The organism is Agrobacterium sp. SOY23 (assembly GCF_027212525.1).
GTDB lineage: Bacteria > Pseudomonadota > Alphaproteobacteria > Rhizobiales > Rhizobiaceae > Agrobacterium > Agrobacterium tumefaciens_I.
Map to the genome: position 1 here is coordinate 1 of NZ_JAPWDT010000011.1, position 57,671 is coordinate 57,671.

At 60.3% G+C, this 57,671-nt stretch carries 50 protein-coding genes (1 of these 50 running past the window's edge); 20 read left to right on the plus strand and 30 right to left on the minus strand.

What is annotated here, in order from left to right:
• Positions 1-310 precede the first annotated feature (310 nt).
• A complete protein-coding gene (locus O3S81_RS24045; RefSeq protein WP_269347258.1) occupies positions 311-2,257 on the plus strand; it encodes a M23 family metallopeptidase in 1,947 nt (648 codons plus the stop codon).
• A gap of 68 nt (positions 2,258-2,325) precedes the next feature.
• Here the strand turns inward: O3S81_RS24045 and clpB are convergent, their stop codons facing one another.
• From clpB to O3S81_RS24080, 7 genes are all read right to left on the minus strand, one after another.
• Entirely contained in the window at positions 2,326-4,950 is a 2,625-nt protein-coding gene (clpB, locus tag O3S81_RS24050; RefSeq protein WP_269347260.1) for an ATP-dependent chaperone ClpB, read from the minus strand.
• Positions 4,951-5,144: 194 nt separating this feature from the next.
• Positions 5,145-5,327, minus strand: coding sequence for a hypothetical protein (locus O3S81_RS24055; RefSeq protein ID WP_269347262.1), 183 nt, complete (start codon positions 5,325-5,327; stop codon positions 5,145-5,147).
• Positions 5,314-6,099 carry a DUF4167 domain-containing protein gene (locus tag O3S81_RS24060; protein ID WP_269347264.1) on the minus strand — a complete coding sequence of 262 codons (786 nt, stop codon included), beginning with the start codon at positions 6,097-6,099 and terminating at the stop codon, positions 5,314-5,316. Before O3S81_RS24060 ends, O3S81_RS24055 begins: the two co-directional genes overlap by 14 nt.
• A gap of 396 nt (positions 6,100-6,495) precedes the next feature.
• Positions 6,496-7,365: a peptide chain release factor N(5)-glutamine methyltransferase gene (gene prmC / locus O3S81_RS24065; RefSeq protein WP_269347265.1), complete on the minus strand. Its 870-nt coding sequence runs from the start codon at positions 7,363-7,365 to the stop codon at positions 6,496-6,498.
• Positions 7,362-8,441 carry a peptide chain release factor 1 gene (gene prfA / locus O3S81_RS24070; RefSeq protein ID WP_269347267.1) on the minus strand — a complete coding sequence of 360 codons (1,080 nt, stop codon included), beginning with the start codon at positions 8,439-8,441 and terminating at the stop codon, positions 7,362-7,364. The genes prmC and prfA overlap by 4 nt, the downstream gene beginning before the upstream one ends.
• A gap of 29 nt (positions 8,442-8,470) precedes the next feature.
• Positions 8,471-10,738, minus strand: coding sequence for a phosphoenolpyruvate--protein phosphotransferase (gene ptsP / locus O3S81_RS24075; RefSeq protein WP_269347269.1), 2,268 nt, complete (start codon positions 10,736-10,738; stop codon positions 8,471-8,473).
• 175 nt (positions 10,739-10,913) lie between these two features.
• Complete coding sequence (locus O3S81_RS24080; protein ID WP_003508761.1) at positions 10,914-12,191, minus strand: aspartate kinase; 1,278 nt, start codon at positions 12,189-12,191, stop codon at positions 10,914-10,916.
• Positions 12,192-12,581: 390 nt separating this feature from the next.
• Here O3S81_RS24080 and O3S81_RS24085 point away from each other — a divergent pair, with 390 nt between their 5' ends.
• Positions 12,582-14,429, plus strand: coding sequence for a DEAD/DEAH box helicase (locus O3S81_RS24085; RefSeq protein ID WP_269347271.1), 1,848 nt, complete (start codon positions 12,582-12,584; stop codon positions 14,427-14,429).
• Between the two features lie 296 nt (positions 14,430-14,725).
• On the opposite strand, the gene O3S81_RS24090 is transcribed toward O3S81_RS24085, so the two are convergent.
• Positions 14,726-15,964 carry a saccharopine dehydrogenase family protein gene (locus O3S81_RS24090; protein ID WP_269347273.1) on the minus strand — a complete coding sequence of 413 codons (1,239 nt, stop codon included), beginning with the start codon at positions 15,962-15,964 and terminating at the stop codon, positions 14,726-14,728.
• A gap of 59 nt (positions 15,965-16,023) precedes the next feature.
• Positions 16,024-17,121 carry a carboxynorspermidine decarboxylase gene (gene nspC, locus O3S81_RS24095; protein WP_269347274.1) on the minus strand — a complete coding sequence of 366 codons (1,098 nt, stop codon included), beginning with the start codon at positions 17,119-17,121 and terminating at the stop codon, positions 16,024-16,026.
• Here nspC and O3S81_RS24100 point away from each other — a divergent pair.
• The 4 genes from O3S81_RS24100 to galE all read left to right on the plus strand — a co-directional run bounded on the left by O3S81_RS24100 (position 17,120) and on the right by galE (position 19,350).
• The gene (locus tag O3S81_RS24100) at positions 17,120-17,296 is read left to right on the plus strand and encodes a hypothetical protein (RefSeq protein ID WP_269347277.1); all 177 of its coding nucleotides are present in this window, start codon (positions 17,120-17,122) and stop codon (positions 17,294-17,296) included. The genes nspC and O3S81_RS24100 overlap by 2 nt on opposite strands.
• 106 nt (positions 17,297-17,402) lie before the next feature.
• On the plus strand, positions 17,403-17,747 hold the full coding sequence (locus tag O3S81_RS24105; RefSeq protein WP_003508755.1) for a DUF883 family protein: 345 nt from the start codon (positions 17,403-17,405) through the stop codon (positions 17,745-17,747).
• Between the two features lie 10 nt (positions 17,748-17,757).
• Positions 17,758-18,195 carry a hypothetical protein gene (locus O3S81_RS24110; RefSeq protein WP_269347279.1) on the plus strand — a complete coding sequence of 146 codons (438 nt, stop codon included), beginning with the start codon at positions 17,758-17,760 and terminating at the stop codon, positions 18,193-18,195.
• A 171-nt stretch (positions 18,196-18,366) separates the two neighbouring features.
• Entirely contained in the window at positions 18,367-19,350 is a 984-nt protein-coding gene (galE, locus tag O3S81_RS24115; protein WP_269347281.1) for a UDP-glucose 4-epimerase GalE, read from the plus strand.
• 99 nt (positions 19,351-19,449) lie between these two features.
• Here galE and O3S81_RS24120 read toward each other — a convergent pair whose 3' ends face one another.
• Positions 19,450-20,034, minus strand: coding sequence for a PRC-barrel domain-containing protein (locus O3S81_RS24120; RefSeq protein WP_269347283.1), 585 nt, complete (start codon positions 20,032-20,034; stop codon positions 19,450-19,452).
• Positions 20,035-20,271: 237 nt separating this feature from the next.
• Between O3S81_RS24120 and O3S81_RS24125 the strand changes: the two genes are divergently transcribed.
• Positions 20,272-21,996: a sensor histidine kinase gene (locus tag O3S81_RS24125; protein WP_269347285.1), complete on the plus strand. Its 1,725-nt coding sequence runs from the start codon at positions 20,272-20,274 to the stop codon at positions 21,994-21,996.
• A 280-nt stretch (positions 21,997-22,276) separates the two neighbouring features.
• Here the strand turns inward: O3S81_RS24125 and O3S81_RS24130 are convergent, their stop codons facing one another.
• Both O3S81_RS24130 and O3S81_RS24135 read right to left on the minus strand, forming a co-directional pair.
• The gene (locus O3S81_RS24130; protein ID WP_269347287.1) at positions 22,277-23,260 is read right to left on the minus strand and encodes a sensor histidine kinase; all 984 of its coding nucleotides are present in this window, start codon (positions 23,258-23,260) and stop codon (positions 22,277-22,279) included.
• Positions 23,261-23,360: 100 nt separating this feature from the next.
• Positions 23,361-24,155 (minus strand): response regulator, encoded by a 795-nt coding sequence (locus O3S81_RS24135; protein ID WP_269347288.1) that lies wholly within the window; start codon positions 24,153-24,155, stop codon positions 23,361-23,363.
• A 138-nt stretch (positions 24,156-24,293) separates the two neighbouring features.
• Here O3S81_RS24135 and O3S81_RS24140 point away from each other — a divergent pair, with 138 nt between their 5' ends.
• Positions 24,294-24,500, plus strand: coding sequence for a NepR family anti-sigma factor (locus tag O3S81_RS24140; RefSeq protein WP_269347290.1), 207 nt, complete (start codon positions 24,294-24,296; stop codon positions 24,498-24,500).
• On the plus strand, positions 24,500-25,066 hold the full coding sequence (locus O3S81_RS24145; RefSeq protein ID WP_080828265.1) for an RNA polymerase sigma factor: 567 nt from the start codon (positions 24,500-24,502) through the stop codon (positions 25,064-25,066). Before O3S81_RS24140 ends, O3S81_RS24145 begins: the two co-directional genes overlap by 1 nt.
• A 65-nt stretch (positions 25,067-25,131) precedes the next feature.
• On the opposite strand, the gene O3S81_RS24150 is transcribed toward O3S81_RS24145, so the two are convergent.
• Positions 25,132-25,602: an Lrp/AsnC family transcriptional regulator gene (locus O3S81_RS24150; RefSeq protein ID WP_080828267.1), complete on the minus strand. Its 471-nt coding sequence runs from the start codon at positions 25,600-25,602 to the stop codon at positions 25,132-25,134.
• A gap of 175 nt (positions 25,603-25,777) precedes the next feature.
• Between O3S81_RS24150 and putA the strand changes: the two genes are divergently transcribed.
• Entirely contained in the window at positions 25,778-29,452 is a 3,675-nt protein-coding gene (gene putA / locus O3S81_RS24155) for a trifunctional transcriptional regulator/proline dehydrogenase/L-glutamate gamma-semialdehyde dehydrogenase (RefSeq protein WP_269347294.1), read from the plus strand.
• 240 nt (positions 29,453-29,692) lie between these two features.
• Here the strand turns inward: putA and amaB are convergent, their stop codons facing one another.
• Complete coding sequence (amaB, locus tag O3S81_RS24160; RefSeq protein WP_269347296.1) at positions 29,693-31,222, minus strand: L-piperidine-6-carboxylate dehydrogenase; 1,530 nt, start codon at positions 31,220-31,222, stop codon at positions 29,693-29,695.
• Between the two features lie 214 nt (positions 31,223-31,436).
• Between amaB and O3S81_RS24165 the strand changes: the two genes are divergently transcribed.
• A complete protein-coding gene (locus tag O3S81_RS24165; protein ID WP_269347298.1) occupies positions 31,437-32,339 on the plus strand; it encodes a LysR family transcriptional regulator in 903 nt (300 codons plus the stop codon).
• 12 nt (positions 32,340-32,351) lie between these two features.
• Here O3S81_RS24165 and O3S81_RS24170 read toward each other — a convergent pair whose 3' ends face one another.
• Both O3S81_RS24170 and O3S81_RS24175 read right to left on the minus strand, forming a co-directional pair.
• Positions 32,352-33,332: a glutathione S-transferase family protein gene (locus O3S81_RS24170; RefSeq protein ID WP_269347300.1), complete on the minus strand. Its 981-nt coding sequence runs from the start codon at positions 33,330-33,332 to the stop codon at positions 32,352-32,354.
• Positions 33,333-33,437: 105 nt separating this feature from the next.
• Positions 33,438-34,325: a DMT family transporter gene (locus O3S81_RS24175; protein ID WP_269347302.1), complete on the minus strand. Its 888-nt coding sequence runs from the start codon at positions 34,323-34,325 to the stop codon at positions 33,438-33,440.
• A 382-nt stretch (positions 34,326-34,707) separates the two neighbouring features.
• Here O3S81_RS24175 and O3S81_RS24180 point away from each other — a divergent pair, with 382 nt between their 5' ends.
• Both O3S81_RS24180 and O3S81_RS24185 read left to right on the plus strand, forming a co-directional pair.
• Positions 34,708-36,039, plus strand: coding sequence for a UDP-glucose dehydrogenase family protein (locus O3S81_RS24180; RefSeq protein ID WP_269347303.1), 1,332 nt, complete (start codon positions 34,708-34,710; stop codon positions 36,037-36,039).
• An 84-nt stretch (positions 36,040-36,123) separates the two neighbouring features.
• A complete protein-coding gene (locus O3S81_RS24185; RefSeq protein ID WP_269347304.1) occupies positions 36,124-37,146 on the plus strand; it encodes an NAD-dependent epimerase in 1,023 nt (340 codons plus the stop codon).
• Positions 37,147-37,148: 2 nt separating this feature from the next.
• Here O3S81_RS24185 and O3S81_RS24190 read toward each other — a convergent pair whose 3' ends face one another.
• Genes O3S81_RS24190 through O3S81_RS24200 form a run of 3 tightly spaced genes read right to left on the minus strand, consistent with a single transcriptional unit; the run spans position 37,149 to position 40,911 of the window.
• Positions 37,149-38,195: a glutathione synthase gene (locus O3S81_RS24190; protein ID WP_269347305.1), complete on the minus strand. Its 1,047-nt coding sequence runs from the start codon at positions 38,193-38,195 to the stop codon at positions 37,149-37,151.
• Positions 38,196-38,206: 11 nt separating this feature from the next.
• On the minus strand, positions 38,207-40,084 hold the full coding sequence (locus O3S81_RS24195) for a flavohemoglobin expression-modulating QEGLA motif protein (RefSeq protein ID WP_269347468.1): 1,878 nt from the start codon (positions 40,082-40,084) through the stop codon (positions 38,207-38,209).
• Positions 40,081-40,911 (minus strand): N-formylglutamate amidohydrolase, encoded by an 831-nt coding sequence (locus tag O3S81_RS24200; RefSeq protein ID WP_269347306.1) that lies wholly within the window; start codon positions 40,909-40,911, stop codon positions 40,081-40,083. The genes O3S81_RS24195 and O3S81_RS24200 overlap by 4 nt, the downstream gene beginning before the upstream one ends.
• Before the next feature lie 293 nt (positions 40,912-41,204).
• Here O3S81_RS24200 and O3S81_RS24205 point away from each other — a divergent pair, with 293 nt between their 5' ends.
• The 6 genes from O3S81_RS24205 to O3S81_RS24230 are packed head-to-tail and all read left to right on the plus strand — an operon-like array spanning position 41,205 to position 45,085.
• Positions 41,205-41,426 (plus strand): hypothetical protein, encoded by a 222-nt coding sequence (locus O3S81_RS24205; protein ID WP_269347307.1) that lies wholly within the window; start codon positions 41,205-41,207, stop codon positions 41,424-41,426.
• Positions 41,427-41,444: 18 nt separating this feature from the next.
• Positions 41,445-42,005, plus strand: coding sequence for a type 1 glutamine amidotransferase domain-containing protein (locus O3S81_RS24210; RefSeq protein ID WP_269347308.1), 561 nt, complete (start codon positions 41,445-41,447; stop codon positions 42,003-42,005).
• Positions 42,006-42,064: 59 nt separating this feature from the next.
• Positions 42,065-42,505 carry a PPC domain-containing DNA-binding protein gene (locus O3S81_RS24215; protein WP_269347310.1) on the plus strand — a complete coding sequence of 147 codons (441 nt, stop codon included), beginning with the start codon at positions 42,065-42,067 and terminating at the stop codon, positions 42,503-42,505.
• Positions 42,506-42,560: 55 nt separating this feature from the next.
• Positions 42,561-43,421, plus strand: a complete 861-nt coding sequence (locus O3S81_RS24220) for a TIGR02587 family membrane protein (protein WP_269347311.1) — start codon at positions 42,561-42,563, stop codon at positions 43,419-43,421.
• A 7-nt stretch (positions 43,422-43,428) separates the two neighbouring features.
• Complete coding sequence (locus O3S81_RS24225; RefSeq protein WP_269347313.1) at positions 43,429-43,839, plus strand: TIGR02588 family protein; 411 nt, start codon at positions 43,429-43,431, stop codon at positions 43,837-43,839.
• A gap of 19 nt (positions 43,840-43,858) precedes the next feature.
• A complete protein-coding gene (locus O3S81_RS24230) occupies positions 43,859-45,085 on the plus strand; it encodes an NAD(P)/FAD-dependent oxidoreductase (protein ID WP_269347315.1) in 1,227 nt (408 codons plus the stop codon).
• 6 nt (positions 45,086-45,091) lie between these two features.
• Here O3S81_RS24230 and O3S81_RS24235 read toward each other — a convergent pair whose 3' ends face one another.
• A complete protein-coding gene (locus O3S81_RS24235) occupies positions 45,092-45,577 on the minus strand; it encodes an MgtC/SapB family protein (RefSeq protein ID WP_035239298.1) in 486 nt (161 codons plus the stop codon).
• A gap of 172 nt (positions 45,578-45,749) precedes the next feature.
• Here O3S81_RS24235 and O3S81_RS24240 point away from each other — a divergent pair, with 172 nt between their 5' ends.
• On the plus strand, positions 45,750-46,250 hold the full coding sequence (locus O3S81_RS24240; RefSeq protein WP_065657331.1) for a YciE/YciF ferroxidase family protein: 501 nt from the start codon (positions 45,750-45,752) through the stop codon (positions 46,248-46,250).
• 70 nt (positions 46,251-46,320) lie between these two features.
• Here the strand turns inward: O3S81_RS24240 and O3S81_RS24245 are convergent, their stop codons facing one another.
• The 10 genes from O3S81_RS24245 to O3S81_RS24290 form a co-directional block, all read right to left on the minus strand.
• The gene (locus tag O3S81_RS24245) at positions 46,321-48,657 is read right to left on the minus strand and encodes a glucose/quinate/shikimate family membrane-bound PQQ-dependent dehydrogenase (RefSeq protein ID WP_269347318.1); all 2,337 of its coding nucleotides are present in this window, start codon (positions 48,655-48,657) and stop codon (positions 46,321-46,323) included.
• Positions 48,658-48,760: 103 nt separating this feature from the next.
• Complete coding sequence (locus O3S81_RS24250) at positions 48,761-49,102, minus strand: hypothetical protein (RefSeq protein WP_269347320.1); 342 nt, start codon at positions 49,100-49,102, stop codon at positions 48,761-48,763.
• 75 nt (positions 49,103-49,177) lie between these two features.
• A complete protein-coding gene (locus O3S81_RS24255; RefSeq protein WP_269347321.1) occupies positions 49,178-49,567 on the minus strand; it encodes a hypothetical protein in 390 nt (129 codons plus the stop codon).
• 31 nt (positions 49,568-49,598) lie between these two features.
• Complete coding sequence (locus O3S81_RS24260; RefSeq protein ID WP_269347323.1) at positions 49,599-50,642, minus strand: helix-turn-helix domain-containing protein; 1,044 nt, start codon at positions 50,640-50,642, stop codon at positions 49,599-49,601.
• 118 nt (positions 50,643-50,760) lie between these two features.
• Complete coding sequence (locus O3S81_RS24265) at positions 50,761-51,546, minus strand: 3-hydroxybutyrate dehydrogenase (RefSeq protein WP_269347325.1); 786 nt, start codon at positions 51,544-51,546, stop codon at positions 50,761-50,763.
• 4 nt (positions 51,547-51,550) lie between these two features.
• Positions 51,551-53,506: an acetoacetate--CoA ligase gene (locus O3S81_RS24270; protein WP_269347327.1), complete on the minus strand. Its 1,956-nt coding sequence runs from the start codon at positions 53,504-53,506 to the stop codon at positions 51,551-51,553.
• Complete coding sequence (mmsB, locus tag O3S81_RS24275) at positions 53,503-54,387, minus strand: 3-hydroxyisobutyrate dehydrogenase (RefSeq protein ID WP_269347329.1); 885 nt, start codon at positions 54,385-54,387, stop codon at positions 53,503-53,505. Before mmsB ends, O3S81_RS24270 begins: the two co-directional genes overlap by 4 nt.
• A gap of 13 nt (positions 54,388-54,400) precedes the next feature.
• The gene (locus O3S81_RS24280; protein ID WP_269347331.1) at positions 54,401-55,996 is read right to left on the minus strand and encodes a GMC family oxidoreductase; all 1,596 of its coding nucleotides are present in this window, start codon (positions 55,994-55,996) and stop codon (positions 54,401-54,403) included.
• A 75-nt stretch (positions 55,997-56,071) separates the two neighbouring features.
• Positions 56,072-57,079: a branched-chain amino acid ABC transporter permease gene (locus O3S81_RS24285; protein ID WP_269347333.1), complete on the minus strand. Its 1,008-nt coding sequence runs from the start codon at positions 57,077-57,079 to the stop codon at positions 56,072-56,074.
• Between the two features lies 1 nt (position 57,080).
• Positions 57,081-57,671 carry the 3' portion of a branched-chain amino acid ABC transporter permease gene (locus O3S81_RS24290; RefSeq protein ID WP_269347335.1) on the minus strand. It continues 297 nt past the right edge of the window, so the window shows 591 of its 888 coding nt (coding positions 298-888); its start codon lies beyond the right edge, outside the window — the gene reads right to left on this strand; its stop codon occupies positions 57,081-57,083.

A 57,671-nucleotide genomic window follows, 5' to 3' on the forward strand; every position in this document is an offset into this window, starting at 1 on the left:
GCTCTGAAATAAAAAGGTAATTTCGTTTTTTAATGATTGCTGCCCTTCCATACCCCCCTGACCGCCGGGGTTTTGCACAGGAGAAGAACACCCGGACACCCAAGACAGGTGGCGCGCCTTCTTTTGGCCCGGTTCCTCACTAATTGCTTTGTCAACGAAGCGTTAATATCGGGCCGGCCTGCGCATGCCCTTATATAGCGCGTTGCAATGTATCTGCCGCCGCGTCGATGGATTTGACTCACGGCTTTGAAAGTTGCACATCTTCGCCTGAAGTTTCTGGAGAGCGCATGACCGACGGGGCACAGCTAGTATGACTGCGGATCGCAATGTGATCCGGTCGCTAGGCACGGAACCGCCAATTCTGGCGGAAGGGCGCCGTGCACCCGATCGTCGCGAAATTTCGCTTCGATGGCTTTCCGGCACATTCCTGACCGGCATTACCTCTTCCATATTGATGGGGGTTGCGCTGTTTGCCGCTCTCGACGGTCGCCAGCAGCTTGCCATTCCCGCCGAAGCCTTCGCCAAGGCGGATATGGGCAACAATGCCACGGAAGCCGCGCGTCGCGGCACGCGCCTCGTCGCACCGAATATAGCGGCCCGACCGTCCGACCGGTCGATCATGGAAGTTTCCACCGTCATCAACGAAGGCGACAAGGAAGTGGTCCGCAAGGTTCCCTTCTCTCACGTCAAGATTCCGCTGGCGGCAAATTACGCCAAGCAGGACGACTATCCCGCCTTCGATCCCCTGAACATCTTTGCGAGCAATGACGACAAGGATGCGCCCGCGCCGGCTGCAAGCCGAACGGGAACGATCTATGGTTCCGAAGTGGAATCCGAAGTCAGCCTGAAAACCGTCGCCTTTCCCGTCCAGCATTCCAAATATGCCTTTGCCGGCTCCCTGAGCTTCGATGAGGTCGAGGAGGCGGTACGTTCCAACGGCTCGATCCTGACGGACGGTAACGAGCAGGTTGCGGCCCTTTATTACATCGACCCGCGCCGTTTCGATAATGATGAGGGTGACGTCGATATTACCGCCGGCCTTGCCGCCCGTGTTGTCGAACAGAACATGTCGGTTTCGACCCCGCAGTCAGCCTCGGTGCCCGTCAAGGAATATGCCGACGACGTGATCCCTGCCCGTCAGACCGAGACGATCGAGGCCGCCCTGTTCGGCGCCGGCTATTCGAAGGTACAATCGTCGGAAATCGCCGGGTTGCTGTCGCCGCAAATCCAGTCGAACAATGTCGAAAGCGGCGATGTGCTGCGCGTCGGCATTATTCAGGAAGACGAAAAGAGCGACATTGTCCGCGCGAGCCTTTATCGCAAGGGCCGCCACATGGTTACCATGGCCGTCGATGACCGCAAGCGTTTCATCAAGGCCAGCGAACCGCCGAAACTCGATGCGGTTGCGACCGCCTTCGACAGTACGCCGGCACCTGCCGCCGGGCGCGACCTGCCGAGTGTCTATGACGGCGTCTACCGGGCGGCTCTGGCCTACGGCATGAACCAGAGCATGGTTTCGCAGCTCATCAAGCTTCTGGCCAGCAGCGTCGATTTTCAGGCGCAGCTGAAGCCGGCGGATACGCTGGAAGCCTTCTTCTCCGTGGAAGATGCGGACGGCAAGGCGACGGACAAGTCGGAACTGCTCTACGTCAACGCCAAGTTCGGCGACAATGAAACGCGGTTTTACCGATTCCAGAGTCCGGAAGACAATAGCGTCGATTATTTCGACGAGAACGGCAAAAGCATCCGTCAGTTCCTGCTGCGCAACCCGGTTCCGAACGGCCGCATGACATCCGGTTTCGGCATGCGCCGCCACCCGGTTTTGAAATTCAGCCGCATGCACACCGGCACCGACTGGGCGGCCGCGCGCGGCACGCCGATCATCGCGACGGGCAACGGCACGGTCGAAAAGGCCGGCTGGGCCTCGGGTTATGGCAACCAGACCCTGATCCGCCATGCCAATGGCTATGTTTCTTCCTATAACCACCAGAGTGCGATCGCCAAGGGCGTCACCGAGGGTTCCAAGGTCCGCCAGGGCCAGGTGATCGGCTATGTGGGATCGACCGGGCTTTCGACCGGCGCGCATCTGCATTACGAGCTGATCGTCAATGGCACGAAAGTGGATGCGATGAAGGTGCGCCTGCCGGGTGGCAAGTCCCTTTCCGGCGAGGCGCTGGCACGGTTCTCCGACGAGAGAAAACGCATCGACAATCTGCTCAACATCGATGAAAAGCCCAATCAGGTGGCAAGCCGCTGATCTGCGGAAAATACCGGATCGGCTTCCACGCCATATGAAAAGGGCTCCGTTTCCGGAGCCCTTTCCTTTTATGCCGCATCGGCGGTTTCGGCTTCGGCTTCACCCTTGGCGGGCTTGACCTTGAAGAGCAGCCGGTCGGTGCCCGAGGTCACCTTGACCCGCGAGCCATCCGGGACTTCACCACCGAGGATCATTTCAGCCAGCCGGTCCTGAACCGATTTCTGGATCACGCGCTTCAGCGGACGTGCGCCATAGGCCGGATCGTAACCCTTGTTGGCAAGCCAGTTGCGGGCGTCCTCATCCAGTTCCAGCGTGATCTTGCGATCGGCCAGAAGCGATACGAGGCGCTTCAGCTGGATTTCCACGATCGCACCCATCTCGTCGCGCCGCAGGCGGTGGAACAGGATGATATCGTCGATACGGTTGAGGAATTCCGGCCGGAAATGCGACCGAACCCGCTCCATGACCAGTTCGCGAACCGAATCCACATCGTCGTTATCACCCATCTGCGTCATGAATTCCGAACCGAGGTTCGAGGTCATGATGATGATGGTGTTCTTGAAATCGACGGTGCGGCCCTGGCCATCCGTGAGGCGGCCGTCATCCAGCACCTGCAGCAGGACGTTGAAGACGTCCGGATGCGCTTTTTCGATCTCGTCGAACAGCACGACCTGATAGGGCCGGCGGCGAACCGCTTCCGTAAGTGCACCGCCCTCTTCGTAACCGACATAGCCGGGAGGCGCGCCGATCAGCCGGGCAACGGAGTGTTTCTCCATATATTCCGACATGTCGAGGCGAACCATCGCGGTTTCGTCGTCGAACAGGAAGCGGGCGAGCGACTTGGTCAGCTCGGTCTTGCCCACGCCCGTCGGGCCGAGGAAGATGAACGAACCGATCGGCCGGTTGGGATCCTGCAGGCCCGCGCGCGAACGGCGAACCGCCTTGGACACCGCCTGCACGGCCTCACCCTGCCCGACAACGGACTTGGCAAGTTCGTCTTCCATGCGCAGCAGCTTTTCGCGCTGACCTTCCAGCATCTTGTCGACCGGAATACCCGTCCAGCGCGACACGACATGGGCGATATTGTCCGCCGTCACCACTTCCTGCACCATCGAACCGGCACCGCTGCTGTCGCGGGCTTCCGCCGCAGCCAGTTCCTTTTCGAGGCCGGGAATGATGCCATAGGTCAACTCGCCGGCGCGCTGGAACTGGCCGTTGCGCTGGGCGATCGCCAGTTCGTTGCGGGCCTCGTCGAGCCGCTTCTTGAGGTCTGCGGCATGGCCGAGCTTCTGCTTTTCCGCCTGCCAGCGGGCTGTCAGCGCATCTGCCTTTTCTTCGGTATCGGCCAGCTCATCCTCGAGCTTCTTGAGGCGGTCGACGGTAGACTGGTCGGTTTCCTGCTTCAGGGCTTCGCGTTCGATCTTCAGCTGAATGATGCGGCGATCCAGTTCGTCCAGTTCTTCCGGCTTGGAATCCACCTGCATGCGAAGACGCGAGGCGGCCTCGTCCATCAGGTCGATTGCCTTATCGGGCAGGAAGCGGTCGGTGATGTAGCGGTTGGAAAGCGTCGCAGCCGCAACAAGGGCCGAATCCGAGATGCGAACCTTGTGGTGCTGTTCGTATTTTTCCTTCAGACCGCGCAGGATCGAGATCGTGTCCTCGACGTTCGGTTCATCCACCAGCACGGGCTGGAAACGCCGGGCAAGGGCCGGGTCCTTCTCCACATGCTTGCGATATTCATCGAGCGTGGTGGCGCCAACGCAGTGCAGCTCACCACGGGCAAGCGCAGGCTTCAGCAGATTGGACGCATCCATTGCGCCATCGGCCTTGCCGGCACCGACCAGCGTGTGCATCTCGTCGATGAACAGGATGATGCCACCGTTTTCGGCCTGCACCTCGTTCAGCACAGCCTTCAGGCGCTCTTCAAATTCACCGCGATATTTCGCACCGGCGATCAGCGCGCCCATATCGAGCGCCATCAGTTTCTTGTCCTTCAGGCTCTCAGGCACGTCGCCATTAACGATGCGCAGCGCAAGGCCTTCGGCGATCGCCGTTTTACCGACGCCCGGTTCACCGATCAGCACGGGATTGTTCTTGGTGCGGCGCGAGAGGACCTGAATGGTACGGCGAATTTCGTCGTCACGGCCGATCACAGGGTCGAGTCTACCCTCGCGGGCTTCCTCTGTCAGATCGCGCGCATATTTCTTCAGCGCGTCAAAGCCCTGTTCGGCATTGGCGCTATCAGCCGTGCGGCCCTTGCGAATGTCGTTGATGACCTGATTGAGCGCCTGCGCCGTCACGCCCGCCTTCTTCAGGGAAGCCGAGGTGGAAGCGGAGCTTTCAATCGCAAGCGCCTGCAGAAGACGCTCGACGGTGACGAAACTGTCCCCGGCCTTCTTGGCAAGGTCTTCGGCGGTCGAAAATACCTTGGCGAGCGGGGCCGTCAGCGAAAGGCCGCCATTGCCGCCGGAAACCTTGGGCAATTTTGCAAGCGCCGCATCATTGGCAAGACGCGCTTCCTTGGCGTCGCCGCCCGCACGCTCGATCAGCGATGCAGCCATGCCCTGCTCGTCATCAAGCAGGACCTTCAGAACATGTTCGGGCGAAAACTGCTGATGGTTTTCGGCAAGCGCAAAAGTCTGCGCCGATTGCAGAAAACCGCGAACGCGTTCGGAGTATTTTTCAATATTCATAGTCGAACCTCCATAGACCGGCCCGCCCGCTTTCGGCACGGACCCGGGTGTTAGGGTTGAGGCTCCCTCAAAGGCAAGCCCCGCTACGACAGCCGTGTTTTAAGGATTTCACGATCGCCGCCTCTTGATGGCCGGTCGCCGGCGAATGCGGCTTCCGTCCTTCCTGCACGAATATGGGAGGCATTTTCATGGGTTTAAAGGGGCGAGAATTCGCCGTGCGGGAAATTTTCGCCGGATTTGACCGGCATCAATTCCGCCCTGCGATCCAGCAGGGGCGACAGCCCGTCTCTCATCGACCGCCAAAAACAAAAAACTCCGGCAAGCCGGAGTTTTTCGATTGCGTAGCTGATTTGCAGACGCTGCTTATTCAGCAGCATTCTCAAGCGTGGCAGCGGGGGCATCTTCACCGGCCGGCGCATCTTCGCCTTCGGCACCTTCCGCAGCGGCGGCGCGGCGCGGGCGGCGCTGGCGCGGACCAGTTGCCCGGCGCGCCTTGGGTGCGCGTTCGGCCGGAGCTTCCGCCTGCTGCTGCTCTTCCTCGACGGCCACTTCCATGGGCGTACCTTCGATGACCGGCTGCGGCGCCTGGCTGGCGTCATAGACCGGCGGCTGCTGTTCGGCGGCCACCTGCGGCTGGCGCGGCTGGCGCTCCTGCCGTTCGCGGCGTTCGGGACGCTCACGACGTTCCTGGCGCTGCTCGTTCCGCTCAGTACGCTCCTGGCGTTCCGGCTGCTGCACGCGCTCGGCCTGTTCGGCCTGCTGCTGCGGTGCAATGACGCCTTCATCGCCGTCGTTCACATCCATGTCGTCGCCATCGGCAGCGTTATAGTCGCCGCGGTCGTCGCGCTGGAAGCGTTCCTGCATCTGGGCCTGAGCCGAAGCGATAATGCGGTTGTAATGTTCAGCGTGCTGCAGATAGTTTTCAGCGATCACACGGTCGCCGGAACTCTGCGCATCGCGCGCCAGAGCCGCGTATTTTTCCGCTATGTGCTGGGCTGTGCCACGGATTTTAACATCGGGGCCGGAACTGTCATAAGTCCTGGTAAGCGGATTGCCGCCCTTGCGGTTGAAGTTGTTGTTACCGCCACCATTGTTATTGTTGTTGTTTCCACGCCCCCGGCCGCGCTTGTTTTGCTGTCCTGGCCTCATCAATTGCTCACCTGAATTCTGTTTTGCTGACAATCTGGTTGTTTTCATGCAATTCCGGGCGGAAAACCGCTGGAAATTTTTCCTGAAATTGCTCCATCACGCGTCTTGCCGAAGATAACCCCAGGGCAAGACCTCGCGTATGACGACCGGCTGCGCAAATGCTGCACCGAGCCGCCTGCGAACAAAGTTTACTGATTCACATGCCGGAAACGCCCAGCCTTTCAGGGCTCTCAAAAGAACCCGCTTCGGGACTGACCCATACCCTGACGAATCTGTGTTCGTCCTCAGCCACCCAGCATGTGGCCGCAAACTATCCCGCTTCCTGCGGAAATCCAAGCCTTTTCTTTTGCTGTGCAAAATATCCTTGCAAAAAATCCGCAGACATATCGCGAACAACTATCTCCGGAAGGTCAAAACTCTGTCGTTGCCACCATAATCCTTCACGGCATCCAGAAGAGAGAAACCGTGGGAAGCAAATATAGCGGAAACATCAAGCCTTTGATCGAAACCGATCTCCACACCGACAATCCCGTTTTCCACAAGAAAGCGGCCTGCATCGGCAGCAATAAGGCGGTACGGTGCAAGGCCGTCCTGACCTCCGTCCAGCGCCGCCATCGGATCGTGGTTACGAACCTCTTGGTCGAGCGTTGCGACGATATCTGTTCTTATATAAGGCGGATTCGACACAATTATGTCAAAGCGGCCAGAGATTTTTTCAAACCAGTCGCTGCGAATGGTTTCGAAGCGCCCGGCTAGACCATTTCGGGCGGCATTCCTAGCCGCCGTTTCCAGCGCATCGGCGGAAATATCGCTGCCGATACCGGTGGCGTCCGGACATTCCTTCAAAAGTGCGAGAGCGATCGCGCCCGTGCCCGTGCCCATATCCAGGATGCGGGCGCTTCCCCTGGCTAGAACCACTTTTTTCAGCGCCGGCAGCAGCGTATCGACCAGAACTTCCGTATCCGGCCGGGGTTCGAGCGTTTCCTTCGACAAAAGAAGATCGAGGCCATGAAACTCCCGGTGGCCGAGGATGCGATGAACGGGTTCGCCGCTGGCCCGCCGTTCGATCATGGCGACGATACTGGCGTTTTCTTCCACGGTGACGGGCCGGTCGGGCTTCATCACGAAATCGGTCAGTGAAAAATCGACGACTTCCGCAATCAGGAGCCGCGCATCGAGAAGCGGATCGTCGATCCCGGCGGCCTGCAGCCTTTTGCGGGCAGCGGCAAGTGCGTCCGCAACGGTTGCCTCAGCCCCCGTACTCAAAGCTGCTCGCCGAGCTGTGCCAGCTGGCCGGCCTGATAATCGGCAATCAGCGCATCCACCAGCTCATCGATCTCGCCTTCGATCATGCGGTCGAGCTTATAAAGCGTGAGATTGATGCGGTGATCGGTGACGCGGCCCTGCGGAAAATTATAGGTGCGGATGCGTTCGGAACGGTCACCGGAGCCCACCTGGCTCTTGCGGTCGGCGGAGCGTTCGCTCTCCACCTTCTGCCGCTCGATGTCATAAAGGCGCGAGCGCAGAACCTGCATGGCCTTGGCGCGGTTCTGATGCTGCGACTTTTCCGAACTGGTGACGATCAGGCCCGTCGGAAGATGGGTGATGCGCACCGCAGAGTCGGTCGTATTGACGTGCTGGCCGCCCGCGCCCGAAGCGCGCATGGTATCGATGCGGATATCTTCCGGGCGGATTTCAACGTCGATGTCCTCCGCTTCCGGAAGTACTGCGACGGTGGCGGCCGACGTGTGGATGCGGCCGCTCGCTTCCGTTTCCGGCACGCGCTGCACCCGGTGCACGCCGGATTCGAATTTCAGCTTGGAAAACACCCCTCGCCCGCTGATCGTGGCGATGATTTCCTTGTAACCGCCCGCTTCACCTTCGCTGGCGGAAAGCACTTCCACCTTCCAGCCCTTGGTCGACGCAAAACGCTCATACATGCGGAACAGATCGCCGGCAAAAAGCGCGGCCTCGGAGCCGCCGGTGCCGGCACGGATTTCGAGGATCGCGCTTTTTTCATCCGCCGCATCCTTGGGAAGCAAGAGGACCTGCATGTCCTTTTCAAGCTCGCCGATGCGGGTCTCGATCTCCGGCAGCTCCATTTCCGCCAGATCGCGCATATCCTTGTCGGTCGACTTGTCGGCCAACAACGCTTCCAGATCAGAGGCCTCGGAAACCGCCTTTTCGTATTCGCGGATTTTCTTCACCACGGGCTCGAGTTCGGAATATTCCGAAGCGAGCTTCACATAGACATCCGCCGCCGGGCCGGCCGACATGCGCGCTTCGATCTCACCGAAACGTCTTTCCAACTCGCGCATTTTTTCGACGGGAAGCTTCGCCACCAGTCACTCCAATAATGAAACAGGTCTTTTTAAATGGGAATGGAATGCGTCGCGGCAAAGCGTAACAACACCTCGCGCGCGCTTTCCAGCGAATTATGATCGTCCAGCGCCGCATTCAGCTCTTCGGCAAGGTTTGCGGCATCAAGCCCGAGCAGCATGGCCTTCACCGGACCGATCGCCGTCGGCGACATGGAAATCGAGCGGAAACCAAGCCCGATCAACGCCATGGCCGAAAGCGGCTTGCTCGCCATCTCACCGCACAACGTCACCGAAGTGTGGTGTCTTTCGCCGGCGCGCACGATATCACGCAGAATGCGCAGGAACGGCTTGCCGAGATTGTCGAAACGATCCGAAACACGCGCATTGCCACGATCGACCGCCATCGAGAACTGGAACAGGTCGTTCGAACCGACGGAGACGAAATCCACCTCCTGCATCAGTTCGTCGAGCTGCCACATGAGCGACGGCACTTCCAGCATCGCGCCGAATTGCAGCTTTTTCGGTAGCGCATGGCTGAACTTCGAAAGATGCTGCACTTCCTTCTGCAACAGGTCGCGCGCAGCCCGGATTTCGGAGACTTCCGTCACCATCGGCAGCATCATACGCAGTTCAGCCCCGGAGGCGGCGCGCAGCAGCGCGCGCATCTGCGTGCGCATCAGGCCCGGCCGGTCGAGCGACAGGCGGATCGCCCGCCAGCCGAGCGCCGGATTTTCCTCTTCCTGGCCACGCATATAAGAAACGACCTTGTCGCCACCGATATCCAGTGTGCGGAAGGTAACGCTCTTGCCCTTGGCCTGCCGCAGAACCGAGCGGTAGAAAGCCTCCTGCTCCTCGCCCTTCGGCATGTTGGAGGCGATCATGAATTGCAGCTCCGTGCGGAACAGGCCGATACCATCGGCGCCGGATTCCTCCAGCTGCGGCAGGTCGACCAGCAAGCCCGCATTCATCTTCAGATTGACCTTCTGGCCATCCTTGGTGATCGGCTCGACATTGCGCAGCGCGCGGAATTGCTCCTGCCGGCGGGCGCGCAGCCGCACCTTTTCTTCATAGGCGCGCTGCAGATCCGACATCGGCCGCAGATGCACCTGGCCGTCATCGCCATCGATGATGATGGGATCGTTGTTTTCGGCAAGCGCAACGATACCGGTCGCCTGCCCGATGATCGGAATGCCCATGGCACGCGCCACGATGACGACATGGCTCGTCACCGCGCCGTCTTCGAGCACCAGACCGCGCAGTTTTTCGCGCGGATAATCGAGCAACTCGGCAGCGCCCATGGCGCGGGCCAGCACGATGGCATCGAGCGGAAAATCCTGCTCGGGACCACGACCGCCAAAACCGATCAGCTGCCGCAGCAGGCGGTTGGCGAGATCGTCGAAATCATGCATGCGTTCGCGCAGATAGGGATCGGTCAGGCGCATCATGCGCGCCTTGGTGTCGCTCTGCACCTTTTCGACCGCCGCTTCCGCCGTCAGGCCGTTGCGGATCGCCTCTTCCATGCGCCGCACCCAGCCCTGATCATGGGCGAACATGCGGTAGGTTTCCAGAACCTCGCGGTGCTCACCCTCGGTCGGCACATCGCGACGCTGCAGCATGTCATCGATGGACAGACGAAGAGAACCGATGGCATCGGCAAGACGCCGGATTTCCGTATCGGCATCTTCATTGAGCAGGTTGGTAACGACGATACGCGGATCGTGCAGCACGACGTGGCCAAGACCGATGCCTTCGCCGTAACCGTCGCCATCTATGGAGACGGCACGCGTCAGATCGAGTTCCACACCGGGGCGGGTGATCTTCTTCAACTCGCCGCTCGCCACTATTTCGGCAATGAGCATCGCGGTTGTCTCAAGCGCTTCCACTTCATCCTCCCGGTATGTTCGGCTGGCCTTGTTCTGGACCACAAGAACGCCAAGAGTGCGACCGGAGCGCAAAATCGGCACGCCGAGGAAGGAATGATAAATTTCCTCACCGGTTTCAGGAAGATAGCGGAAAGCGGGATGCGCCTGCGCATCCGAAAGATTGAGCGGTTGGGCGGAAGCGGCAATGGTGCCGACAAGACCCTGCCCCATTTTCAGCTGGGCAAGATGCACGGCATCCTTGTTGAGACCTTCGGTGGCATAAAGCTCCAGCACGCTGTCGGAGCGCAGCACATAGACCGAGCAAACCTCCGCCACCATGTTGCTGGCAATCTGACGGACGATCTGGTCCAGACGATCCTGCGGTTCAAGGTGCTCCGCCATCATTTCGCGCAGCCGCTTGAGCAGGACGCGCGGACCTGCGGAAAGGTCTCTCATCGCGTTTGCTCCCCGACGCTTCCGATCCGAATGTCATAATATTCGAGAATCAAAACGTCATTTAAAAATTTATAGCGCGAGAAGCGCGTCCCGCAAGGGACACGCTTTCATGAAACGCCACATCGGAAGAACGCAACTCCGAAGAATCGGAGCATCGGGAACCGATGTCTCGAAATCAAGCCTTATCGAGGCCGTAGGCGGAATGCAAAGTGCGAACAGCAAGTTCGGCATAGGCGCCGTCGATCAGGATCGAAATCTTGATCTCGGAGGTGGTGATCGCCTTGATGTTGATGTTCTTCTCGGCCAGTGCCTTGAACGCGCTGGCGGCAACGCCGGCGTGGCTGCGCATGCCGATACCGATGACCGAAACCTTGGCGAGGCCCGTCTCGTTCTGCGCGACATCGAAGCCGATCTGGGCCTTGTTGTCGTCGAGAACCTTGAGCGCCTTGGCAACGTCGCCCGAAGGAACGGTGAAGGTCATGTCGGTGCGCGAACCGTCTTCGGAGATGTTCTGCACGATCATGTCGACATTGATATGCGCTTCCGCCAGCGGACCGAAGATCGCGGCGGAAACGCCCGGACGGTCGGCCACGCGGCGCAGCGAGATCTGTGCTTCATCCTTGGCATAGGCGATGCCGGTTACGACTTCCTGTTCCACGATTTCATCCTCGTCACAAATCAAAGTACCGGGCGGGTTGATGAGGTCGCCCATGCCCGGCGCATCGGGATCCTCGAAACTGGAGCGAACGAAGGTGCGCACCTTATGTACCATGGCAAGCTCGACCGAGCGAACCTGCAGAACCTTCGCGCCAAGAGAGGCCATTTCGAGCATTTCCTCGAAGGCGATCTTCTTCATGCGGCGAGCCTTGGGCTCGATACGCGGATCGGTCGTGTAGACGCCATCGACATCGGTATAGATGTCGCAGCGATCCGCCTTGACGGCAGCAGCGATGGCAACGGCCGACGTATCCGAACCGCCGCGACCGAGTGTCGCGATGCGGTTATCCGGACCGATTCCCTGAAAACCGGCGACGACGGCAACCTGGCCTTCGCCCATGCGGTGGACGATATCCGAACCATCAATTTCGAGAATGCGGGCGGCGCCGTGCGCATTGTCGGTGCGGATCGGGATCTGCCAGCCCTGCCAGGAGCGCGCATTGATGCCCATGGATTGCAGCGTGATCGCCAGAAGACCCGACGTCACCTGCTCGCCGGATGCGACGACCGCGTCATATTCGCGTGCGTCGAAAAACGAGGCGGCGTTGGCGCCAGCCACCTTGGCGGCGTTCTGCACCCAGTCCACCAGCTCATTGGTTTTGCCGGACATGGCGGAAACGACCACGGCCACTTCATGGCCGGCATCCACTTCGCGTTTCACATGCCGTGCGACATTATGAATGCGTTCGAGGTTCGCGACGGACGTGCCGCCGAATTTCATGACAATGCGAGCCATAGCCTTGACCAGTACCATCCCATTTTCCCGCCGGCTCCTTCAGGATACGGACGGACAAGAACAAACCCAGTCGGCCCTTCCTGATAAAGAGCCTCAAGTTGCGGGTCTCTTAGCGAAAAGGTGGGGGGCACGCAATGCCGTTTATGAACCATGCGGTACGCCTTTTTCGGGAGTGCAGGCCCGGAACAATGGCGGGATGGAACGGCGGCAGGATAAAGCACCCGCAAAAGAGCGTACCGCAGTGCACTGTACAAACCGGCCCATTCGCAGTATGAGCGCGGCAATGCAACCGGCCAGATGGCCGAAATGGCCCGTATCGGCTGCCCCGGAGACTTTAGGACCTATTGGTTTCGGGCGGATGCGGGCAGCTTCATATCCGAAAGACGGTAGATGACAGACACCCAGGGTATCGCCCCGGCGATCGCGCAGGCGTTGGAAAAACGCGGCTACAAAGACTTGACCCCCGTGCAGCAGGCCATGCTTGCGCCGGAACTGGCCGACAAGGACGCGCTGGTTTCCGCGCAGACCGGTTCGGGCAAGACGGTCGCCTTCGGCATTGCGCTCGCACCGACGCTTCTGCCGGAAAATGGCCGTTTCGGCCAGGCTTCCGCGCCGCTGGCGCTGGCCATTGCGCCGACCCGCGAACTGGCCATGCAGGTGAAGCGTGAGCTGGAATGGCTCTACGAATTCGCCGGCGTGTCGATTGCTTCCTGCGTCGGCGGCATGGATGTGCGCAACGAACGCCGGGCGCTGGAACGCGGCGCCCATATCGTCGTCGGCACGCCCGGTCGCCTTTGCGACCACATCAAGCGCGGCGCACTCGACCTGTCGTCCATCCGCGCCGTGGTGCTGGATGAGGCCGACGAGATGCTCGATCTCGGTTTCCGCGAAGATCTGGAATTCATTCTGGAAGAATCCCCGGAAACCCGCCGCACGCTGATGTTCTCGGCCACCGTTCCGCGCAGCATCGCCAAGCTGGCCGAAAGCTACCAGAAGAACGCCGTGCGCATTGCCACCGCTTCCGAACAGAAGCAGCATGTGGATATCGAATATCGCGCCATGCTGGTCACCCCGGCCGACCGCGAAAACGCCATCATCAATGCGCTGCGCTTCTATGAAGCCCGCAATGCCATCGTTTTCTGCTCCACCCGTGCGGCGGTGAACCATCTGACCGCGCGGCTGAACAATCGCGGCTTTGCCGTCGTGGCACTTTCCGGTGAACTGACCCAGAACGAACGCACCCATGCGCTGCAGGCCATGCGCGATGGCCGCGCCCGCGTCTGCGTGGCGACTGACGTTGCCGCCCGCGGTATCGACCTGCCGGGCCTCGAACTCGTCATCCACGCCGACCTGCCGACCAATTCCGAAACGCTTCTGCATCGCTCCGGCCGTACCGGCCGCGCCGGTCAGAAGGGCGTCAGCGCCATCGTTGTGCCGGTCAACCAGCGCCGCAAGGCCGAACGCCTGCTGGAAGGCGCCAAGGTCAGCCCGGCATGGGTTCGCCCGCCTTCCGCTGAAGAGATCGTCGAGCGCGACGGCGCCCGGCTTCTGGCCGATCCGTCGCTGACCGAAGCCGTGGCCGAGGACGAACGCGATTTCGTCACCAAGCTGCTCGAACAGCATGGCGCTGAAAAGGTCGCCGCCGCTTTCGTACGTCTTTACCACGCCGGCCGTTCGGCACCTGAGGACATCACCGAAGTCTCGCTGGACAACAGCCGCAAGCCGCGCCGCGACAGTTTCGAGACGGTCGAAAACAATGCACCGCGCCGCGAGCGTTCCGATTTCGCCGACAGCGCCTGGTTTTCGCTGTCCGTCGGCCGCAAGCAGAGCGCCGAGCCGCGTTGGCTCATCCCCATGCTCTGCCGTTTCGGCAAGATCACCCGCCAGGATATCGGCGCGATCCGCATGCAGCAGACGGAAACCTTCGTGGAACTGGCGGCCGACGCCGTCGACCGTTTCACCTCCGCCATCGGCAAGGACATGACGCTCGAAAAGGGCATTCGTCTTAAGGCGCTGGAAGGCAAACCGGAAATGACCGGCGGCTTCCGCGAAGACACGCGCCCGGCCAAGGCTCAGCGCAAGTTCAGCAAATCCGACAATGCGGCGGGTCCACGCGATGACCGCAAGGGCGACGACAAGCCCTGGAAGAAGAAAAAGCCCTTCGGTGACAAGCCGAAATATGAAGGCAAGAAGGATAAGCCTTTCGAAAAGCGTGGGCCGAAGCCGACAAAGGGCTGAGGGCGGCTCTGAGCAAATCTCGGTAATTTCGGGTCCGGTTCATCCGGGGCTTGAGGCCGGTGACAAGGTTTCCTCCATCATGCCGGCCCCGAGCCGGCATCCAGCCACGGCGCGTCTGCGCCGTGAGAAGGCTCTCGCGACCAAGTCCTTGATCGCGCCGGACCCCGGACTAAATCCGGGGTGACGGTGAGGATGCTACGAATTCGCCAAATTTTTCGTGTCGGCAGACGTCGCCACCAACAAAAAGCCCCGCTTTCGCGGGGCTTTTCTGTCTCTATCCGTCAAGAACGCTGCGCTCAGAACTCCAGCGCGCGATCGCCGTTTTCGTCCTTGATGCGGTTCGGAAGACCGATCTTGTTCAGGATGTTCAGGAATGGCTTAGGCGGCAATTCTTCCACATTGGCCATCTGCTTCACATCCCACTCGCCTGTCGCGATCAGCATGGCGGCAGCGACCGGGGGAACGCCGGCGGTGTAGGAAATGCCCTGCGAGCCGACTTCTTCATAGGCGTCCTTGTGGTCAGCCACGTTGTAGATGAAGACTTCGCGCTCCTTGCCGTCCTTGATACCCTTGACGATATCGCCGATGCAGGTCTTGCCGACATAGTCAGGCGCCAGCGAAGACGGATCGGGCAGCACGGCCTTCACCACCTTCAGCGGTACGACTTCGAGGCCTTCGGCGGTCTTGACCGGCTTTTCGGACAGGAGCCCAAGGTTCTTCAGCACGGTGAAGACGTTGATATAGTGATCGCCAAAGCCCATCCAGAAGCGCACATCGGCACCGTCCATGTTCTTGGACAGCGAATGCACTTCGTCGTGACCGGTCATATAGGCCTTCTGCTTGCCGACGACAGGCAGGTCGAATTCCTGGCCGACTTCGAACATCTGGTTCGTCTGCCACTCACCCTTCTGCCAGGAATAAACGACGCCCGTGAATTCACGGAAGTTGATTTCCGGGTCGAAATTCGTGGAGAACCAGCGGCCATGGCTGCCAGCATTGATGTCGACGATATCGACCGAGGTGACCTTGTCGAAATAATCATCCTTGGCAAGGCGGGCATAGGCATTGACCACGCCCGGGTCGAAACCGACGCCGAGAATGGCGGTAATGCCCTTTTCCTTGCACTCTTGCGCGCGCTTCCACTCGTAGTTTCCGTACCACGGCGGCGTCTCGCAGATCTTGGTCGGATCCTCGTGGATCGCCGTATCCATATAAGCAACACCCGTGTCCATGCAGGCACGAAGAACGGACATGTTGACGAAAGCCGAACCGACATTGATGACGATCTGAACGCCGGTTTCCTTGATCAAGGCTTTCGTCGCCTCGATATCCATCGCGTCAAGCGCATGGGCCTCAAGTTTCACATCTGTCTTGAGGCTCTTCTTTTCGCGTACGGACTCGACAATCTTGCGGCACTTTCCCAAAGTCCGTGACGCAATATGAATGTCTCCCAATACATCGCTGTTCTGGGCGCATTTATGCGCCACGACCTGTGCTACGCCACCGGCGCCGATGATCAGAACGTTCTTCTTCATTTCAGGTGATGCCTCCTTTTCCCCGCAGGGATGAGCTTCGTTGATGTTAAAAACAGGGTTTAAGACAGGCTTTGCTCGAAATCGGCAAAGTCGAATTCACGAACGGCACGTACCGAGCCGTCCAGTTCCTTGATGGCGATCGCCGGCATCTTCACGCCGTTGAACCAGTTCTTCTTGACCATGGTGTAACCGGCCGCATCCTGAAAGGAGATGCGATCACCGACCTTCAGCGCCTTGTCGAAGCGGAAATCGCCGAAAATATCGCCGGCGAGGCAGGACTTGCCGCAGACCATATAAGGATGTTCGCCCTCATTCGGCGAAACCTTGGCGGTTTCGCGATAGATCAAGAGATCGAGCATATGCGCTTCGATGGAGCTGTCGACGATAGCGAGGTTCTTGCCATTGAACAGCGTGTCGAGAACCGTCACTTCGAGCGTCGTACTCTTCGTAATCGAGGCTTCGCCCGGCTCCAGATAGACCTGCACGCCGTATTTTTCCGAGAACTCCCGCAGGCGGTCGCAGAACTGGTCGAGCGGATAATTATCGCCGGTAAAATGAATGCCGCCGCCGAGGCTCACCCATTCCGCACGCGACAGCAGCGATCCGAACTTCTCCTCGATCTGGGTCAACATGCGGTCGAACAGGGAAAAATCGCTGTTTTCGCAGTTGTTGTGGATCATGAAACCGGAAATACGGTCCATGACCTTGTCGACCTTGGCGACATCCCACTCGCCGAGACGGCTGAAAGGGCGTGCGGGATCGGCAAGATCGAAGCTCGAGGAGCTGACCTGCGGATTGAGGCGCAGGCCACGGGTGATGCCAGCGGCCTTGTCGGCGAAGCGCTCCAGCTGGCCGATCGAATTGAAGATGATCTTGTCCGCGTTCGAAATGACTTCGTCGATCTCGTAATCGGCGTAAGCCACGGAATAGGCGTGGGTCTCGCCGCCGAATTTCTCGCGGCCGAGACGGACTTCATAAAGCGAGGACGAGGTGGTGCCGTCCATATATTGCGACATGAAATCGAACACCGACCATGTGGCGAAGCACTTCAGCGCCAGGAGCGCCTTTGCGCCGGATTTTTCCCGCACATAGGCAATCTTCTCCATGTTGCGAAGAAGTTTTGTCTTATCGATGAGGTAATAGGGCGTCTGCAGCATGTCGTTTCACATATTGATTGAAGTCAAGGTCCGTCTCGATGATGGGCCTTATATGATGCTTGTGACAGGAAAACAAATGTCCGGCACCGAATTCCCTGAAAATCACCCCCAAGGGGAAATGGCTGCGAAGAAAACACATGTCCGCGCGGAACCAAGCCTGCATGGGCGCGTTTGAATGACGGACAGGCGGGTGTTTCGACCGCCGCAACAAAGGTTCACGAACGGCGGCGATCAATGACATGCCGTCGTTCCGTCAATGATGTTCAGGAAGGACTTCCCTTATGGCAAGCGTGCGCAGCAACGTGAATGACAAGATCCAGCAATCCCTCGAAAACGGTGATGCGGCCGACGTGGCGGCTCAGCTCGCCCAGCTTCGCGAAGATCTGGCAAATCTTGCCAAGAGCGTGAAGGCGCTCGGCGTCGGAGCATCGCACGAACTGAAGGCGCAGGCTGCCCGCGTCGCCGATGACGCGCTTACCGCTTCCGGCGAGATGGCCGACAGCGTGCGCAGCGAAATCTCCACGCTGAACGACAATCTCACCGACCACGTCCAGAAAAACCCGCTGCAGTCACTCGGCATAGCCGTTGGCGTCGGTTTCGTGCTCGCCCTTTTGACGCGTCGATAAGGCAGCGCCCATGCTTGAGGCATTGCTGGTCTATCTGGGGGAGACCCAGCGCGAAGGACGCGTCGTCACACGGCGATTGCGCGCGACCATAATCCTGTCGGTTCTGACCGCGATCTTCTTCCTGATCGCCTTCATCGCCGCCGTGGTGGCGGGGTCGATCTATCTCGCCGAACATGTCGGCGCGGGCCCTGCGGCACTCGTTGTCGCCGGCGCTGCCTTCCTGCTCGGCGTCATCATGCTGGTGGCGCTCGCGATCGTCAAACGTCCGAGGGTCTATGCCGCAAGGCCCACCGTGGCGCCCTTGACGGCGGCACCGCTTACCGCTGCACCTCTCGCCCTGCAATCGCTGCTGACGCTGGCCATTCAGGCGCGCCCCTATGCGACGCTTGCGGTGGCTGTCGCGGCGGGTTTTCTGGCGACCAGGGTCAATACCAAAAAGACCAAGTAATTTCTTGGCGACGCGATAAGGCAAACCGCGCATCCAGACCATGGATGCGCGGTTTTTTTTATGTTACCCGCGAAGGATAGACTGGTTGATGGCATCCTGCGCCACGCCGCCCTTATTTGAACAAAGTGACATACAGTCTCGGTGCGTCCGTAATTTTCTGAAAGGCAATTGATGAAGAAGAAAGTCCTTGTCGTCGGCGGTGCCGGCTATATCGGTTCGCACACCTGCCTTCTCCTGTCTGAGCGAGGATATGAACCGGTCGTTTTCGACAATCTGTCCAACGGGCACGAGGAATTCGTCCGCTGGGGGCCTTTCGAACAGGGTGATATTCGCGACCGGGCGCGGCTGGACGAAGTTTTCGCCAGGCACAAGCCGGAAGCCGTTCTCCACTTCGCCGCGCTGATCGAAGTCGGCGAATCGGTCAAGCAGCCGGTCGCCTTTTACGACAATAACGTCATCGGTTCGCTCAACCTGCTTTCCGCCGCCATTGATGCCGGCGTCACGTCATTCGTTTTCTCCTCCACCTGCGCCACCTACGGATTGCCGGAACAGGTGCCGATCGACGAGACGCACCGGCAGGCACCGATCAACCCCTATGGCCGCACCAAATGGGTGGTGGAGCAGGCGCTAAAGGATTACAGCACCTATAAGGGGCTGCGCTCGGTGATGCTGCGCTATTTCAACGCCGCAGGTGCGGATTTCGAAGGCCGCATCGGTGAATGGCACAAGCCGGAGACCCATGCGATCCCGCTCGCCATCGAGGCCGCACTCGGCCGGCGTCAGGGTTTCAAGGTGTTCGGCACGGATTACGATACGCGCGACGGCACCTGCGTTCGCGACTATATCCACATTCTCGACCTTGCCGATGCGCATGTGCGGGCGGTGGACTACCTGCTGGAAGGCGGCGAAACCGTTGAGCTCAACCTCGGCACCGGCACCGGCACCACGGTGAAGGAACTGCTGGCGGCGATTTCCGAAGTCTCCGGCCGCCCCTTCCCCGTCGAATATACCGGACGGCGCGATGGGGATTCCACGACGCTGGTGGCCAATAATGACAAGGCCAGAGAGGTTCTCGGCTGGGAACCGCGTTACTCCCTGTCGGATATCATCAAATCCGCCTGGGCCTGGCATTCCTCCCGCAATGCCGGGGACTGACCGGACGTGACAAACAAAAAGCACCGGCCAACTGGCCGGTGCCTTTCGCGAGACGGCTGATCAAAGCCTGTCCCGCTCCTGCCTCCCCAGGTATGGGGATTAAGGCTTGGTTGCGGATGTGGTCGTGCTGTCCGGAGCCGGCGGCATAGCCGCATTCCTTTCACTGGCCTTCTGTTCCAGCGTCTTGAATTCCGGTGCGCCCTTCAGCGTTTCCGCCGTTTCGGTTGTCGTCAGACGAATGGTCCCATCCTGCGCGTTGCGCGTCATCGTCACCTTGTCCATGGGAACGGCCACGTCCTTGGCGCCGATGCCCAGGAAGCCGCCGACACCGATCACGGCTGCAACGAGGCCACCATCTTCTTCCATGATCAGGTTGGTGACGTTACCAATGCTTTCATCGGCTGCGGTATAGACCGCCTTGCCGATATAGTCGTTGGCGCTGACCTGGGTTTCGCCCTGTTCGGTCAGATAGGCGCCGCCTGTCGTTGTGGCCGCGCTGTCATTGGCCGAAGGTGCCGCCGGAGCCGCAGGCGTCATCGGGGTGGCGGGCGGGGTTGTCGGTTCCGTCTGCGCGGCCGGATTTGCCGGTGCGGGCTGGGTGGTGCCTTGAGCGATGGCCAGTGGCGCGAAAGCCGTCGTGCCCATCAGGGCGGCGGTGACGAGTATCGTGAGTTTCTTTGCCATTTCGTACCTTCCTTTCATCGTTCTCAACTGGCCGGCGGTGATGAATGTCGTGTCCGCTCCTCGGCCGGTTCGTCTGGCAAACGGGTTGGTCGTTGAAATAGTTCCGATTTTTTCAATGATACGGATGCAATTGCGGCGCACCGCCGCGGCCGGCGGCAAGAAATCAGGCATTGCTAAAGGGGGACGGCACGGTATTATCCGTGCCGTAACAATGCCATAACTGCCGGAGTTTTTTGTATGCCTCGACCCGGCGACAGACTGAAAGACATGATCTCGGCCTTGCGGCGGCGCAGCGCGAATTTTTTCCCGACTGCCTCCATCGGTACCTATCTGGTGGTGATGGCAACCGTCATTACCCTGCCGCTCATTCTTTTCGGCGGCTATCTGATGCTGCGTCTGGAAGCCGAAAAGCGCGATGACCTGCAACGGGAAACAATCGAGGATGTGCGGGTGGTCTCCCGCAACATCGACCGCCGCCTGCAGGAAATCGCCACCTCGCTCAATCTTCTGTCGCAATTTCCTGAACTCGAGAGCGGCAATCTCGCAGCGTTTCAGGGACGCGTCGCCGACAGTCTGAAACGGGAAGGCCTCTACGCCATTCTCGCCACCAAGGATGGCCAGCAGCGTCTCAATACGCGCGTGCCCTATGGCCAGCCGCTCGGCAAGGTGCCGGCGGAAGCCAATTTGGGGAGGGCAATCGACTCCCGCCGTATCACCGTCTCGGACATGTTTTTCGGCTCAACCAGCAAGGAATGGGTGTTCAACGTTACCATGCCGCTCGGCCCGGACCTGGACCCCGCCGGAGACGCCCTGATCCTGACGCAGAATACCAGCGATTTGAGCCGGCTCATCCCCACGGAAAACCTGCCGCGCAACTGGGCGGTCGCCATCATTGACGGCACCAACCGTGTCGTCGCTTCAAGCGCGCCCGATGAGGCGGAAGTGGGCAAGCCGTTTGTCACCCCCGACGTCCTTTCGGAAATGCAGGCCTTCAGCGGCAATTTTTTTGACGGCAAGGGAAATCTCTATGCCTATGCGCAATTGCCGGGCTGGCAATGGAAAACGGTGATGTGGGGTCCGCTTGCCGCAAGCCAGGCGGCGCTGATAGACACCTGGCGGCAGATGATGATCGGCAGCCTGATGCTGGTGCTGATTGCCATCGGTGGCGCTTATCTGGTCGGCCGGCAATTGCGCAGCTCCATTCGCGACCTGACCCTGATGGCCGAACGCATCGGCGAAGGCGAGATCGTCGCCCCCGTCGATACCAAGATAAAGGAAGCCAACCAGGTCGCCATCGCCCTTTCCAATGCCTCCTTCGACAGGAGCCAGACGGAAGAGCGCCTGCAACTGCTGCTGCATGAGCTGGTGCACCGCTCCAAAAACATTCTGACGCTGGTTCAGGCGATGATCCGGCAGTTGGGACGGGAAAATAAGAGCATTCCGGAATTCCAGAAGGAAGTGGATCACCGCCTGCGCGGTCTTGGCATGTCGATCCGGGCCTTGGCGGAGGTTCAATGGCAGGGCCTGCCGATCCGCCGGCTTATCGAGACCCATCTCGATGTTTTCGGCACCGTGTCACAGCGCTTCGTGCTGACGGGAGATGATTTCATGCTCTCCCCGGAAGCGGCACAGAATTTCGGCCTGGTGATCCATGAGCTGACCACGAACTCCATCAAATATGGTGCACTGTCGGTTCCCTACGGAAAAATCACCCTGCGCTGGCAGTCGCTCGAAAAAGACGGAAGGCAGATGCTCCATCTCGTCTGGACCGAAACCGGCGGTCCACCGGCGCGCGAGCCGAGCCGCAGCGGCTTCGGCACCACGGTCATCAAACGGCATGCGGAAGGCGCCTTCGGCGGACAGGTGGTAACGGAATATCGCGAGACCGGCTTCGAATGGTCGCTGGAAGCACCGCTGCGCTATTTCATACCCAAACGATCGGAACAGACAGGCACGCATTGAGGCCGACACTTTCGGACCGAGGTCGCGCGAACGAGAGAAAAATCGCGCGAAAAAGGGCGGCACCCTGCGAAATGTTAAAAAATGCATTTTTCGGGAACCAAATCCGATCAGGCGTGTTTTTATCTCAGGCCAAGCAATTCCCCCGTCCCCGCCTGAAGCTTGGCTGAAAATAAACAGGTTTCACCCCTGAAAACCTGTCATAAAAATAGCACGGCTCCCCTGTGGGCCGTGCTTTTTGTTGCACCCACGCAAGAGGCCAAGCCCGCGCGGCGCCATGATCTCACGAATCCGCACCGTCACCGGAGGGAAATGTCAGCCGGTAGACGATCCGCTCCGGCGTCAGCTGATATTCGGCGCTTCCCCCCAATGCGGACGGAACGACCTTTTCCAGCACGACGCTGCCAAAGCTGCCGCGCCGGGCCTCCGCCGGTTCTTTCGACGGCATCATCGGCTCATTCCATTCGACCACATAAAAATCACCCTCCTGGCGACACTGAAGAGAGATCGGCGGGTGATAGGCAAGGTTGCCGCTATGGCTGACGGTGTTGACGACCAGCTCATGGAAGGCAAGCCCGATATAAAGCGCGCCATTCGGGTTGAGCAGCAGGTTTTCGCCTTCCATATGGATGAGGTTCGGATACTCCGGCACATAAAGATCGAATTGCTGGCGCAGAAGCTCGAATATGCGCGCGCCCCGCCAGTCCGAATCCGTGATGAGATCCTGGCTCTGGGCAAGGGCATGCAGCCGGCCGCGGAACTTGCGCAGAAAATCATCCTTGGTGAGGCTGAAGCGGGCCGTCTGGCCCGCAAGGCTCTGGATGATCGCGAGAAGGTTCTTGGAACGATGGCTGACCTCGCGCAGCAGCGAGCGCAGAAGCTGCTCGCGCCGCCTTTCCGCCGTCACCTCGCGAATGGTGGTTTTCATCACCATCTGGTTTGACTGATTGAAGGTGGAATGAACATGAAACTGGAAGACGCGATCATTGCCGGCATTAACTTCCAGCATGCCGCGGTTGCCCGCCGTGTTCATGTCCTTCTTGAGCTCGGTCAGCCGGGCGGAGAGATCGTTGCCGAACAGGTTTTCATCGGTCGGGCGCGAATCCGTCGGCAGTTTCCAGACATCCGGCAGGTTGGCCACGAAGATATAATCGCGGTTCCAGTCCTGCAGCATCACTGTCTCACCGGAATCGAGCAAGGCGAGGACGAGCGAATCGTGAAGTTCGCTTTCGTCCCTCTCCGCATTATGCCACGCCAGCCGATGCAAATTCGTCTCCTTGCAGAAAGCCGCGGGAAGCCCCACGACCGTAACCGCCAACGCCCGGGCGCCACACTGGTTCCCGGTCAGGCTGCGGTTTCGGCAGATTTCACGCCGCGACGCGTGAGCTTTCGTTGAAAAACAGGGCCTGGCTGATAAGTGCTTTCACCATGTCCGGGTTGAAGGGTTTCGTTACAAGGAACGTCGGCTCCGGCCGCTCACCCGTCAAAAGGCGTTCGGGGAAAGCCGTGATGAAGATCACCGGCAGGGACGTCATCTGCAGAATATCCTTCATCGCATCAAGACCGGAACTGCCGTCTGCGAGCTGGATATCGGCCAGGATCATCTTCGGCTGGGTGCGGTGGAAGAGATCGAGCGCTTCCGTATGGGTGCGGGCGATGCCCGTGACGCGGTGGCCGAGATCGGTAACCATCTGCTCTATATCCATGGCGATCAGCGGTTCGTCCTCGATGATCATGATATCGGTCGCAACCTGCCGGGCGATTTCCGATGCCGCCTCGTCGATCAGTCCGCCGACCTGATCCTCGGAGACCTTCAGAACCTCTGCGGCTTCCGCAGGCGTGAACTCTTCGACCGTCGTTAAAAGGAAAGCCTGGCGGGCAAGCGCCGGCACGGCCGCGAGGTTGGCCGAGGCGCGTTTTTCCCATCCCGAGAGGTTCTCATCGGTCTTAATATTGATCGTGACGGAACTAAAGATCGATACGAACAATTGATAGAGCGAAACGCGATCGCTGCTTGTCTGCGGGAATATGCTGATATCGGCGATCAGAGCTTCAAGCGTTGCCGCAACATAGGCATCGCCCGTCGATTGTGAGCCGCAAACGGCACGCGCGAACCTGCGCAGATATGGCAGGTGCGGTGCGATGCGTGTAGAAACTGACATGGAATTCTCCCCTTTCATGCGGCCTGCAACGCAAACCCGAGATAGCAACGTGCGCATCGCAAAAAAAGTTCCGGACGGCCGGAACTATTTTTTTTACCGCGCATTCTTTGCCACGACACAAAAGGAATACCGGACGTTATGAGCATATTTCAATCGGACCAAGATTCGCCGGACAATTCGGCGCCCCCCCAGGTTCCAAACTCCGGGCGGGCGGTGATTTCCCGCAAACTCAGGGAGCTGTATGATGCCGTTCAGGATGAAGGCATCCCTGATAAATTCCTCGACCTTCTCGAAAAACTCGATGAAGCCGAAAGCAAAGCCAAGTTGAAGGCTTCGGAGGAATGATGGCGAAAGAGCCGGAGCAGACAGAATATAATTTCAAGCGGGAAATGCTGGCGGCGCTGCCGAACCTGCGCGCCTTCGCTATTTCGCTCATCCGTTCGAGAGACCGCGCAGACGACCTCGTGCAGGACACAATCATGAAGGCCTGGGCGAAACAGGACAGCTTTCAGCCCGGCACCAATATGCGGGCATGGCTGGTGACGATCCTGCGCAACGAATTCTACAGCCAGATTCGCAAATCCGGCCGTGAGGTACAGGATACGGACGGGGTCTACACCTCGCGCCTGTCGGTTCCGCCGGAACAGCATGGATCGGTTGATCTTCAGGATTTCCGGGCTGCACTTGCAAAACTGCCCGACGACCAGCGCGAAGCCATCCTGCTGATCGGCGCCTCGGGTTTTGCCTATGAGGAAGCCGCCGAGATTTGCGGTTGCCCGGTCGGCACGATCAAGAGCCGCGTCAGCCGCGCAAGGCTGCGCCTGCAGGAACTGCTGGGCATCGAAAACGAAAACGAATTCGGTCCGGACGCACAGATGAGCGCGGTCACCGCCGCCGCCACGGCGCGCTGAGAGAACTGAATTTGGACAATGACGAACGGGCAGGCCTGCGTCTGCCCGTTTTTTATGTCCGCTTTTCAGATACCGGTTTCCTTGACCGATTGCATGACCACGAAGGTGGAGGTGTTGGCAACGGAGGGCAGGCTCGAGATTTTTTCACCGAGCACCCTTCGGTATTTGCGGATGTCGCTGGTGCGTACCTTCAGGAGATAATCGAAGGCGCCGGCGATCATGTGGCACTCCTCCACCTCCTTGATCTTGCGCACCGCCGTATTGAACTCCTCCAGCGCCTTTTCCCGCGTATCGGACAGTTTGACTTCGGCAAAGGCAATATGATCGACGCCAAGCTTCTGCGGATTGAGCATCGCCCGGAAGCCAAGAATATAGCCCTCGTCCACCAGCCGTTTCAGCCGTGTCTGGCACGGCGTCTTGGAAAGACCGACCCTTTTTGAGAGTTGCAGCACGGACATGCGCCCGTCTTCGCTGAGCGCCTCGAGAATCTTGAGATCGAAGTGATCCAGACCGTCTGTTTTTTGACTATTTGCCATGCGATTTCACGCCAATCTCGAATTATAAAAGTTCATATTGCCTGTTTTATCCTGAAAATAAGGCCATAGCAATTTTTGCGACGATGATATTGTAAGCGCCAGAACGACAAGCGGTGGGCGGAGGACGTGCTGCCGCCGATGGTCTGCCTTCAACAGCGTTTTCAGGATTTTCAGAATGGCCGATGGTGCAAGCAACGCCGGTGTAGCGGTGAACGGTATCTTCCAGAATTTTGCACCGCCGGTGCGCGAACAGAGCCTGTTGCGCAAGGCGATTACCGCCGCCTATCGCCGCCCCGAAGAGGAGTGCCTGGCGCCGCTCATCGAGGCAGCGACGGTAACATCCGAACAGGCGAAAGCCATTCGCACCACGGCCCGCAAGCTGATCGAGGCGCTGCGCGCCAAGACCAAGGGCACCGGCGTCGAGGGGCTGGTGCAGGAATATTCGCTTTCCAGCCATGAGGGCGTGGCGCTGATGTGCCTTGCCGAAGCGCTCTTGCGCATTCCCGATACCGCCACCCGCGATGCGCTGATCCGCGACAAGATCGCGCGCGGCGACTGGAAGTCCCATATTGGCGGCGGCCGCTCGCTCTTCGTTAATGCCGCCACCTGGGGTCTCGTCATCACCGGCAAGCTGACCTCGACGGTGAATGACAGCGGCCTTTCAGCGGCGCTGACGAAACTGATCGCGCGCGCCGGCGAACCCGTCATCCGCCGTGGTGTCGACATGGCCATGCGCATGATGGGCGAGCAGTTCGTGACCGGCGAGACGATCGGTGAAGCGATCAAGCGGTCGAAGCCACTGGAGGAGCAGGGCTTCCAATATTCCTACGACATGCTGGGCGAGGCTGCGACGACTGCGAAGGATGCGGAGCGTTATTACAAGGATTATGAAAACGCCATCCACGCCATCGGCAAGGCGTCTGCCGGCCGTGGCATTTATGGCGGACCGGGCATTTCCATCAAGCTTTCGGCGCTGCATCCGCGTTACTCCCGCGCGCAGGCGGAGCGGGTGATGGCGGAGCTTTTGCCGCGCGTCAAATCGCTGATGCTGCTCAGCAAGACATACGATATCGGCCTCAATATCGATGCCGAGGAAGCCGACCGGCTGGAACTGTCGCTCGACCTTCTCGAGGAACTGGCGCTCGACAAGGACCTTGCGGGTTGGAACGGCCTCGGTTTCGTGGTGCAGGCCTATGGCCGCCGCTGCCCCTTCGTTCTGGATTACATCATCGATCTCGCCCGCCGCTCGGGCCGTCGCATCATGGTGCGTCTCGTCAAGGGCGCTTACTGGGATGCGGAAATCAAGCGCGCGCAGGTGGAGGGGCTGGAAGACTTCCCGGTCTTCACCCGCAAGGTGCACACGGATGTTTCCTATATCGCCTGTGCCCGCAAGCTGCTCGACGCGCGCGATCTGGTCTTCCCGCAATTTGCGACCCATAACGCGCAATCCATGGCGACGATCTATCACCTCGCCGGACCGGACTTCAAACTTGGCGACTACGAGTTCCAGTGCCTGCATGGCATGGGCGAACCGCTTTACAGCGAAGTCGTCGGCAAGAAGAAGCTCGACCGGCCCTGCCGTTTCTACGCCCCAGTCGGCACCCATGAGACGCTGCTGGCCTACCTCGTTCGCCGTCTTCTGGAAAACGGTGCGAACTCCTCCTTCGTCAACCGCATTGCCGATCCAGCCGTGCCGGTGGATTCGCTGCTGGAAGACCCGGTTGCCGTGGTCAAGGCCTATGCGGTTCCCGGTGCCCAGCACGACCGCATCGCTGCCCCCGCTGGCCTGTTCGGCCCGGAGCGGAAAAATTCCGCCGGCCTCGACCTTTCCAGCGAAACGACGCTTTCTGCCCTCGACAAGACCCTGAAGGCAGGTGCCGCAACGGAATGGAAGGCTGCCGCGCCACGGGCGGGCGGCCAGACGCGCCCGGTCTTCAACCCCGGCGATCATACCGATATCGTCGGCCAGGTGACGGAACCCACCGAAGCCGATGTTGAAGCGGCGATGCAACGGGCGGCGGCCTCACGCTGGCCCACCACCCCCGTGGAAGAACGCGCCGCCTGCCTGGACCGCGCGGCCGACGCCATGCAGGCCGAAATGCCAGCACTTCTCGGCCTCATCATGCGCGAGGCGGGAAAATCCATGCCCAACGCCATTGCCGAGGTGCGCGAGGCCATCGACTTCCTGCGTTATTACGCGGCGGAAGCCCGCAGGAATTTCAAGGCTGGCGAGACGTCGCTCGGCCCGATCGTCTGCATCAGCCCATGGAACTTCCCGCTCGCCATCTTTATCGGCCAGGTCACGGCGGCGCTGGTTGCCGGTAATCCGGTTCTGGCAAAACCCGCCGAAGAAACGCCGCTGATCGCCGCGCAGGGCGTGCGCCTGCTGCATGAGGCAGGTGTGCCGGCGGATGCCGTGCAGCTTCTGCCGGGCGACGGCAAGACGGGTGCCGCTCTTGTCGGTTCGCCGCTGACGGCGGGCGTGATGTTCACCGGCTCCACCGAGGTGGCGCGGCTCATTCAGGGCCAGCTTTCCGACCGGGTTCTCGCCAATGGCCAGCCGGTGCCGCTGATTGCCGAGACCGGCGGCCAGAACGCCATGATCGTCGATTCCTCGGCTCTTGCCGAGCAGGTCGTCGCCGATGTCATCGCATCCGCCTTCGACAGCGCCGGACAGCGCTGCTCGGCACTGCGTATCCTCTGCCTGCAGGAAGACGTGGCGGACCGCACGCTGACCATGCTGAAAGGCGCGCTGCATGAATTGCGGATCGGCCGCACCGATCGTCTCTCCGTCGATGTCGGTCCCGTCATCACCGCCGAAGCCAAGGGCATCATCGAAAAGCACATTGATGGCATGCGTTCACTCGGCCACCGCATCGAGCAGATCACGCTTGCCGGCGAGACCGGCAAGGGCACCTTCGTGCCGCCGACCATCATCGAGATGAAATCGCTTGCCGATCTGAAGCGCGAGGTCTTCGGGCCGGTGCTGCACGTCATCCGCTTCAAACGCGATAATCTCGACCGGCTGATCGACGAGATCAACGCCACCGGCTACGGCCTGACCTTCGGCCTGCATACGCGTCTCGACGACACGATCCAGCATGTCCTCTCCCGGGTTGCGGCCGGCAATCTTTATGTGAACCGCAACATCATCGGCGCGGTGGTCGGCGTGCAGCCCTTTGGCGGGCGTGGCCTTTCCGGCACCGGCCCCAAGGCCGGCGGCCCGCTTTACCTCGGTCGCATGACTGAGAAAGCGCCGAAGATCGACCGCATCGCCAGCCAGCAGGATCAGGCCGCGGTGGATCTCGCCCGCTGGCTGGATGAAAACGGTGAAACCATCGCCGCCGAAGCCGCACGGCAGGCGGCAGCGCTTTCCGGCCTCGGTTTCGAGACCGAGCTGGCGGGGCCCGTCGGCGAACGCAATGTCTATGCTCTGCATCCGCGCGGCAAGATCCTGCTGGTGCCGGCAACCGAACAGGGGCTTTACCGCCAGCTTGCGGCAGCACTTGCCGCCGGAAATGCGGTCGTCATCGACAATGCCTCGGGACTGGAAAAATCGATCTACGGCCTGCCGGCAACCGTCACCTCACGCATCGTCTGGGCGGATGACTGGGCAAAGTCCGGCCCCTTTGCCGGTGCGCTGGTTGAAGGTGACGCGGAGCGCGTGGTTGCGGTCAATAAAAAGATCGCCACCCTGCCCGGCCCGCTGGTCCTCGTTCAGGCCGCAACGACGGACGCGCTTTCCGGCGAAAGCCAGCCCTACAACCTCGACTGGCTGGTGGAGGAAGTCTCCGTCAGCGTCAACACCACGGCCGCGGGCGGCAATGCCAGCCTGATGAGTATCGGATGAGGGACTTGAAACGGATCGACGCGGAAAAATCCGCGTCGGCCAGACTTCGGGCAAATCCTGCCCGCGACGTCATCCCTAAGCTTGTCCCAAGGATCTGAACAGGTCAATTAAATCGATCGGTTGCAGATGCTCGGGACAGGCCCGAGCATGATGGAGGAGAGATTTTCAGACTTCGCCATCGCGCTCACCGATAAGAACCAGCAACCATAAACCATCGCCGCTACCCGAGCGGCCCACATATCATTCGATATCGAAGGACACGCCCTGCGCCAAAGGCAGCGCCTTGGAATAGTTGATGGTGTTGGTGGCCCGGCGCATATAGGCCTTCCAGGAATCCGAACCGGATTCACGGCCGCCGCCGGTTTCCTTTTCGCCGCCGAAGGCGCCGCCAATTTCCGCACCCGACGTGCCGATATTGACGTTGGCGATGCCGCAATCCGAGCCTTCCGACGACAGGAAACGTTCCGATTCCTGCAGGTCACGCGTGAAGATCGACGAGGACAGACCGGCGGCAACCGCATTATGGGCGTCGATCGCCTGATCGAGATCGCTATATTTCATGACATAGAGGATCGGCGCGAAGGTTTCTTCCAGAACGGGGCCAACCTGCTTCGGCATTTCGACCAGTGCAGGCTTCACATAATAGGCATCCGCCGCGCCGGTATCCACGCGGCCGCCGCCATTCACCACGCCACCGGCCGCCTTGGCAGCCTCGAGCGCCTTCTGCATGCCGTTAAAGGCCGCCTTGTCGACCAGCGGGCCGACGAGTGCGGAGCTTTCCAGCGGATTGCCGACGGAGACGGAGGCATAGGCCTTCTTCAGGCGCGGCACGAGTTCGTCATAAACGCTGTCATGCACGAAGAGGCGGCGAAGCGTGGTGCAGCGCTGACCGGCAGTGCCCATGGCGCCGAAGGCGATGGCGCGCAATGCCATGTCGAGATCGGCAGACGGGCAAACGATGCCGGCATTGTTGCCACCAAGTTCCAGAATGGCGCGGGCGAAGCGCTTCGCCAGACGCGGGCCGACATCGCGGCCCATGCGGGTGGAACCGGTGGCGGAGACGAGCGGCACCTTGGCATTGTCCACCAGGGCCTCACCCACGGCGCGATCGCCGATCAGCAGCTGGGACAGACCTTCCGGTGCATCGCCGAAGCGGGCGACGGCGCGCTCAAAGATGTCCTGAACGGCAAGGGCCGTGAGCGGCGTCTTTTCCGAAGGCTTCCAGACCACGGAGTTACCGCAGACGATGGCGAGCGCGGCATTCCACGACCAGACGGCAACCGGGAAATTGAAGGCCGAGATGACGCCGACGACGCCAAGCGGATGCCAGGTCTCCATCATGCGGTGGCCGGGGCGTTCGGTGGCGATGGTGAGGCCGTAAAGCTGGCGGGACAGACCGACGGCGAAATCGCAGATATCGATCATCTCCTGCACTTCACCGAGACCTTCGGACGGGATCTTGCCCGCTTCCAGCGAAACCAGACGGCCGAGATCGGTCTTGAAGGCGCGCAGTTCTTCACCAAGCAGGCGGATCAGTTCACCGCGGCGCGGCGCCGGCACGTTACGCCATGTTTTGAACGCGGCATCGGCCTTGTCGACCACGGCTGCGACACCCTCGACCGAAACGGTCTTGAGGCTCGCGATCTGCTCACCCGTGACAGGGCTGAAGGACGCCATGTCGCCGCCGGTATAAAGATCGCGGGCAACACCCATCCTGTCGAGCAGGGTTGCGGCTTCCTGTTTCACGTCAAGCTTCGTCATCGCATCCATATCCATCGTCCTTTTGGTTGAAAGGGGAGGAAAGGCCGTTTTGATACGGCGCTTTCAACTCCCGTCACTCTTCTTTCCCCGAATTTTTCATTCGTTCTTTGAAACTGGGTCCGGCAACGCCGGAAAAACACCGTTCCATTCTTTCCCGTAATCATATATGGCCATAATAACCCTTTTCCAATGAGGAAAGCGGGTAAGTTGATGCGAGAATGGAATGGATCCGCGCAGAAGACTGGTTCCCGACATCGTCACCCTGCAAGCGTTCGAATGCGCGGCACGGCATGGCAATTTTACGCGCGCGGCCGAAGAACTCAACCTCACACAGAGCGCGGTGAGCCGGCAGATCGGCGAACTGGAAGCGCAGACCGGCATGCAGCTTTTCGAGCGCATCCGCAGGCGGGTCGTGCTGTCGGAGGCCGGGCGCAAATTCCTGCCCGATGTGCGGCGCCTGCTGCAGCAATCCGAACAGCTGATGGTGCGCGCGGTTTCCGCCGGAACATCGCATGCATCGCTCTCCGTCGCGACGTTGCCAACCTTTGGCAGCCGCTGGCTGATGCCGCGCCTCCATCGCTTCATCGATGCCAATCCGGAAATGACGATTACGATCGGCTCGCGCTCACACCCCTTCGATTTCGATGAGGAAGGTTTCGATCTCGCCATTCATTATGGCCAGCCAATCTGGGCGCATGGCACCTGCACGTTCTTATGCAATGAGGTGATCGTGCCGGTCGCGAGCCCTTCCCTGCTCCGCCGCGCCGGCGTGAACCGGGCGCAGGATCTGGCCGGGCAACCGCTGCTGCATGTCACGACCCGGCCGAAACTCTGGACTGAATGGCTGGAAATGAACGGGGTGACGGCCGAAAATGCCTATCAGGGCAGCCGTTTCGACCAGTTTTCGATGATCATCGAAGCCGCCGCAAGCGGCATCGGTTTTGCCCTTCTGCCGAAATATCTCATCGAGGCGGAACTTGCCTCCGGCCGCCTCGACATCGTGTTCGACATCCCCCTGCAGACCGACAAGAGCTATTATGTCGCCCTGCCGGAAGGGCGGCAGGACAATGCGCTTGCCCGCGCCTTTCAGGCCTGGCTGCTCGATCAGGTCGGCAAACCGGTCTAGGCCGTCACCGGCTCAATTCGCGGGGCGGAGGGAAACCTCATCCAGCCCCGGAAGATCGGGACCGACGGGCACGATCCGAGTCGGGTTGAGCGCCTTGATGGAATAATATCCATGCTTGATGTGATCGATATTGACCGTGTCACGCACGCCCGGCACGGTCAGCACCCGCATCATATAGGCCTGCAACGCGGGATAATCGGCGATGCGGCGGAGATTGCATTTGAACAGGCCATAATAAGCAGCATCGAAACGCACCAGCGTCACGAAAAGCCGGACATCCGTTTCGGTCAGACGATCTCCGAACAGGAAAGGCCCACCGGTCGCCAGCCGCGTCTCCAGCTCATCGAGCGTCGCGAAGACGTCGGCGAAGGCTTCCTCATAGGCAACTTGTGTGGTGGCAAAACCGGTTCTGTAAACGCCGTTATTGAGGCGGGGATAGATGTGATCGTTGAGGGCGTCGATCTCATTCCGCAGCGCCTCCGGATAAAGGTCGATCGCATTATCGGCGAGATCGCCGAAGCCGGAATTCAGCATGCGCAGAATATCGGCGGATTCATTATTGACGATGGTTTTCGTCTTTTTGTCCCACAGCACCGGCACGGTGGCGCGGCCGGTATAATGCGGGTCGGCGCTGGTATAGACCTCGTGCATATAGGTGAAGCCGTTCAGCCCATCGCGATCCGCACCCCGATAGTCGCCGAATTTCCAGCCTTCGTCAGAGAGCGCCGGCTCGACCACGGAAACGGAAATCACATCCTCCAGCTTCTTCAGCTTCCGGCCGATCAGCGTGCGCGATGCCCAAGGGCAGATCAGCGCGACATAGAGATGATAACGGCCGGCTTCGGCCGCAAAACCGCCTTCGCCCGTCGGTCCGGCCGAACCATCCGGCGTTACCCAGTTGCGAAAACCGGAGGTCTGGCGAACGAAGCCGCCCTTCTTGTCCGTTGCCTGCACCGGATGCCATTCGGCCGTCCATTTTCCATCCACGAGCATTGCGGCTCTCCGTTCATCTATCGATGAAAGCCTTATGAGCCGATTGGCCACCGGGCCACAAGCTGCGCTTCGGTTGACGCACTGTTTCCGATCGGAGAATGGAGGTTAGAGGCGATTGCGGAAAAACGGGTTCCAGCGCACGGTGCCGAGCCTTACCTTTTCGCGTATCATCGTCAGCAGCCCCGATGCGGCGATGACGGCGAGCCCCAGCACCGCAATCGCATCGGGATATTCGTGAAAAAAGACCATGCCGATCGCCACGGCCCACAGGATTTGCGAATAATGCGACGGCGCGATCTGGCTCGCCGGCGCAATGCGGGTCGCGACCAGAAGCGTGATCTGTCCCGTTGCGGTGCAAAGACCGATGAAGGCGAAAGCCAGAAGCTGGTGCAGGTTGGGCATGACGAAATCGGGGATGGAGGCAATGCCATTGAAGGTGAGGCCGTAAATCAGCAGCACACCCATGATCGAGGTGCGCTTTTCCTTGCCCGCAAGCGAGCGCAGCAGCACGATGGTCATGGCCGCCAGGAACGCGACACCGATGGCGGCGATATGCCCGAGTTCCAGCGTCTTGAAGCCCGGCCGCACCACGAGGATAACGCCGACGATGCCGGCCAGAACCGCCGCCCAGCGCCATGGGCCGATATTTTCCTTGAGGACCACGGCGGAAAGCACGGTCACGAAGAGCGGTGACAGGAAGATCAGCGCATAGGCTTCCGCCAGCGGAATGGTGGTGAAGGCATAGATGCCGAAAATGCCGGCGAAGAGGCCGGAAATGGCGCGCCCATGCACTGCGAAGGGCCGGCTCATGCGCCAGAATTCGCGCCACCTTTCCTCACGCGGTTTGCTGAAGAAGATGAAGATGCCGGAGAAGAGGATGCTGAAAAAGCCGATCTCGAAAACGCTGACCTGTGAGCCAAGCGACTTGATCGTGGCATCGCCCAGGGAAAAGGTCGCATAAGCGAACAGACCGAGCAGAAAACCCTTTTGCATTTGAACTTCCCCGAACATCGACCGCAATGCAAAGCATCCCCCGGCCGCGTGGTGCAACCCGGGCGCCCCATCAAAAGGGCAGACAGTCTGGCAGATTTGATCCTCACCCCTATGGCTAGACCCGGCTACCTATGAGTGCAAGCCGCAAAAGGGGCAAAAAAGCGCGATCTCGCCACATCGGTGCAATCGGCTGCAAGGTGCGGCAAATTTGTCCCGCCACAGCCATCACATCACCGTCATGGAAAGAGGTTAGCCGGTGTTGATCGTGGCGCTTGGCGACGGGCGCGAAGGCGGCTAAATATTATCATGCGATTTTCACCCGCCGATTTCCCCGGCCGGTGCTGCCGCGTTAACATGGCCTCACTAACCGAAAGGAAAAAGAATGCGGATTGTGATGATCGGTTCGGGTTATGTCGGCCTTGTGTCCGGCGCGTGTTTTGCAGATTTCGGCCATGACGTGGTTTGCGTCGACAAGATGCCGGAGAAGATCGAGGCCTTGAAAAGCGGCCATATCCCGATCTTCGAGCCGGGCCTGGAGACCATCGTCGCCAACAATGCCAAGGCCGGCCGGCTGAGTTTCACCACCGATCTGACTGCGGCCGTCGCCAATGCGGATGTCGTCTTCATCGCGGTCGGCACGCCCTCGCGACGCGGCGATGGCCATGCCGATCTCGGTTATGTCTATGCGGCTGCAAAAGAGATCGCCCATGCGCTTGACGGCTTCACCGTCATCGTCACCAAATCCACCGTTCCCGTCGGCACCGGCGACGAGGTGGAGCGCATCATCCATGAGGAAAACCCCTCGGCCGATTTCGCCGTCGTCTCCAACCCGGAATTCCTGCGCGAAGGTGCGGCCATCGAGGATTTCAAGCGGCCGGACCGCATCGTCGTCGGCCTTTCGGATGAGCGTGCCCGCCCCGTCATGACCGAGGTTTACCGCCCGCTTTACCTCAACCAGTCGCCGCTGCTCTTCACCACGCGCCGCGCCTCCGAACTCATCAAATATGCCGCCAACGCCTTTCTGGCCATGAAGATCACCTTCATCAACGAAATGGCGGACCTGTGCGAAAAGGTCGGTGCCAATGTGCAGGACGTCTCGCGCGGCATCGGGCTGGACGGCCGTATCGGCCCGAAGTTCCTGCATGCCGGCCCCGGTTATGGCGGCTCCTGTTTCCCGAAGGATACGCTGGCGCTCGCCAAGACCGCGCAGGATTACGACGCGCCGGTGCGGCTGATCGAAACCACCATCGCCATCAACGACAACCGCAAACGCGCCATGGGCCGCAAGGTCATCAATGCGGTGGGCGGCGACGTGCGCGGCAAGAAGATCGCCGTATTGGGCCTCACCTTCAAGCCGAACACCGACGACATGCGCGACAGCCCGGCGATTGCCATCATCCAGACCCTGCAGGATGGCGGCGCGAAGGTGGTGGGTTACGATCCCGAAGGCATGGCGAATGCGCGCCATCTGATCGAGGATATCGACTACGCAACGGGCCCCTATGAGGCCGCCGAAGGGGCGGATGCCGTGGTGATCGTGACGGAGTGGAACCAGTTCCGCGCGCTCGACCTGCCACGCCTCAAAGCCATCATGAAAAGCCCGGTGCTGGTGGATCTGCGTAATATCTACCGCTCGGATGAGGTTTCCGGCCATGGCTTCATCTATGCCGCGGTGGGCCGCCCGCATGACGGCAGCCCGGGTAACGACGCTTAAAGGCTAATTTTCGCAATTTCATCAAAGGTTTTTCGCGCTTCGGTCAGACCGCAAACGCACCAACGGATTCGGGATATAATCATCATGCGTTATCTGGTTACCGGCACCGCAGGCTTCATCGGCTTTTACGTTGCAAAACGGCTGCTGGATGCCGGCCATTTCGTGACCGGCTTCGACGGCATGACGAAATATTACGATGTCAGCCTCAAGGAGAAACGTCACGCCATCCTCTCCCGCTCCAATGGCTTCCGGGCCGAGATCGGCATGCTGGAGGATACGGATGCGCTGAAGCGGGCCGCCGAGGCCGCCGAACCGGAAATCATCATCCACCTCGCCGCACAGGCGGGTGTTCGATACAGCCTTGAAAATCCGCGCGCCTATGTCGATTCCAACCTCATCGGCTCGTTCAACATGCTGGAGCTCGCCAGGAGCCTCCATGTCAAACATCTGATGCTGGCGTCGACCTCCTCCATCTATGGCGCCAATGAAAAAATCCCGTTTGCGGAAAGCGACAAGGCCGACGAACCGATGACGCTTTACGCGGCCACCAAAAAATCCATGGAGCTGATGGCGCACAGCTATGCCCATCTGCACAAGCTGCCCACCACCGCCTTCCGCTTTTTCACGGTCTATGGCCCGTGGGGACGGCCGGACATGGCGCCGATCAAATTCGTCGATGCCGTTTCCAACAGCCGGCCGATCGATATTTACGGGCAAGGCAATATGAGCCGTGATTTCACCTATATCGACGATCTGGTGGAAGGCATCGTCCGGCTGAGCGCAATCATCCCCTCGGAGGAAAACCGCGTCAGAGAGGAAGGCGTCATCGACACGCTCTCGCATCACGCACCTTTCCGCGTTGTCAATATCGGCGGCGGGCAGCCGGTGGAGCTGATGCATTTCGTCGAAACGATCGAAAAGGCGGTTGGCAAGCCTGCGATCCGCAACATGCTGCCGATGCAGCAGGGCGATGTGCCGCGCACCTTCGCCTCTCCCGATCTTCTGAGGGCGCTCACCGGTTACGTGCCGCAGACCTCCGTCGAGGAGGGTATCAAAGCCCTCGTCGCCTGGTATCGCGAGATGCACCCGGCCGAATTACGGGAATAATCTTACAGCGTCGCCAGCAGGCGATTGGCGAGCACGCCGCCCGAGGCGCTCTGCATGGAGATCTTGATTTCCACGGCCTCGATGATCGTATCGCTGAAATCGATGGTGGTGAGGTCGCGAATATTGGAAAGGCCACCCGGCGAAAACACGTTCACCTCCAGTATCTTGTCGCCGACGATATCGAGCCCGACGAGGAACATGCCGTCCTCGACGAGCTTCGGCCGCACCATCTCGGCAAGCGCCACGATTTCGTCCGTCACCGTCGCGGCCTCCGCCGTGCCATGGGCGTGGATGTTGGAGCGAAGATCGCCTTTGGCCGGCACACGACGAAGGGCGGCATATTGCCCGTCGCGCATCAACGGCCGGCCATTCATCATGAAGAAGCGGATATCGCCATCCTTGGCGGCCGGCAGATAGGCCTGCGCGATCAGATAGCCCTCAAGGCTGACCGCCTCGAAAATCTGGTTGAGATTGGCCTCCTTGCTGGAGCCGATCTTGAAGACGTTCTTGCCACCGGATCCCTGCAGCGGCTTGACGATGACGCCCTTGGGATGGGCATCGGCAAAGGCGCGGATTTCCTCGACATTGCGCGAGATGATCGTGGTCGGACGGACGATTTCCGGAAAGCTCTGAAAATAGAGCTTGTTCTGCGCCAACGCCAGGCCCTCGGGATCGTTCAGCACCACCACGCCCCGCTGTTCGGCGAGCCGCCCGAACAGGATGCCGGCATGGACCGCCCATGGCCGCGTCGTCTGGTCGAGCGAGGGGTCGTTGCGCAGCATCAAAGCATCGATTTCCTCGACATCCATCGTCCGCCGCTCGAGCGCCTTGTCCAGAAGGGCGGCGTGAAAGGCTTCCGATTTCTTGTATTTCGTCTTCGGCAGCATGGTGGCATGGATGGTCAGGCTATCATCCGAGCGCAGGGTAAAATCGCCGGGCGTCAGATAGACCACCTCATGACCGCGATTGAGCGCAGCCATGGCCAGCAGGCCGGTAGAGTAATGCGGCCCTTCGGTCTCGATCGAATTGACGAAAAATGCGATACGCATGAAGCCCCCTCCTATAATGTCGCCAGTTCGGCAATGGATAATCCCGAGCGTATTTTTTCCAGCCGCTCATTGGCCCTCGCGGGCAGCAGAAATGCGGGCCTGACACCCGGCGGACGCAAGAGGCCGCGCAGGGCAAGCTCCTGCATGACCGGGAAATGGGCGGCAGCAATCTTGCCCATCCAGAAGGGATCGAGCGCGCCGCCCTTGCGCAGATGCTCCAGCACCTCGGCCAGCCCGCGCAGATAGATCGCATCCTTGGAAAGACCGCCGCCACGATAGATGCGCAGCACCATGTTGAAGGCGCCGGCCTCGTCAAAACCGTGATCGCGGGTCATGATACGGAAGGTCTCCACGAAAGTCGCGCCGCCCAGCATCGCGGCGCAGCCGACGACGCGGCCGGCGATCAGCCGCAGGCGCTCGCGCGTCATGCCTCCGGCCAGATATTCCGCCAGCACCGCCAGCCCCTCCTGCACGCCCTCGTAACCGGAAAGGCCGGTGCGGAAGAGCCTGAGCCCCTGGAACGAGCCGTTGAAATAGGTGAGAAGATGCACGCCGATCTCGTGCGATAACAGCGCCTCCACACGGCGCTGTTCCATCACGGTATGACGGGAAATCAGTAGCTTCTCGCCCGTCACCATCAGGCCGGGCGGCAGGTCGTCGCGGATTTCGACGCGGGCCTTGAATTCCGGGGCCTCCGCCAGATAGGTCTCGACCATTTCCCGCGACTTCCTGGCGACCACGTAACAATCGACCATGGCAATTTCGCCGCTCTCCGCCTTGCGCGGACAATCCTCGAGCACACGAAGCGCCAGCGTCAGGAGCGCCGGTTCGACGGCGCCATAAAGGGCGCGTGAAAAATCGGTGAAGGTGCGATGGTGCAGGCTCGCCAGCATCGTCAGTTGCAGATCGATCTCCTGCTGTTTCTCCCGGTAGAGGTGATAAAGCACCGGGTCCTCCAGATGATCGAAAACCACGGAATAGAGCTTGCGTTTCTGCTCTTCGACATCGACGCCGAGCGGCCGGTACAGCAGGCGCGGCGCAAACTGGAAACTGCCGTCGCGAAACTCTTCATAGGCGCGGTGCGCATTGATGGGCGTGACGGAGAGAAGAAAATCGAAGGACGAGACAATGTCGTCGATCGAACGATCCGCGCGTCTGACGGCATCGACAAAGGCCTTGCGGCCAAGCGCCCGGTGGCTGGTGACCTTCAGCGCATCCATGCCGGAAGAAAAGGACGAAAAGGCCTGCAGACCGGCATCGAAGAGATCGGCGATCATCCTCACGCGCAGGCCGGGATAATCGGCACCGGATTCCGGCTGGCGATAGATCGGCGCGAAGCGCACGCTGATGCAGGGAAAATCGAGGCTGGCATTCTGAAAACGGAGGACCGGGTCGGATTCCGGCTCCGGCCGGGTGATGCGCGGCGTGCGAAAACGCACTTCGGCATCACAGACGGCCTTGATGAAGATCCGGCGGGCTTTCTGGGTTTCCGGTTCGGGCGTGGCCGAGACGGAAACCTCATAATGCGGCAGGAAAGGGGAATCGTCGGCGAGCAGGATGTCATGTTCCAGCTCGCCGATATCGAGCACCATGAAGGCACCGAAACGCCGCATCATGGCCAAACCAACCGCCTCGATCAGCGGCGCAGCCTCCTGAATGGTCGAAGCGATGAGATAGGAGGCATGGGCGGCGGCGATATCGCGCGCGGCAAGATTTTTCGTGCCCCCTGTCAGATGCAGGCAAAGAAACGGCAGCGGCCGGTCTATATGCAACCTGCCATCTTTTCCGACATCCCGGCGGATCGCCTTGCCGGCCTCGAGGCACGCCACCACGTCATCGGCCAGATCGGCGATGGGGGACGGCGCGCTACGGGCGGAAGAGAGGTTCATCGTCGCGACCTCAGACACTCTTCGAGAACCGGCTGAAGCGCGGCCATCGTATCCCGGATATCCGCCACCACGCGCGCATCCGCCTCTCCCGTCCACTCATCCATGAAGAATTTCTTGAACTCGACCGCGATCGCACAGCCATTTTCGGCAAAACGCTCGTGAATGAAGCGTGTCTGCTCCCCCTTGCCCTGAAACGCCACATTCTCGCGAACATCGAGGCGGCGTCCGCCGACGGTCGCGGAGGCGAAATGGTGGCCGACCGCGCTGACGATGTCGCCCCAGCGGCTGCGGTCCATGGAAAAGGTGCCTATGTTGATATCAGGCGCTTCCACCTGCGCCGTCGGCGGCGCGGCAGCACCCTGACGGCGATGATTGTAGCTATGCACGTCCAGCACCACGAAAGCCCCATGCCGCCGCTCGACGGCTGAAAGGACGGTCTCGAGCATCGCGTAATAATCAGCATGGAAATCGAGCGACTGACGGACCGCTCCTTCGGGCGGCTCTTCCTTCCAGACCTCAAGGCCCCAGGACTGTTCCGGCCGCAGATAGATCGCCTGATCGGCGGCGCGGTTGAGATCGACTTCGAAACGCGAATGGTGAACGACGATACGGTTCGTCATGCCCGCAACCATCTCGGCGGTGAAGGGATCTTCCTCCCTCAGCCTTTCGTCCGGGGAAAGGGCCATCAACCGGGCGATGTCGGGGCGAATGAAATGGCCGTCGTGAATGGCCGTGCCGATGACCGGTGAAGCGCCGAAGTCGATCGACCAGAAACCCTTGTTTTTGCTGTTACCGTGGTATTCGCCGTCACTCTGTCTGGCTGCCATGCTGCCTCCCCTGCATCGGGAATAAAACAGCGGGACCTGCCCGTTTGTTCCGGTAAAAAATTGCGCGCGATACATTCGGCTTCGGCAACGAGGCCGCGGGAAAAAACTGCGGAACCTTACCGGAAAGCTCACGTTGTTCCAGCAGGAGGGGCCGCCGTGTCAAACGGACGCGATGGCGCTGAAGAACATCGGGATTTTTCCGTTTTCTCCCGGTGGCCAACGAAATGGCAGCCGAGCTTCTTACCCATCCGGCACCCCTCCGTTCCCGCTTTCCACGCACAAGGAGCCGCGACATGGAAAAGACCAAAACTCGCAAACTTGCGGAAGAATATTTGCGTCTCGGCGGCACGCGTCAGGTGATGATCGATGACAACAAGACCTTCGTGCGCCAATGGCAGCACGAACCGGCGGAAGCCGAACGGTTCTGGCAAACGCATATCGAAAATCTCGACGCGAAGCGCCTCAAGGACGTGGAATTTTTCCTACCCTCCATGAATTCCGACAAGGACAAGTGAACCCAGAAGGAGACAGACATGACTGCCATCAACGCTGCAAAAATCCTCATTCTCGCAACCGACGGCTATGAGCGTTCCGAATTGCGCGTGCCCTATGACCGGCTGAAGGCCAAAGGTGCGAGCGTCAAGATCGCCTCCATCAAGGAGGGCGAGATCAGGAGCTGGGACAAGAAGGACTGGGGCGACAGCATCGCCGTCGACCTTCCCGCCAAGGCCGTAAAAACGGAAGATTTTGACGCGCTGGTTCTTCCCGGCGGCCAGATCAATCCGGACGTTCTGCGCCATGACGAGGATGCGATGCGGGTGGTCCGCGATTTCATCAAATCCGGCAAGGTGGTTGCCGCCATCTGCCATGCGCCGTGGCTGCTGGTCGAAGCGGACGCCCTGCGTGGTCGCGACGCCACCTCCTATTGGTCGATCAAGACCGACCTCCAGAATGCCGGCGCCAACTGGAAGGATGAAAAAGTGGTGACCGACAAGGGGATCATTACCTCCCGCAGCCCTGACGATCTCGATGCCTTCGTCGCCAAGATTGTGGAAGAGGTCGAGGAAGGCCGCCACGAACGCCGCGCCGCTTAAGACACGTATCATATTCGTGCCGCCGGTTTCCCGGCGGCACTTCTATTTGGGAGGAAGACATGAAAAGCAGATTGCTGGCAAGCGGCGCGGAACGCACCTTCATCCTCGTCATCGATCCAGAGGAAGAAGCCTTCGAGGCCATCAGGCGCTTTGCCAGGGCCGAGAACATCAACGCCGCCTCGGTTACCGCAATCGGTGCCTTCGCCACGGCGACGCTCGCCTTTTTCGATCTTTCGACAAAGGACTATAAGGAAATACCGGTCACCGACCAGAGCGAGGTTCTGAGTCTGCTCGGCGATATCACCCTTGACGAGAACGATACGCCCAATCCGCACCTGCATGTGGTTCTGGGCTTTGCCGATGGCTCCACGAAGGGCGGCCATTTTCTGAAGGGCACGGTGCGGCCGACGCTGGAAGTCGTCATCCGCGAAACACCTGCGGAATTGCGGCGCAGCTATCGCCCGGAATTCGGCATCGCTCTCATCGATCCCGCGAAATAAACGAACGGAACCGGAAAAACGCCATTGCGTTATCTCTTCGCACGAAAGGGATGGCATGGCGGTGGCGGTCAATCGAAAAGGCGGGGAAGATGGCGAAGTCAGACGGTTCCTGATCGGTCTCGCGCGCGGCACGGCGGGTGCATTACTGTTTGCCCTGCCCATGCTGATGACCATGGAAATGTGGTTTCTCGGCCTTTACGCCAATTCCTGGCGGCTTCTCCTGCTCTGCATCCTCAACCTGCCGCTTCTTCTTCTTCTCGCCCGCCGCATCGGTTTCGAAAATGTTCACTCCTGGAGCCAGGCGCTGCGCGACGCGATAACGGCCTATGGGCTGGGCATCGCCGTGAGTGCCGCCGTGCTCGTGCTGTTCGGCATTCTGAGCGATCAGATTACAGCCTCCAACATCGTCGCCAAAATTGCGCTGCAATCCGTTCCAGCCAGCATTGGCGCACTACTCGGGCGCAGCCAGCTTGGTCAGCATTCCGACACAGAGGATGAGGAGCAGGGCGAATATTCCGGCGAGACCGGTTATCTGCACGAACTGTTCATGATGGTTGTCGGCGCACTTTTCCTCAGCCTCAATGTCGCGCCGACGGAGGAAATGATCCTGATCGCCTACAAGGTGACGCCCTATCACATTCTGGCGCTTTGCCTGCTGTCGATCGCCATCATGCATGGCTTCGTTTATGCGCTTCACTTCAAGGGCTCACATCAGCTGCACGAAGGGCAGAAGTGGTGGCAATCCTTCATCCGCTTCACCCTGCCCGGCTATGTCATCGCTATCGCCATCAGCATCTATACGCTCTGGACCTTCGAGCGCCTCGACCACACCTCGCTGTCGCAGATCATGAATGCCGCCGTCATTCTTGGCGTTCCCGCGTCGATCGGCGCGGCTTCTGCCCGGCTGATCCTGTGAGGACAAGATGACGATATCCAAGGGCCGTAGACATATGGAAAGCCCCGAGCCCCACTGGGTGGAATGGCTGACGGGCGCCATCTGCACCCTTCTTGTCGCCGCCATGCTCGGCTGGATCGGTTATGACATTTATCGCTACAGGCCGGAGGATGCCCGTTTCGAAATCGCCGTTACCGGTGTGGAGGCGCAGGCCGGGCAATACCGGGTGCGGTTCGATATCCGCAACCTTTCCATGACGACGGCGGCGCAGGTGCAGGTGCGCGGCGACCTGCAGCAAAACGGTGCGACGCTGGAGAGCGCTGATGTGACGTTCGATTACGTCGCCTCGGAGTCTCGCGACACCGGCACGCTTTTCTTCCGCAACGATCCCCGCAGCGCAACAGTCACCATCAATGTCGCCGGCTATACCGAGCCGTGAGACCTTTCAGGATGATTTCATGCCGACATCGGAACTGACGAAAGAACGCGACCTCAGGGATTCAAAGCCCGTGTGGGTGGATACGCCGCGCATCGGCGTCCGCAGCAGGCACACGCCGGAAGCAGACCATTACGACACGATCGTGGTCGGCGCCGGTATCAGCGGCGCGCTGGTCTCCCATGCCCTGCAACGGCCGGGTCAATCCATGCTGATCGTCGACCGGCGCGAGCCGGTAATGGGCAGCAGCGTTGCCAGCACCGCGATGATCCAGCACGAAATAGACACGCCGCTGACGCAGCTCAGAAAGATGATCGGCAAGGATGCGGCCGACAGGGCATGGCAGCGTTCCGCCCGCGCCGTCCTGCGGCTGGAGGAAATCGCTTCTTCGCTCGGCATCTCCTGCAGCATGAGGCGCAAACAGGCCCTTTATCTGGCGGGAGACGAAATGGGATCGCGCGCGTTGAAGGCTGAAGCGGCAGCCCGGAAGGAAGCGGGCATCGAGGCCCGCTTTCTCACCGCCGCGGAGCTGAGAGATCAATACGGCATGCACCGGACCGCGGCCATCCTCAGCGATATTTCGGCCTCCGCCAATCCCGCGCAGCTGACGGCCGGCCTGCTGCGCCACACGGCGGGCACCGGCGCCGAAATCGTCTCGCAGCTTGAAATCACCGATCTCAGAAACCTCGGCGACGAGGTTGTCCTCGCCACCGCCGGCGGCAAAATCCTTTCCGCACGCAATGTCGTTTTCTGCACCGGCTATGAATTCCTGAAAATGCTGGAGAGCCCGAAACACCAGATCGTTTCCACCTGGGCGCTGGCGAGCAGAAAGGGGCTGGACCTCCCCGACTGGCTGGAGAACCATATCATCTGGGAGGCCTCCGATCCCTATCTCTACCTGCGCACCGACCGGGAGGGGCGGATGATCGCCGGAGGCGAGGACGAGGAAAACCCCACCGCCTACCAGTCGGAGCGCAAGCTCGCCGTCAAGGCGGAGTTGATCCGCCGCAAGATCGAGAAGCTTCTCGGTATCGATATGGGAAAGCCGGAATATCGCTGGGCGGCGGCCTTCGGCTCGACCACCACCGGCCTGCCGCTGATTGGTGCGGTGCCCGGAATGAACAACGTCTATGCCGTGATGGGTTTCGGCGGCAACGGCATCACCTTCAGCCAGATCGCCGCTGAAATCGTGGCCGCCGCCATCAATGGCGGCAAGGACCCCGACGCCGATTTTTTCCGCTTCGGCTGATGTCGTTCATTCCTCCTTGATGCCCGCCGCCACCTGTATGCGGCGCAGCGTCCACAGGACGACAATGCCCATTCCCGAAGCAAGAAAAGCAAGCGGCCACATGCCAAGACCGGCCGAGAGGCCGATTGCCGCCGAAAGCCACATGCTGGCGCCCGTCGTCAGGCCTTTGACATCGCCCCTAGTATAAACGACCACACCCGCCGCGAGAAAGGCGATGCCCGCCGTCACCGCCTCCACCAGGCGGATGGGATCGAGCCGTGCGGCCTCATGGCCTTCCGCCATCGTCTCCATCATGTGAATGGTGATGACGCAGAAGGTGACGGCGGCAAGGCCGATCAGCATGTTGGTGCGCAGGCCGGCGGTGTTCTTGTGAAACTCCCGCTCCAGACCGATCAGGCCGCACAGGATGACCGCGCCGAACACACGCACCAGCAGCACCTCGAAGGGGATGGAGATATTCATGGAAAATTCTTCTGCAAGGCTCTGGGGCACTGTCGCGTCTCCTCCCGAAATTTCTTCACACTAAGTTCGCAGAGGCGTCTTGGTTCCGCGCGGCAATATAAACGTTGCGCGCAACCGAGCCGGAACCATGGGCGCAGCAAAGGGTTTGTCTCCCGTGCGCATGGGCGCACATCATGTATTTTCACACATGGGAGAAGGACCAATGGCCGAGAAGAAACTCGATGATCTGTTCTACGACACGCTGAAAGATATCTATTACGCCGAACGGCAAATCCTGAAAGCCCTGCCGAAGATGGCACGGGCGGCGACCGATCCGAAGTTGAAACAGGCTTTTGAAAAACACAAGGAAGAAACCCAGGGGCACGTCGAACGCCTGCAGGAGGTGTTCGAGATCATCGGCAAGCGGGCGCAGGGCAAGACCTGCGAAGCCATTCAGGGCATCATCGCCGAGGGCGAGGAAATCATGGAGGACTTCAAGGGCACGCCCGCCCTCGACGCCGGTCTGGTTTCCTCGGCACAGGCGGTCGAGCACTATGAGATCGCCCGTTACGGCACGCTGAAGGCATGGGCGGAAAAGCTGGGCCACACGAAAGCAGTTTCGTTGCTGGATGCCACGCTCAAGGAAGAAGCGAAAACCGATGATGCGCTGACCGCGCTCGCCAAGACTTCGGTTAACGCCGCCGCCGAGAAAAAGGCGGCTTAATACCCTCCTTCGCAGCAAAAACCGGAATGGTCGCCCATTCCGGTTTTTTGTATCTTGAAACCTGCAGAGATTACGGCAGGGTATAAGCGATCACATAGTCGCCCGGTTTGGTTCCGACGGAGCCGTGGCCACCCGCAACCATCACCACATATTGCTTGCCGTCATCCAGCGCATAAGTCATCGGCGTTGCCTGGCCGCCGGCCGGCAGGCGCGCTTCCCAAAGCTGTTTGCCGGTCGTCAGGTCATAGGCGCGCAGGTAGTTGTCGACGGCCGCACCGAGGAAGGCGACGCCCCCCTTGGTGATCATCGGCCCGCCAATGCCCGGCACACCCACCTTGAAGGGCAGCGGCAGCGGCGTCATGTCATGGACCGTGCCGTTTTTGTGCTTGTAGGCGATATCGCCGGTGCGCAGGTCAGCACCCGCGACATAACCCCATGGCGGGGCCTGGCAGGGAATCTGCAGCGGACCGAGGAACGGACCCATGAACACGCCGTAGGGCGCGCCGTCATTGCGGTTCAGGCCCTGTTCGCTACCCTTTTCGTCCTGACCCTTCGGCGGAATGTCGGCGCGCGGCACGAGCTGCGAAGTGAAGGCAAGATAGGTCGGCATGCCGAACATCACCTGGCGTTCGGGATCGACCGCCACGCTGCCCCAGTTGAAGGTCCCGAAATTGCCGGGATAGATGATCGAGCCGGTGAGCGAAGGCGGCGTATAGCGGCCCTTGTAGTTCAGCTGATGGAAGCGGATACGGCAGGCAAGCTGGTCGAACATGGAGACGCCCCACATGTCCTTTTCCTGCAACGGCTCCGGCTTGAAGGACAAGGCCGTCGTCGGCTGCGTCGGAGAGGTGAAATCCTCCGGGATGGCGCCGCCTGGCGCGGGCTCTTCGGTGATTGGCAGAAGCGGCTCGCCGGTGCGCCGGTCGAGAACGTAGATATCGCCCTGCTTGGTGGGGCCGACGAGGGCCGGCACGGTCTGGCCGTCCTTGGTGATGTCGAGCAGCACCGGCTGGGCCGGCACGTCCATGTCCCAGAGATCGTGATGAACCGTCTGGCGCACCCAGCGATCCTTGCCGGTGTTGATATCCAGCGCGACGATGGAGGAGGAATATTTCTCCACATTCTCGCTGCGGCCCATGCCGAGCTGGTCCGGCACCTGATTGCCGAGCGGGATATAAACGAGGCCGAGGCCTTCATCATAACTGAAGACCGACCAGCTGTTGGGCGAATTGGTGGTGTAGGTTTCACCCGCCGCAATCGGTTCGGTTTTCGCCGGGTTGCCGGAATCCCAGTTCCAGACGAGCGCGCCGCTGTTCACATCGAAAGCGCGGATGACACCGGACTGCTCCTGCGTGGAATAGTTGTCGTTCACCGCGCCCCCGATGATGATCTTGCCCGCCACGATGACGGGGGGCGAGGTCGAATAATAATAGCCGGCAGGATTGTATTTCATGCCCTGTTCCAGATGCAGCACACCCTGATCGGCAAAGGAGGTGCAGACCTGACCGGTGGCGGTATCGAGCGCGATCAGCCGCGCATCCGAGGTCGGCAGGTAGACGCGCTCGGCGCAGGCCGTGCCTTCAGCGGCATTCGGCTCGGCATAATAGGAAACGCCGCGGCAGGTCTGATGCTGGCGGTCCGGATTAAGACCGACATTCGGGTCGTATTTCCATTTTTCCTTGCCGGTGGCGGCATCGATGGCAATCGCCCAATTATGCGGCGTGCAGATATAAAGCGTGTTGCCGATCTTGAGCGGCGTCACCTGATAGGTGGTTTCACCCACATCATCGGGCAGCTTCACATCGCCCGTCTGGTAACGCCAGGCTTCCTTGAGCTGCGAGACATTGTCGACATTGACCCGGGTCAGCGGCGAATAACGCTGGCCATAGGGTGTGCGGCCATATTGATGCCAGTCACCGTCAGGCACGTTGCCGCCATAGGGGGGCGTAGCCGAGGCGGTTTCCTGGGGCAGGGAACCTGCCGTATCGTGCGGATCCTGCGCCATGGAATATCCCGCCACGACGATGGAGGCGAGCACGGAAAGGGCAAGCGGCCACGCATTCGGCCCGTAGCTAAGCCCGGTCGGGCTCGAAAAACCAAGCGGCTTTCTGACCCCTGGAGCCAGAAGCCAGAGGCCGATGAGAATGATGATGCCGCCGCGCGGGCCAAGCTGCCACCAGTCGAAGCCGACTTCCCAGATGGCCCAGGCGAGTGTGGCGACAATGAAGACGGCATAGACGTGAAGGGCTGCGCGATTGCGCTTGAACAGCAGAATGGCCGTCAACAGAAAGGCCAGTCCGGAAAGCACGTAATAAAAGCTCCCGCCCAGCATGACGAGCTGAGAGCCAAAACCGAACAGTGCAAGACCGATCAGCGTGAGAACAACTGCAGTGACGGTGACTGCCATGAATGAAACCCCCGATTCCTGTCACTTTGCGTGAAATGAAATCGGGCGCAATCTGGTTCCATGAAAATTATCATCGGCGCGAAAAAACTTCACGCCATGGTGGTCACGGGTTTTTCGGCGCTCCGGTCGAATCCTGCGGCGCGGGATTTGACTCTGTCGATGACGGCGGCTGGGCGCGGCCATTCGCCGGATTATTGTCGAAGCTTCCGGATCCGGAGGGCTGCTGCGGCACGGGCGCAGTCTCGGTCTGCGGGTTCTGCGGCAGGTTCTCGTCGGGTTCGAAAACCGAATATTCGACAACGGCCCAAACCACCAATGCAAGAAGCACACTGACGATCAGAATGACAAGGACGGGACGTCCGCGCGACCCCTGCCGCGCACGCGTTGTCGTTTCGCTTTTCGGAGCATCCCGACCGTCGAGATAGCTGGAATTTTCTCTGGCCATGTCGTTCACTCCCTGTGACCCTGTTGATCTAATTCCCGGGGTCATTGTTTTGTTCCAGACCACCGGAGAACGACTTTAGCCGCACTCGGTCGGTAACCGAGACCTCTCCGAGCCGTCGCAGCCTGCCACATCCACCGCGCTAAAGCTTTGCCCGAGGCCGAGCCAGGAGACCGGCGGGCGTGCTCCATCCGTTTCCCATGGGTCGTCTGGGAGGTTATCGGAATTCGCCGAAGGCAGGGGCGACGTCGCCGCATGAAATCCGGTGCCCGAAAAAGAAAGATATTTTTTCACCGCATGGCGCCATCCGCGCCACAGGTCGGGGAAAGCAGGAATTTTCAGCATCATGATTGTCAGGCAATATATCGATAAAAATAACGTCTCCTGTTTGGCACGTCTGGAGGACAGGTGCATCCCCGTTGCGGCGCAACCGCAGCGAATGGTCGAATTGTGCCAAGAAACCGTCATGAAGTGTCAGATCGAGCCCGACTAGGCGTGATCAGCGGCCGAGCTGCACGATCCAGCGTGTCCATTCCGCGCTATCGGGCTTCAGAATATCCGACGTGACGTCACGGTTTTCCGACGCAAAATGCCGCATCTGGCGCGGTGAGAGGCCGAAGGTCTTCTTGAAGACGCGGCTGAAATTTTCCGGATTGGTGAAACCATAAGCGGCCGCCACCTCGGCAATCGTCATATGGCCCGATTGCGGTGCCCGCAGGAAATCCATGGCGCGCTCGAGACGCCGATGGGTGATGCAGGCCGAAAACCCGCCAAGCGGCTCGAAGAGCCGGTAGACCGTACGCCGCGACACGCCGAATTCGCCCATCACCCGTTCCACCGAAAGGGCGGGATCGAGAAGGTGATTGTCGATGTAACGCCGGATGGAGGCCCGCAGCGCACGCTGAACGCCCTGCGCATTATCTTCCCGGACATGGTTGTTGATGGCCGCCGTGGCGAGTTCCAGAAGCGGTGAAACCGTGGCTGCGCCGTCATTCGCGTTCATGACGTCAAAATGGAGGTAGATGCTCGTCATCGTTTCCCGCAGGAGCGACACCAGCGGCAGACCGGCCGGCAGCACACGTTCATGATGATTGCCGGAACCGATAAGCCTGCCCTCCAGCAACCGGCGCGGCACAACGAGGCTCAGATGATCGTGATCGGTCGTCGCGGTGGCGAGCGGTTGCGCCATATCGATGATGTAGAGATCTCCCGGGCCGGCGGTCTCGCCCGATCCGCGCCGCGACATGCTTTGCCCGCTGGCATAAAATTGCAGGAGAAAACCGTCCATGCCGTCGCGGGCAAGCTTATTGCGCGAGCGATCAAAATCCTGCGCGGAGGATTGCGTGCGGCCAAGCGCGACATTGCCGATGAAAGCGGCGTCCACGCTGGCGAAGAAACCGTCATCCTGCGAACGGCGCAGCCGGGCATCGAACAGCACGTTGATAGAATCCCGCCACAAGCCCATGGCGTCACGTTTCGGCACCTGGCGCGTATCGAAGCGCGATCGCGCCAGCGGCGCTTCAAAAGACCCTGTGTTCATCATGCCGTTTTTCCGTGAACACGGCGCTTACTCCGCCGCACACGAAAACTATACAGAATTGAAATCGCCTAACAATGCCGGAAGGCAGCGAGACGGTTCGCCGAGGGCAGACGCGTGAAAATTATTTCGCCGTCCAGCCGCCATCGATGGAAATCGTCGTGCCGGTGATGGAGCGCGCCATATCGCCTGCGAGATAAAGCGCCATTTCCGCCACTTCCTCCGGCTGCACGAAACGTCTCGTCGGCTGCGGCGCCAGCATCACCTTTTTCACCACCTCTTCCTCGCTCATGCCATGCACCCGCGCCTGATCGGCCACCTGGGCTGCGACCAGCGGGGTCCAGACATAACCGGGGCAGATGGCGTTGCAGGTAATGCCGAGTTCGGCCACTTCCAGCGCCACGCTTTTTGTCAGGCCCACTACCGCATGTTTGGTCGCCACATAAGGCCCCTTGAAGGGCGAAGCCCGCAAACCATGGGCAGAGGCGATATTGACGATGCGGCCCCAGCCCCTTTCCTTCATACCCTGCAAGGCAGCGTGGATCGTGTGGAAAGCGCTGTCGAGCGAGATCGCGACGATGCGGGAAAAATCGGCAAAATCGAATTCGTCGATTGGCGCAACCTTCTGGATGCCGGCATTGTTGACCAGCACATCGATACGGCCGAGTTCGGCGATGACGGTTTCCGGCAGATGCGCGCTTTCATCGTAATTCGCAAGGTTGGCGGAAAAATAGACCGGCCGATGCCGCGCCACTTTCGCAACCGCCTCAAGGGCCTGCGCGCCCTCCTCCGCCGTTTCCACGCCGTGGACGGCGACCAGATACCCGGCTTCAGCAAAACGTTTGGCGATGGCGAGCCCGATGCCGCTGGTGGAACCCGTGACCAGCACGGTTTTTGGTTGATCCTCCATCGGCCTAGTCCTTCAGCTGCGGCAGGTTGCGGAAAAGTTCGAGCGCTTCGGGATTGGCGAGTGCATCGGCATTCTTCACCGGCCGACCATGGATGGTATCGCGCACCGCGATTTCGGAAATCTTGCCGGAACGGGTGCGGGGAATGGCGCTGACGGCGATGATCCTTGCCGGCACATGCCGCGGCGTGGCGCCGGAACGGATACGGCTGCGGATGGTCTTTTCCAGTTCCTCCGTCAGGGCCACGCCGCCCCTCATGCGCAGGAAGAGGATGACCCGCTGGTCTCCATCAATATCCTGCCCGACGGCAATGGCCTCCTCGACATCAGGCACGGTCTCCACCTGGCGGTAGATTTCGGCTGTGCCGATGCGCACCCCGCCCGGATTGAGCGTCGTGTCCGAACGTCCATGGATGACATATCCGCCGGATGGGCGCATTTCGGCGAAATCGCCATGCGCCCAGATACCGGGGAAACGATCGAAATAAGCGGCCTGATACCGTGAACCATCCTCATCGCCCCAGAATTTGACCGGCATGGAGAGATGGGCATTGCGGCAGACGAGTTCGCCCGCGACACCGCGAACGGAATGTCCTTCATCATCCAGCGTATCGATATCCATGCCGAGCATCGCGCCCTGCAATTCACCGCGATGAACCGGCTGCAACGGATTGCCGCCGAGGAAACAGGCGCAGATATCCGTGCCGCCGGAAATGGAGGCAAGATGCACATCCGCCTTCCATTCGCGATAGATATAATCGAAGGATTGCGGGATGAGCGGCGAGCCGGTCGAGAGAATGGCCCTCAGCGAAGACAGATCGTGGCTTTCACGCGGCTTCAGCCCGGCCTTCAGGCAGGCATCGATGAACTTCGCCGAGGTTCCAAAGGTCGCGATCCGTTCGGCATCGATGAGATCGATGAGCCGCCCGGGCGTCGGATAACCGGGATTGCCGTCATAGGTGACGAGCGTAGCGCCGAGCGCCAGGCCGGAGACCTGCCAGTTCCACATCATCCAGCCGCAGGTGGTGAAATAGAAAAAGCCCTCTCCCTCCTGAATATCGCATTGCAGCTTCTGTTCCTTCATGTGCTGAAGAAGCAGCCCGCCACCGGAATGGGTGATGCATTTCGGCTTGCCTGTCGTGCCCGAGGAATAAAGGATCGCCAACGGCGCCTTCACGGGCAGACGGTTAAAGGCAATCTCCCCCGCCTTATAGGGCGCGACGAAATCCGAAAGCGTCACACAGGCGAGATCGGCAAGGCTTTCGGGAACGGCGTCACCGATCAGCACGATCTTTTCAGGAGCCGCACTTTCCGCCACGGCGCGGATGGTCGGGCCGACATCGATGCGTTTGCCGGCATAACCATATTCCGGCACGGCGATGAGGATTTTCGGATCAATCTGCGACAGGCGATCGGAGGCACCTGCCGGGCCGAAATCCGGCGAACAGGAGGACCAGATGGCCCCGATGGCGCTCACGGCCAGATAGCTGACAATCGCTTCGATATCGTGGGTGACGATCGCACCGACGCGGTCGCCTTCCTGCACGCCCGCATGAACCAGCGCCTGCACCATGCGGGACACCTCGTCATAAAGCGCCCTGCGGCTTATCTCACGCCGTGTGCCATCATCGCGATGGGCGATGATGGCAAGACGCTCATCGGCATCGCGCAGCAGGTTTTCGGCATAGTTGAGCCGTGCGCCGGGATAAAACTCGGCATCCCGGATCGCCGCACCGGCTTTGAAGGCCGTTTCGCCACGCGTGCCGATGATACCGAGCTCGTCCCACAGCGCATCGTAAAAGGCGTCCGGCGCGTTGATGGACCAGCGCAGCAGGCCAGCATAATCATCGGCGGCCAGCCCGTGCAACGGCGCGGTTTTCGCCGCGAAAGCAAAAAGCGCCGAGCCTACCAGCCTTGCCCGCGACGGCACCCACAGAATATCGGACGACGTGGCCTCCATCATGCTTCGCCTCCGCGCAGCATCTCGACAATGGCGGAGAAATCACGCCCGCCACCGCCTTCGCCGACGAAGCTTTCATAAAGCGCCGACGCCGCAGCCCCAAGCGGGGTGGAAACACCCGTGCCATTGGCCGCCGCCTGCGACAGCTTCAAATCCTTCAGCATCAAGGCCGCCGCAAATCCGGGCTGGTAATCCTTGTTGGCGGGCGATGTCGGCACCGGTCCCGGCACCGGGCAGTAGGTGGTGAGCGACCAGCATTGTCCCGAAGAGGTGGAGGCAACATCGAACAGCGCCTGATGCGAAAGCCCGAGTTTTTCGCCGAGCACGAAGGCTTCGGAAACCGCGATCATGGAAATGCCGAGGATCATGTTGTTGCAGATCTTCGCCGCCTGGCCGTTGCCGCCCTTGCCGCAATGCACGATTTTCTTGCCCATTGCCTCCAGCACGGGCTTTGCCGCCGCGAAAGCCTCCGGCTCGCCGCCGCACATGAAGGTCAGGGTGCCGGCCGCAGCGCCACCCGTGCCGCCGGATACGGGGGCATCGACCGAGGGGCAGCCGGCGGAAGCGGCCAGTTCATGCGCCTTCAGCGCGCTTTCCATATCCACCGTCGAGCAATCGATGAGCAGCGTTCCGGCGGAGACCTTTCGAACCAGATCGCCATAGACCGAAACGACATGTTCGCCCTTCGGCAGCATGGTGATGATCACATCCACCGCGTCGGTCGCTTCGGCAGAATCCACTGCCACGGGAATGCCGGCCTCCTTCGCCGCCGCACGGCAGGCTTCGGCAAGATCATATCCCCTGACGGTGTAACCTGCCTTGACGAGATTGGCGGCCATCGGCAGGCCCATATGTCCCAACCCGAGAAAAGCGACGGTCTTCATGGGAGCGCTCCTTTCAGCGATTATCCGCAAGGATCATGTCGGCGGCTTTTTCGGCAATCATGATCGTCGGGGAATTGGTGTTTCCGGAGGTGATGCGCGGCATCACCGAAGCGTCGGCGACGCGCAGTCCGGCGAGCCTGCGAAATTTCAGCCGCGCATCGACAACGCTCTCCACATCCGACCCCATGCGCAGCGTGCCGACGGGATGGAAGATGGTGGTGCCTATGTCGCCCGCCGCCTTCGCGAGATCATTGTCGTTTTCGAAAGACGGGCCGGGCCGGTATTCCTGCGGGTTGAAGCGGGAAAAGGCCGGCTGGGCGACGATGCGGCGCGTCAGCCGCATCGCGTCGATGGCCACCTGACGGTCGCCTTCGGTGGAGAGATAGTTCGGGCGGATTTCCGGCTGCATGGCGAAATCCGGTCCTTTCACATGCACTGAGCCCCGGCTTTCCGGCCGCAGATTGCAGACACTTGCAGTAATGGCCGGAAAAGTGTGAACCGGATCACCGAACTTGTCGAGAGAAACCGGCTGGACATGATATTCCAGATCGGCGGTTTCCTTTTCCGGCGAGGAGCGGGTGAAAACTCCGAGCTGGCTCGGCGCCATTGACATCGGGCCGGAGCGGGTCAGCGCATATTCGAGGCCGATCCGCGCCTTGCCGAACAGGGTGGAGGCCCTTTCATTCAACGTCAGCACGCCGGAGACCTTGTAGACCATGCGCAATTGCAGATGGTCCTGCAGGTTCTCGCCCACGCCCTGAACCTCCGCCACCGTGTCGATACCGGCGGCCTGAAGCACGTCGCCACGGCCGACGCCGGAAAGCTCCAGAACATGCGGCGAACCGATCGCGCCGGCGGACAGCACCGTCTCGCGGCGTGCGCGCATCTTTTTCAGGACGCCGTCATGGTGGAACTCGACGCCGGTGACGCGACCGTCTTCAATGATGAGGCGCTTGACGTGGGCCTTGGTGAGAACCGTCAGGTTCTTGCGGCCGAGTGCCGGTTTCAGAAATGCCTTTGCCGTGTTCCAGCGCCAGCCCGAGCGCTGGTTGACGTCGAAATAACCGGCGCCTTCATTGTCGCCCCGATTAAAATCATCGGTCGCGGGAATGCCGGCTTCGCCCGCTGCCTTCTGGAAGGCATCCAGCACATCCCAGCGCACCCGCGCCTTTTCCACCCGCCATTCACCGCCGGCGGAATGCAGGTCGCTTTTGCCGCGATAGAAATCCTCCGACTTCAGGAAATAGGGCAGGATATCGTTCCAGCCCCAGCCCTCGCAGCCGAGCTGCCGCCACATATCGTAATCGCGGGCCTGGCCACGCATATAGATCATGCCGTTGATGGAGGAGCAGCCGCCGAGAACCTTGCCGCGCGGATAGATCAGCGAGCGACCGTTGAGCCCCGGCTCTTCCGCCGTCTTGAAACACCAGTCGGTGCGCGGATTGTTGATGCAATAGAGATAACCGACGGGAATATGGATCCAGTGGTAATTGTCATTGCCGCCCGCTTCCAGAAGCAGCACGCGGTTGTTCGGATCCTTCGAAAGGCGGTTGGCGAGAACGCATCCGGCACTTCCCGCTCCGATGACGATATAGTCATAGTCCCCCATGTTTTTCTCCATAAGCCGCCCTTGCCGCGTCGTCCCGGACGCGGAGGAGGCTTTTTCCTGTGTTTTCAAAAATACCTAGCCGCGGTGCTGGAAGCCGAGTTTTCTCCCAAGCCGCGACGCGTAAAATTCGCCGATCAGTCCGCGCCGGAACACCAGGACGCAGGCCATGAAGACAAGGCCGGTGATGATGGTGACCGGGAAATCCGATGTCGCGAGATAGTTCTGCAAGGTGACCACGAGACCTGCGCCAAAGATCGGGCCGATCATGGTGCCAATGCCGCCGAGCAGCGTCATCAGGATCACCTCGCCGGACATCTGCCAGGTCACATCCGTCAGCGTCGCGAACTGGAAGACCAGCGCCTTCAGCCCGCCCGCAAGACCGGCCAGCGCCGCCGACATGACGAAAGCGCCGAGCTTGTAACGCTGCACGCTGTAGCCCAGCGAAATGGCGCGCTGCTCGTTCTCACGAATGGATTTCAGGATCATGCCGAAGGGCGAGTTGACGAAGCGCCAGATGACCAGCAGTGCCAGCACGAAGGCGGCGAGCACCGTGTAATAGATGTTGAGCGGCGCATTGAGGTCGAGAAGGCCGAAGAGATGGCCGCGCGGCACGCCCTGCAACCCGTCCTCGCCATGGGTAAACGGCGCCTGAAGGCAGAAGAAATAAAACATCTGCGACAGCGCGAGCGTGATCATGGCGAAATAGATGCCCTGACGACGGATGGCAAAAAAGCCGATGACGAGGCCGAGAAGGGCAGCACCCGCCATGCCGATGACAAGACCGATCTCAGGCGTCACGCCCCATTCCTTCACCGAATAGGCGGTGAAATAGGCAGCACCGCCGAAAAACGCCGCGTGGCCGAAGGAGAGCAGCCCGGTGTAACCGATCAGCAGATTGAAGGCGCAGGCAAACAGCGCAAAGCACAGGAGCTTCATCAGAAAGATCGGATAAACGAACATCGGCGCGGCGATGAGGACGGCGAGCCCCGCCAGAATGAGCATGGTCTTGATGGTTCCGGCAGTCGCCGAAACTTCCGTCTGCGGCAGCGTACCGGCGGTGGGGCTATGGGTGGCTTTGGACATATCAGGCGTCCTTTCCGAAAAGTCCGGCGGGGCGGATGAGCAGCACAAAGGCCATGATGACGAAGATGACGATGTTGGAGGCTTCCGGGTAGAACACCTTGGTCAGTCCTTCGGCGACGCCCAGCATGTAGCCGGTGACGATGGCGCCCATGATCGACCCCATGCCGCCGACGACCACCACGGCAAAGACGACGATGATGAGGTTCGTGCCCATCAGCGGCGAGACCTGATAGATGGGTGCGGCGAGAACCCCAGTGAACCCGGCAAGACCGGCACCCAGCGCATAGGTCAGCGTCAGCAGCACCGGCACATTGATGCCGAAAGCCTGCACCAGCGTCGGGTTTTCGGTGGCCGCCCGCAGATAGGAGCCGAGCCGCGTCTTTTCGATCAAAGCCCAGGTGGCGATGCAGACGATAAGCGAAATCACGACAACGAAAGCGCGGTAATTCGGCAGGAACATGAAGCCGAGATTGGTGCCGCCGGCAAGCTCGCGCGGCACCGAATAAGGCTGCCCGGCAGCGCCATAAAGCCAGCGGAACGTGCCTTCCACCACCAGCGCCAGGCCGAAGGTGAACAGCAGCCCGTAAAGCGG

Coding starts and splice junctions, on each gene's coding strand:
- O3S81_RS24045 (WP_269347258.1), top strand. CDS start 311: ATGACTGCGGATCGCAATGTGATCCGGTCGCTAGGCACGGAACCGCCA.
- clpB (WP_269347260.1), bottom strand. CDS start 4,950: ATGAATATTGAAAAATACTCCGAACGCGTTCGCGGTTTTCTGCAATCG.
- O3S81_RS24055 (WP_269347262.1), bottom strand. CDS start 5,327: ATGCTGCTGAATAAGCAGCGTCTGCAAATCAGCTACGCAATCGAAAAA.
- O3S81_RS24060 (WP_269347264.1), bottom strand. CDS start 6,099: ATGAGGCCAGGACAGCAAAACAAGCGCGGCCGGGGGCGTGGAAACAAC.
- ptsP (WP_269347269.1), bottom strand. CDS start 10,738: ATGAGAGACCTTTCCGCAGGTCCGCGCGTCCTGCTCAAGCGGCTGCGC.
- O3S81_RS24080 (WP_003508761.1), bottom strand. CDS start 12,191: ATGGCTCGCATTGTCATGAAATTCGGCGGCACGTCCGTCGCGAACCTC.
- O3S81_RS24085 (WP_269347271.1), top strand. CDS start 12,582: ATGACAGACACCCAGGGTATCGCCCCGGCGATCGCGCAGGCGTTGGAA.
- O3S81_RS24090 (WP_269347273.1), bottom strand. CDS start 15,964: ATGAAGAAGAACGTTCTGATCATCGGCGCCGGTGGCGTAGCACAGGTC.
- O3S81_RS24100 (WP_269347277.1), top strand. CDS start 17,120: ATGTCGTTTCACATATTGATTGAAGTCAAGGTCCGTCTCGATGATGGG.
- nspC (WP_269347274.1), bottom strand. CDS start 17,121: ATGCTGCAGACGCCCTATTACCTCATCGATAAGACAAAACTTCTTCGC.
- O3S81_RS24105 (WP_003508755.1), top strand. CDS start 17,403: ATGGCAAGCGTGCGCAGCAACGTGAATGACAAGATCCAGCAATCCCTC.
- O3S81_RS24110 (WP_269347279.1), top strand. CDS start 17,758: ATGCTTGAGGCATTGCTGGTCTATCTGGGGGAGACCCAGCGCGAAGGA.
- galE (WP_269347281.1), top strand. CDS start 18,367: ATGAAGAAGAAAGTCCTTGTCGTCGGCGGTGCCGGCTATATCGGTTCG.
- O3S81_RS24120 (WP_269347283.1), bottom strand. CDS start 20,034: ATGGCAAAGAAACTCACGATACTCGTCACCGCCGCCCTGATGGGCACG.
- O3S81_RS24125 (WP_269347285.1), top strand. CDS start 20,272: ATGCCTCGACCCGGCGACAGACTGAAAGACATGATCTCGGCCTTGCGG.
- O3S81_RS24135 (WP_269347288.1), bottom strand. CDS start 24,155: ATGTCAGTTTCTACACGCATCGCACCGCACCTGCCATATCTGCGCAGG.
- O3S81_RS24140 (WP_269347290.1), top strand. CDS start 24,294: ATGAGCATATTTCAATCGGACCAAGATTCGCCGGACAATTCGGCGCCC.
- O3S81_RS24145 (WP_080828265.1), top strand. CDS start 24,500: ATGGCGAAAGAGCCGGAGCAGACAGAATATAATTTCAAGCGGGAAATG.
- O3S81_RS24150 (WP_080828267.1), bottom strand. CDS start 25,602: ATGGCAAATAGTCAAAAAACAGACGGTCTGGATCACTTCGATCTCAAG.
- putA (WP_269347294.1), top strand. CDS start 25,778: ATGGCCGATGGTGCAAGCAACGCCGGTGTAGCGGTGAACGGTATCTTC.
- amaB (WP_269347296.1), bottom strand. CDS start 31,222: ATGGATGCGATGACGAAGCTTGACGTGAAACAGGAAGCCGCAACCCTG.
- O3S81_RS24165 (WP_269347298.1), top strand. CDS start 31,437: ATGGATCCGCGCAGAAGACTGGTTCCCGACATCGTCACCCTGCAAGCG.
- O3S81_RS24170 (WP_269347300.1), bottom strand. CDS start 33,332: ATGCTCGTGGATGGAAAATGGACGGCCGAATGGCATCCGGTGCAGGCA.
- O3S81_RS24175 (WP_269347302.1), bottom strand. CDS start 34,325: ATGCAAAAGGGTTTTCTGCTCGGTCTGTTCGCTTATGCGACCTTTTCC.
- O3S81_RS24180 (WP_269347303.1), top strand. CDS start 34,708: ATGCGGATTGTGATGATCGGTTCGGGTTATGTCGGCCTTGTGTCCGGC.
- O3S81_RS24185 (WP_269347304.1), top strand. CDS start 36,124: ATGCGTTATCTGGTTACCGGCACCGCAGGCTTCATCGGCTTTTACGTT.
- O3S81_RS24190 (WP_269347305.1), bottom strand. CDS start 38,195: ATGCGTATCGCATTTTTCGTCAATTCGATCGAGACCGAAGGGCCGCAT.
- O3S81_RS24195 (WP_269347468.1), bottom strand. CDS start 40,084: ATGAACCTCTCTTCCGCCCGTAGCGCGCCGTCCCCCATCGCCGATCTG.
- O3S81_RS24200 (WP_269347306.1), bottom strand. CDS start 40,911: ATGGCAGCCAGACAGAGTGACGGCGAATACCACGGTAACAGCAAAAAC.
- O3S81_RS24205 (WP_269347307.1), top strand. CDS start 41,205: ATGGAAAAGACCAAAACTCGCAAACTTGCGGAAGAATATTTGCGTCTC.
- O3S81_RS24210 (WP_269347308.1), top strand. CDS start 41,445: ATGACTGCCATCAACGCTGCAAAAATCCTCATTCTCGCAACCGACGGC.
- O3S81_RS24215 (WP_269347310.1), top strand. CDS start 42,065: ATGAAAAGCAGATTGCTGGCAAGCGGCGCGGAACGCACCTTCATCCTC.
- O3S81_RS24220 (WP_269347311.1), top strand. CDS start 42,561: ATGGCGGTGGCGGTCAATCGAAAAGGCGGGGAAGATGGCGAAGTCAGA.
- O3S81_RS24225 (WP_269347313.1), top strand. CDS start 43,429: ATGACGATATCCAAGGGCCGTAGACATATGGAAAGCCCCGAGCCCCAC.
- O3S81_RS24230 (WP_269347315.1), top strand. CDS start 43,859: ATGCCGACATCGGAACTGACGAAAGAACGCGACCTCAGGGATTCAAAG.
- O3S81_RS24240 (WP_065657331.1), top strand. CDS start 45,750: ATGGCCGAGAAGAAACTCGATGATCTGTTCTACGACACGCTGAAAGAT.
- O3S81_RS24245 (WP_269347318.1), bottom strand. CDS start 48,657: ATGGCAGTCACCGTCACTGCAGTTGTTCTCACGCTGATCGGTCTTGCA.
- O3S81_RS24250 (WP_269347320.1), bottom strand. CDS start 49,102: ATGGCCAGAGAAAATTCCAGCTATCTCGACGGTCGGGATGCTCCGAAA.
- O3S81_RS24255 (WP_269347321.1), bottom strand. CDS start 49,567: ATGACGGTTTCTTGGCACAATTCGACCATTCGCTGCGGTTGCGCCGCA.
- O3S81_RS24260 (WP_269347323.1), bottom strand. CDS start 50,642: ATGATGAACACAGGGTCTTTTGAAGCGCCGCTGGCGCGATCGCGCTTC.
- O3S81_RS24265 (WP_269347325.1), bottom strand. CDS start 51,546: ATGGAGGATCAACCAAAAACCGTGCTGGTCACGGGTTCCACCAGCGGC.
- O3S81_RS24270 (WP_269347327.1), bottom strand. CDS start 53,506: ATGATGGAGGCCACGTCGTCCGATATTCTGTGGGTGCCGTCGCGGGCA.
- mmsB (WP_269347329.1), bottom strand. CDS start 54,387: ATGAAGACCGTCGCTTTTCTCGGGTTGGGACATATGGGCCTGCCGATG.
- O3S81_RS24280 (WP_269347331.1), bottom strand. CDS start 55,996: ATGGGGGACTATGACTATATCGTCATCGGAGCGGGAAGTGCCGGATGC.
- O3S81_RS24285 (WP_269347333.1), bottom strand. CDS start 57,079: ATGTCCAAAGCCACCCATAGCCCCACCGCCGGTACGCTGCCGCAGACG.